Genomic DNA, 57,671 nt, shown 5'->3' with positions numbered 1-57,671 from the left:
GACGCCAAAGGCGGCCGCGTCGGGAGACAGGCGTCCCTTGATCTCCTGCAGCCAGTCCCGATAGCCCTCGGTCGTGCGCTGGTTCAGCGACGGGAAGGTGCCGATGATCCCGGCGTTGCAAGCCTCGACCACCAGGTCCGGGCCTGAGACCAGGAACATCGGCGAGGAGATGACCGGCAGGGTCAGGCCTTTTTGAAGCGAAGCGGGAATGGCCACAGGCGTCTCCTTCAGTTTCGTTTCAGGACGCATACCGGGCTGTCGTGGCGTAAGGCAATCCGTTCCGAAGTCCGACCTAAACCTTCAGTCTGTCAGGAAAGGCGCCAGCAGGGGATGGGCCAGGACGGGCGCGGCCAGACGAACCACGGCCTGCGGATCTTCCAGCCGGACGGCGGCGGTGGCGTCGGCGACGATGAAGTCGGCGTGGGTGCGCGACGGCTCGGTCAGCCGCTCATGGCCCGGCCGCACGGTCGCCAGATACTGGGCCACGACCGAATCTGCCGACCGACCCCGCTCGGACTGGTCGCGCAGCAGGCGCCGGATGAAGCGGATGTCGGCGGGGGTGTCGACAAAGACCCGGATGTCAAACAGGGCGGTCAGCTCAGGCGTACAGAGCACATGGGTGCCTTCGACGATCACCACCTCGGCTGGCGCGATCGGTTCGCCGCCCGGCTCGCGTCCATGATGGATGAAGGAATAGACGGGCGCGGTCACGCCCCGACCCGACTTCAACGCCTTCAGGTCTGTGATCATCAGCGCATGGTCGCGCGCGGCCACATCGTCGAAGTCGAAGGTCGCGGGGTCGAAGCCGGGCAGGGCGGCGGCGTCTTTATAATAGGAGTCTTCGCGCACCAGCACGGCCGCCCCGTCGGGCAGGCTGGACACAAGCGCCTCCGCCAGCGTGCTCTTACCGGAGCCGGAGCCCCCCGTGATTGCGATCAATATGGCCATGGAGGGCCTTCTACGGCGCCGGCCGGCGCATCGCCAAGCGCCGGTCCGACGGGGCGATCGGTCGCGCGACGGCGCGCCGGGCTCGCATTGCTTATCGCTGATCACCCCTATAGCGTCTCATCAAGCGTCGCGGGCGAGCAGACGCATCAAGGGACAAGGAAGACGCACATGCTGGGATTGATGCAGGATTGGCCTCTGACGGTCGATAAGATCCTCGACCACGCCAAGAACTGGCACGGCGACCGCGAAGTGGTCACCCGTTCCGTCGAAGGCCCCATCGTCCGCACCACCTACAGCCGGATTCACGACAGGGCCAAGCGGGTGTCCAACGCCCTGAAAGCCTGGGGTATCGAGCCCGGCGATCGCGTCGCCACCCTGGCCTGGAACACCGACCGCCATATCGAGACCTGGTACGGCGTCATGGGCATAGGCGCGGTGTGCCACACCCTGAACCCCCGTCTGTTTCCCGAGCAACTCGTCTATATCATCAACCACGCCGAGGACCGGGTCATCTTCACCGACCTGACCTTCGTGCCGCTGCTTGAAGCCATTCTGCCCCACATCCCGAAGGTCGAGCGGGTCATCATCATGACCGACGACGCCCACATGCCGCAGACCCGGCTGCCGCGCGCAGAATCCTATGAAAGGATCGTGGCTGAACAGTCCCCCGACGTCTTGTGGGGCGACTTCCCGGAAAACACCGCCTGCGGCCTGTGCTACACCTCCGGCACCACGGGGAATCCCAAAGGGGTGCTGTATTCGCACCGCTCCAACTTCCTGCACACCTTCATGGCCCTGCAAGCTTCGGTGGTTGGGGGCAAGACCAGCGACGTCATACTGCCGGTGGTGCCCATGTTCCACGCCAACGCCTGGGGCATCGCCTTCGTCGGTCCCGCATCGGGCTGCAAGCTGGTGATGCCGGGCGCCCGGATGGACGGGGAGGCTCTGTATGAGCTGCTCGAGACCGAGGGCGTCACCTTCTCGGCCGCCGTGCCCACCGTGTGGCAGGGGCTTCTGGCCCATATGCGGCAGAACGGATTGAAGCTTTCTACGGTCAAGCGCGTGCTGATCGGCGGTTCGGCCGTGCCGGAAAGCCTGATCCGAGCCTTCCACGACGATTATGGCGTCGAAGTGCTCCAGGGCTGGGGCATGACCGAGACTTCGCCGATCGGCACCCTGTCGAACATGACGCCGGAGACGGCGGCCCTGCCGTTCGAGGAACAGCTGAAATACCGCACCAAACAGGGTACGCCCCCACTGGGCATCGAACTGGCGCTGAAGGACGACGCGGGTCAGAGCCTGCCGCATGACGGGGCCACCTTCGGCCATTTGATGGTCAAGGGGCCGACGGTCGCCCGCGCCTATTTCCGTGAGGAGAGCTCGATTCTGGACTCAGACGGCTTCTTCGATACGGGCGACGTCGCGACCGTCGACGAGCTGGGCTTCATGCAGATCACCGACCGGTCAAAGGACGTGATCAAGTCGGGTGGGGAGTGGATCAGCTCCATTGAGATCGAGAACATCGCCGTCGGCCATCCCAAGGTCGAACTGGCGGCGGTGATCGGCGCCCCTCATGCCAAATGGGACGAGCGCCCGGTCCTGCTGGTCAAGCTGAAGGCGGGAGAGATCCTGGACAAGCAGGAGCATCTCGACTTCCTGAAAGGCAAGATCGCCAAATGGTGGATGCCCGACGACGTGGTGGCGCTGGACGAGATTCCCCTGGGCGCCACAGGCAAGATCGACAAGAAGCTTCTGCGCGAGCGGATGAAGGACTATCGTCTGCCCGACGTTCAGCCCGCCTGACCTGCCGGAACGCCGATGCGATCGACCAAGCCCGTCCCCGCCTTGATCCCTGTCCTGACCGCCGTGACGGCGGCGGCTCCGGTCTTGGCGGTGGGGGCCATGGCCGCCACCCTGTTCGGCGGGGTCGATCGGGCGGTCACCTATGATCTGCTGACCTGGACGGTGGGGCGGGGTCTGGCCTGGGTCGGCCTCGGTGCGGCCTTGGTCGTCTCGGTCCTGGCTCTGCGCGACCTCGGCCGACGTGGGGCCTATGCCGCGACGGCCCTGGTGTTGGCGGGAAGCGTGCTGGGCGTCTTCCTCTATCAAGGGGCGCGTCTGGCCCAGCCGACGCCGCGCGACGTCAGCACCAGTGTGGAAGAACCGCCGGCCTTCAGCCGTTTGGCCGCCCTTCATCCTCGCGCGAATGACGTTCAGGGGATGCAGGCCTGTCCCGCCGCCCGCTCCATTCCCTCGCAGATCTTGGCGCAGCAGGCGGTATCGGCCCTGGTGGACGCTGGTTTTCCAGTGGTTCGCGCCGCGACCTTCGAGGTCGAGGGGGTGCATGAGGGCGCCTGGTTCGGCTTCGCCTATGACGCGGTGATCCGCATCCGGCCCGGACGGACCGACATTCGAGTTGCAGCGCGCGATCCGCGCCCCGACGGCGGCGCGACCTGCCGTCTGATGGGCAAGATCGTCGCGGCCCTGGAGGAGGAAGTCCGCTAGAGCATGATCGTTTCGGACGGAACCGCGCAGCGGTTCCAACAGAAGCGTGAATCATGCTCTCGCTTTGATCTGGGGCTTGATTCACCGTTTCAGCGAACCGCGTAGCGGTTCCTCCTCAACGGATCAGGCTCTAGGCCGGACGAAACTCCGTCGTCACGCTGGGCGGGCCCGAAACGGTCGCCGTCCCGTCTTCGACCAGTTTGATCAGATGGGCCAGGACCGACAGGGCGGCGGCCGGCCACAGCCGCTGATCCACGGCGGCGTAGAGAATCGGCGTCATCTCCGCCGCCGTTCGGTCGCCCGCCCTCAACCGCGCCGCCACCTGGGCCTCGCGCTCCAGCCTGTGGGCGCGATAGGCTGACAGAAAGGGCCCAGGGTTCGTCACAGGGGCGCCGTGCGTGGGCCAGAGGGTGGTGTAGTTCCGCGCGATCACGGCGTCCAGGCTGGCCATATAGTCGCGCATGTTTCCATCCGGCGGCGCCACCACCGTGGTGGACCAGCCCATGACGTGGTCGCCGCTGAACAGGGCGTTCTCCTCCCGTAGAGCGAACGCCATATGGTTCGAGGCGTGGCCGGGCGTGAACAGGGCCTCCAGCGTCCAGCCGTCGCCCTCGATCCGTTCGCCGCCCGTCAGCACCCTGTCGGGGGCGAAGTCCGCATCCTCATCCTCATCCAGCGCGCCCGAGGCGTGGGTTTCTCGCAGCGGGGGCCGCGCCGCGAGAATCGTCGCCCCCGTACGATCGGCGAAGGGGCGGGCGAGGGGGGCGTGGTCGCGGTGGGTGTGGGTGACGAGGACGTGGCTCACTACACGTCCCGCCACCGCCGTCAGCAGGGCGGCGAGATGCGGCTCGTCCAAAGGGCCGGGGTCGATCACCGCCACCTGCGCCCCCGGCTCGGCCCGACCGACGATATAGGTCCCCGTCCCCGTGAAGGTGAAGGGACCCGGATTGTGGGCGATCACTCGCTGAATCAGCGGCGAGACCTGATCGCGCCGCCCGTGGGCGAAATCAAAATCCCGAACGAAGGGAATCACGCCGACGCCCCCGTCCTCTGGCGCGACCCTTGCCTTAACTCCTCGGTAACCTTCGCCGGAGCGCCCCATCATGGCTCGTTCGATCGCCTTCGCTGTCTCAAATCGGCTCCAGCCTATCGCGGCGGCGCTGCTGTGTCTCATGGCGGCGCAACTCGTCACAGCGTCGTGCACGCCCGAGCCGGCGCCTTATGCGTCGAGGGTGGCGGTGGAGCGGTAGCGTACACCCAGAGGTGCCATCTCAACGTCGTGGAGTTTTGCACTTAGCTCATTTGGAAGCCATTATTGTTCTGCAATTTTGGGATGAGAGGATAATCCATGCCCAAAGAACGCTACGAGGTGCAAAATGGCTTCTTAGTGGCGCTCACGGTCATGGTGTGGCCTTATTGAGACAATCTCACGACTAATAGGTTACGGAGGCGTAATAGTCGTAGCTTCAATGGGTTCACTGACTAAGGTCTCCTTCGATCCGCGCGCATGGGGGCGCGGCATATCGAGCAACTCGTGAGCCGTCGCCGCGAGTTGCGTTTTGGAGGACTTGATTTGAAAACCCAAACAATTCGAGAGCGTCTGCTGACGGGCACGATGATTGGAGGCGTGGCGATGTTCGCGGCCGCCATCGTCCCGGCCGCCACCGTTTTGGTTGCGCCCACGAACGCTCTTGCGCAGGCTTCCGCCACGCAGGGCGCCATCGCGGCCAATGTTAGGGATACCTCTGGCGCCGCTGTCGCGGGCGCGACCGTCACGGTGACATCGACGGATCAGGGCTTCAGCCGCACGTTTACCACGGACGCCTCTGGCGCTTTTCGCGCGGTCGCGCTGCCGCAAGGCAATTATACGATCGCCATCTCGGCCCCGGGCTATAATGCGTTTTCTGACAATGTGGACGTTTCGGTCGGCGGCACGTCGTCCTTCACCTTCACCATTGGTCGAGAAAACGCCACGACGGTCGGTGACATCGTCGTCGTAGGTACGCGCCGAGCTGTGTCCGAATTTGACGCCACGACGACGGGTCTGAGCGTCAACGTCGAACAACTGACGGCCAATACGCCGATCGCTCGGTCCGGAACGGCATTGGCGCTTCTCGCGCCCGGCGTGACGGCCGGTGATGCCGCATTTGGCGGCATCCCGGCGATTTCCGGCTCTTCGGCGGGGGAGAACACTTTCTTCGTCAACGGCCTGAACACCACGGACTTCGTGAGCTTCTTGGGCGGCGCCAGTGTGCCCTTCGAGTTCTACGAAACGTTCGACGTCAAGACGGGTGGTTATTCTGCGGAATTCGGCCGGGGCACCGGCGGGGTCATCAATGCTACGACCAAATCTGGCGGCAACGAATGGAAGTTCGGGTTGACGTCGTACTGGGAACCGGAAAGCCTGCGCGAGTATCAGCCCAATACATATCTCGCGCTGAACGAAAACGATTATCGCGAGTCTTGGGATGTTATCCTTGAGGCGGGCGGTCCCATCATCAGCGACCGTCTCTTTGCCTATGGTCTGTACAATGTGCGCAACCGCGAAGCGTACGACCAGAACACCAGCGGCCTTGGTTTCCGGACGAAGGACGACACGCCGGTTTACGGCGGAAAGGTCGACTTCATCATAGCGGATGGTCACCGCCTGGAAGGCACCTATTTCACCGACCACGTTGAGCAGGAAACCGAACAGACGACCTTCTTCGCAAACAACGCGGGTTCGAGGTCGGATGGCGTTTACAACTTCGAGAGCGGCGGCGATAATTACGTCTTCCGCTACACTGGTGTTTGGACCGACTGGCTGACCACTTCGCTGTCTTACGGCGTGACGGAAAACCGTACCGTCAGTTCTTCGCCTGAAGACGGCAACCCGGTGATCATCGATATTACCGGCTTCGACTACAACGGCGATGGTATTCTGGACGTTGAGAACACGCTGACGGCCCAGCGTGGCAATTGGTTGATCGGCTCGCCGGGCACCAATGACGACCGGCGCGAAATGCTGCGCTTCGACGTCGATGCCTATGTGTCGCTGTTTGGTCAGCACCACTTCCGGGCTGGTATCGACAATGAAGATCTGGAAGCCAGCCAAACGCTGTCTCGCTCGGGCTCGGGCTTCAACATCTGCCGGTCCTCGCCGATCAACACCGCGACGAACGAAGACGCCCTTGTCTGCTCTGGCGAGCGGACCGGCGGCGTGGCTTACCGCTACCAGACGCCCTTCACCGCTGCGAACGCTCCCGCTGGACGGCCTGATCTCATCGGTTCGCCGCGCCGCGTGCGGGTTGAAGTCTACGATAATTCTGGCTCGTGGACTTCGACGCAAAACGCCTGGTACGTGCAGGACAGCTGGGAAGTCACCGACCGGCTTACTCTGAATCTCGGCGTCCGCGGCGAAAGCTTCGAGAACGCCAATATCAACGGCGAAACCTTCGTCGACATCAAAAATCAGATCGCTCCGCGGCTCGGCGCCACATTCGACGTTTTCGGCGATCGTCAGGCTAAGCTGTTCGGCTTCTACGGGCGCTACTATCTGCCCGTCGCCGTCAACACGAACCAGCGCTTGGCCGGTCGGGAGCTGTACTTCCGCGATACGTACAATCTGAATGTGTTGAACGGTAATCTCGCCATCGACGCCAACCAAGACGGCATTCGTGACGACAATGAACAACCCATCTTGGGCAGCCTGTTCTCGGAAGTCACCCTCGCTGACGGCACGACCAAGCCGATCGCAACTCAGGTCGCTTCGAACCTTGATCCGATGTACGTTGATGAGTTCATCATCGGCTATTCGCAACGGTTCGGCGGTTATACGGCCGGCGTGACTGCCACTTACCGCGATCTGGGTCGTGCCATTGACGACATCGCCATCGACTCGGCTCTGCAGCAGTACTGCGAACAAGCTGGCGGCGGTCTCTCGGCGGCGAGCTGCGCCGGCGTCTGGTCGGGCTTCCACCAGTACGTTCTGGCCAACCCCGGCGAAGACGTCACTGTCACCCTGGCGGGCTCCGACTTGGCCGCAGCTTCGGGCGGCTTGATCACTCAGGATCGTGTCGTCGATCTGGCGGCGGATGACCTGCGTTTCCCGAAACCTGTCCGGGAATACAAGGCCGTCGAGTTCTCGCTGGAACGCGCTTTCGATGGCGTGTGGGGCGGCCGGGTCAGCTACGTCTGGTCTGATCTGGAAGGCAATTATGAAGGCGCTCTGAAGTCCGACAACGGACAGGCTGACCCTGGTCTTACTCAAGACTACGACGTGCCTGGCCTGGCGGACGGCGCGTTTGGCAAGCTGCCGAACCACCGCGAACATGCCTTCAAGGCGTATGGCAACTGGCAGGTGACGCCGAACTTCAATATCGGCGCCAACATCCTGATCGAGTCGCCGCGTCAGTTTGGCTGTCAGGGGGTTCACCCGGAAACCGACCCGAACACCGACGACGACCTGTTCGCCGCCTTCTACGGCGCCGCGTCGTGGTACTGCGACTTGGACGGCGACGGAACGTCAGAGGCCACGCCTCGGGGCTCCGTGTTCAAGAGCGATTGGCTCAAGGTCGTGGATTTGACCTTCGCCTATACCCTTCGTGATCGTTGGGGCATTCCGGGCGACGGCGTCACGCTGCGCGCGGATGTGTTCAACATCTTCAACCAGCAGGCTGAACTCGACTTCAACGAATTCGGTGAAATCGACATCGGCGCCTATCCGGGCCCCGGTCAGGTAAACCCGAACTTCGGCAAGGTCACCGCCTATCAGACGCCGCGCTATGTGCGTCTCAGCGCTTCGGTCAAGTTCTAAAAGACCGTAGCGGCGACGAGAGAGGAGCGGGCCTGCGGCCCGCTCCTTTTTTGTTTTGAAAACGAGATCCGATCTTTTGAGCAATAAAACTCGGCAGTTTTTATCCTCAAATTGATGCCGCCGCACTGGCGCCATCTTGGCGGTGGAGCGTTACAGCTTGGCTGGGCGCTGGGGCGCCCTCTCGTCTAGGATTGCAATGCTGAAGTTTTCCGCCGCCGCGCTCGCCGCGACCCTTTCGCTTTCCGCCGCCGCCGCCGCCTTCGCCCAGTCCCAGGACGGGCCGATCGTCACCGGCAATCGCACCGCCGAGACGGCGGAGGCCCTGAAGGTCCGTGAGGCGATCGCCTATTCGCACACGCTGCCGCGCGGGGCGCCGACACAGGATTATCCGCTGGTGGCCTGGTGCGACGCCCTGGTGACGGGGCACGCGGATCTGGGCGACAGCCTGACGAGCCGCTCGCCGGAGGATACGGAGCTGGTGCGGCTGGGTCGTCTGGAGGCCCAGGATTTCCGCAGCGCCCTGGCGGCGGCGGAGCCGAGGCAGACGGCGGCGACCAAGGCGGCTGCGCAACAGGCGGCGGCTGCGGCCAAGGCCCAGTGGGCGCCGCTTCTGGCGAGCGAGGACGAGGCGGCGCGGAGCCAGTCCTTCGGCCTGTTCTACGGCCTGCCGGGCCGGTGCGAACATGCGGCGCGGCGCATCCGGAACAACATCACCACTCCGCCGGCGACCCCGGCCGAAGTGGGGCTTGAGGCGCCGGCGCCCGCAAACTAAGCGGCAGAATCTCGAAGATCAGCCACGGCGGCTTGGGTCCGGCTCAGGCCGCCGTTTCCCGTTTGGCGACGTAGGGATCGTAGTTGAGGATGGGGGCCAGCCAGCGTTCGCAGGTGGCGACGTCCCAGCCCTTGCGCCGGGCGTAGTCCTCGACCTGGTCCAGATCGATCTTGCCGACGCCGAAATAGTGGCTGCCCGGATGGCCGAAATAGAGGCCCGAGACCGAGGCCGGGGGCGTCATGGCGAAGCTCTCCGTCAGGGCCATTCCGGCGTTTTGCTCGGCCTGAAGCAGGCGGAACAGGGTGGCCTTTTCCGTATGGTCGGGCTGGGCCGGGTAACCGGGCGCCGGGCGGATGCCCTGGTATTGTTCGGCGATCAGATCGTCGACGCTGGTCGCCTCGTCGGCAGCGTAACCCCACAGCTGGGTGCGGACTTCCTTGTGCAGCCGTTCGGCGAAGGCCTCGGCCATGCGGTCGGCCAGGGCGGTGGCGAGGATGGCGGAATAGTCGTCGCCCGCCTCCTTGAAGCGTTTGGCGATCTCCAGCTCGCCGTGGCCGGCGGTGACGGCGAAGGCGCCGATATAGTCCTGGTCGTCGTCGGCGATGAAGTCGGACAGAGCCAGGTTCGGTTTGCCGTTCGACTTCTTGATCTGCTGACGCAGCGTGTGGAAGCGGGCGATCTCGGCGTCGCGCGTCTCGTCGGCGAAGACGATGATGTCGTCGCCGGCGGCGCGGGCGGGCCAGAAGCCGACCACGCCCTTGGCGGTAAACCACTTCTCGTCGATGATTCGCTTCAGCATGGCTTGCGCGTCGGCGAACAGATCCCGGGCGGCCTGGCCGACGATCTCGTCGTCAAGGATCAGCGGATAGCGGCCGATCAGCTCCCAACTGGCGAAGAATGGGGTCCAGTCGATGTGGTCGGCGAGGTCCTGAAGATCCCAGGACTCGAAGGCCCGCACGCCGATGAAGCCGGGCTTGCCGGGGCGGGGCTGATCGGGGTCGAGCTTGAAGCGGTTCTCGCGCGCCTGATCCAGGCTGGCGCGGGCCTTGACCTCCTGGCCCCGGGCGTACTGTTCCCGAATGCGGATGTATTCGTCGCGGGTGGCGGCTTCGTTCCTGGCCCTTTCGGTGGGCGACAGCAGGCCTGAGACCACGCTGACGGCGCGCGAGGCGTCGACGACATAGGTGGTCGAGCCGCGGCGATAGGCCGGTTCGATCTTGACCGCCGTATGGGTGCGGCTGGTAGTGGCGCCGCCGATCAGCAGAGGAATGTCGAAACCGCGCCGCTCCATCTCGGCGGCGACGAAGACCATCTCGTCCAGCGAGGGCGTGATCAGGCCGGACAGGCCGATGATGTCGACATTGTGGGCCTTGGCCTCGTCCAGGATCCGGTCGGCCGGGACCATGACGCCCAGGTCGATGACCTCGTAATTATTGCACTGGAGCACGACGCCGACGATGTTCTTGCCGATGTCGTGGACATCGCCCTTGACCGTAGCCATCAGGATGCGGCCGGCCTGTTCGCGCGGCTTGCCCGCCTTTTCGGCTTCCATATAGGGCTCGAGCCAGGCCACGGCTTGTTTCATCACCCGGGCGGATTTGACCACCTGGGGCAGGAACATCTTGCCCGAGCCGAACAGGTCCCCGACCACATTCATCCCGTCCATCAGCGGACCTTCGATGACGTGCAGCGGCCGTTCGGCGGCGAGCCGCGCCTCCTCGGTGTCGGCCTCGATGAACTCGGTGATGCCGTGGACCAGGGCGTGCTCGATCCGCTTGCCGACCGGCTGTTCGCGCCAACTGAGATCGACGACGCGGGCCTGACCCTTTTCGCCCTTGTAGCGGGGCGCCATGTCGACCAGTCGCTCAGTATTCGAGACATTGGTCCGCTGCGGCCGGTTCAAGATGACGTCCTCGACCGCCTCGCGCAGCTCGGGGTCGATGTCGTCATAGACGGGCAGGTCGCCGGCGTTGACGATGCCCATGTCCATGCCGGCGTTGATGGCGTGGTACAGAAAGACGCTGTGGATCGCCCGGCGGACCGGCTCATTGCCGCGGAAGCTGAACGAGACGTTCGAGACGCCGCCCGAGATGCGGGCGTAGGGCAGGGTGGCCTTGATGACCTTGACCGCCTCGATGAAGTCGACGGCGTAGTTGTCGTGCTCCTCGATCCCCGTCGCCACGGCGAAGATATTGGGATCGAAGATGATGTCCTCGGGCGGGAAGCCGACCTCGTTGACCAAGATATTATAGGCGCGGGTGCAGATCTCGATCTTGCGGGCGGCGGTGTCGGCCTGGCCCACCTCGTCGAAGGCCATGACCACGACGGCGGCGCCGTAGCGCAGGCATTTGACGGCGTGTTCGCGGAAGGCGGCCTCGCCCTCCTTCATGCTGATCGAGTTGACGATGGGCTTGCCCTGGACGCACTTCAGGCCCGCCTCGATCACCTCCCATTTGGAGCTGTCGATCATCACCGGCACCCGGGCGATGTCGGGCTCGGCCGCGATCAGATTGAGGAAGGTCCGCATGGCGACGGCGCCGTCCAGCAGCCCCTCGTCCATATTGATGTCGATGATCTGGGCCCCGGCCTCGACCTGTTGCCGGGCGACGTCGAGCGCGGCCGAGTAGTCGCCCTCGACGATCAGCTTGCGGAATTTGGCCGAGCCGGTGACGTTGGTCCGTTCGCCGACGTTGATGAAGGTGGGGCGCATTACAGACTTCCGCTCATCCCCGCGAAAGCGGGGACCCAGTGCTTTTGGGAGGCACGGTGCATGGGATCGCGAGCGAAGACATCATGGTGATGGCTGTCGCCCAAAGGACTAGGTCCCCGCTTTCGCGGGGATGAGCGGGGAGGGAAGCCTGTCACGCCACCATCTCGAAGGGTTCAAGCCCCGAAAGCCGCAGGGCCACCGGCCGCTCCGGGATCGCGCGCGGTTTCAGCGGCGCGACCTCTTCGGCGACGTGCTTGATGTGGTCCGGCGTCGTGCCGCAGCAGCCGCCGACGATGTTGACCAGACCCGACGCCGCCCATTCTTCGATGAAGTGGGCGGTCTCGTGCGGCTCCTCGTCGTACTGGCCCATGGCGTTGGGCAGGCCGGCGTTGGGATAGGCGGCGACCAGGGTGTCGGCGACGCGGCTCAGTTCGGCGATGAAGGGCCGCATCAGGTCGGCGCCGAGGGCGCAGTTGAAGCCCACGGCGAAGGGTTTGGCGTGGCGCACGCTGTTCCAGAAGGCCTCGGCCGTCTGGCCCGACAGGGTGCGGCCCGATCGGTCGGTGATGGTGCCCGAGATCCAGATGGGCAGGGCGTCCATGCCCTCGTCCTCCAGATCCTTGATCGCCTTGATCGCGGCCTTGCAGTTCAGCGTGTCGGTGATGGTCTCGATCAGATAGAGATCGACGCCGCCCTCGTTCAGCGCCTTCACCTGATGGCGATAGGCCTCATAGACTTGGTCGAAGGTCACGCTGCGGGCGCCGGGGTCGTTCACGTCGGACGACATGGACAGCATCTTGTTCAGCGGACCGATGGAGCCGGCGGCGAAACGCGGCTTGTGCGGCTCCTTCTCCGTCCAGCGGTCGGCGGCGGCGCGGGCCAGTTTGGCGCCTTCCAGATTGATGTCCCACACCGCCTGGGCGTCCAGGGCGTAGTCCTCCTGGGCGATGGTGGTGCCGGAGAAGGTGTTGGTCTCGGAGATGTCGGCGCCGGCGGCGTAATACTGGTCGTGCAGGTCCGAGATGATATCCGGCCGGGTGATGCAGAGGATGTCGTTGTTCCCCTTCATCTGGTGCGTCTCGTCATAGCCGTTGGCGGCGACGAAACGGTCGGCGCGGAAGTCGGCTTCCGACAGGCCCCGACGCTGGATCATCACGCCCCAGCTGCCGTCGAGGACCAGGATGCGTTCCTTGGCCGCCGCATGCAGGGCGGCGATCCGTTCGGCGCGAGTCATTGCGCTCCTCCTCCGTTGGGGGAGGTGGCGCGCAGCGAAGCGGAGCGACGGAGGGGGCTTACCCCTGACGTCGGCGCCTGCGGTTGTCCCCCTCCACCGCTTCGCGGTTCCCCTCCCCCAATTGGGGAGGATTGTTGTTCACGCACGCCCAGCACGCGGCAGATCGCATAGACCAGATCGGCGCGGTTCAGGGTGTAGAAGTGGAAGTCGGAGAAGCCTTCTTCCTGCAGACGCGCACAGGTCTCGGCGGCGATGGAGGCGGCCAGCAGTTTGCGGGTCTCCGGATCGTCGTCCAGCCCGTCGAAATGAGCTTTCAGCCAGTCGGGGATACCCGCGCCGCAAGCGCCGCACATACGGACCAGGCCGGCGAAGTTGGACACGGGCATGACGCCGGGGATCAGGGGAATGGTCACCCCCGCCGCCCGCACCCGGTCGCGGAAACGCAGGAAGGCGTCGATGTCGAAGAAGAACTGGCTGACGGCGCGGGTCGCGCCGGCGTCCACCTTGGCCTTGAGCACCTCGATGTCGTGATCGATGGACGAGCTCTCGGGATGTTTCTCGGGATAGGCGCCCACCGTGACGTCGAAGCCCCCGATGCGGCTGATGGCGGCCGTCAGTTCGGTGGCGTTGGCGTAGCCGTCGGCGCGGGGCTGATAGACGCCGCCGATGCCGCCGCCGCCGGGCGGATCGCCACGCAGGGCGACGATGTGATCGACGCCGATGGCCTTGTAGCCGGCGATCACCTCGTCCACCTCATCCCGACTGGCGTCGACGCAGGTCAGGTGGGCGGCGGGACGTAAAGCCGTCTCGGCGATGATCCTTTGCACGGTCCGGTGGGTGCGTTCCCGCGTCGAACCACCCGCTCCATAGGTGACGGAGACGAAGGCGGGGTTCAGCGGCTCAAGCCGGCGGATCGCCTTCCACAGATTGACCTCGGCCTCGTCTGTCTTGGGCGGAAAGAACTCGAAGGAGACCCGCACCGTTTCGCGGTTCGATCCGGCGCGCGCGACCGGCCCCAGCGGCGAGAGCAGCAGGGCCCGCGCTTCCGCCAGATTGGTGGAGGAACCGGTCATCATGCGCTCTTTCTGCCTTGGGCGGCGGCCGGCGCCGCCCTGCGTTCCGCCGTCCAGATCGTCACGGTCAGCCCTTCGTTATCGGGGGGCAGGGCGATGGGCGCAGAGGGTGTCAGGTCGTTCTCGACCAGCCAGCCGGTGATTTCTGCGTCTGCGAAGCCCAGGCGGCGGTGCTGATGCGCCTCGCGCATATGTTCGAAGTCGTGCGGGGCGAAATCGACGATGACCAGCCGCCCGCCCGGGCAGACCAGACGCGCCGCCTCGGCCACGGCGGCCGAGGGATCGGCGAGATAGTGTAGGACCTGATGTACGATCACCAGATCGGCGCTGCCGGCGGGCAGACGGGTGGCGAAGATGTCGCCGTGACGCAGTTCGACCTTGCTCAGCCCGGCCTTGGAGACATTGGCGCGGGCGATGTTGAGCATGTTCTGGCTCAGATCCAGCCCGACCGACATCTTGGCCTTCTTGCCGAACAGGGTCAGCATCCGTCCCGAGCCGGTGCCCAGATCGACGACACGCTTGAAAGGGCCGGGCCCCACCGCCCTTTCCAGCGCGGCCTCCACGGCGCTTTCGCTGACATAGAGGGAGCGCAGTCGGTCCCACTGGGGCGCAATCTGTTCGAAATAGCTTTCGGCCGCCTGCTGTCGGTCCTTCTGCACCTCGCTCAGTCGCCGATGGTCGGCCTCTCCGGCGTCATCGGCCAGAATGTCCAGCACGGTGTCGATCAGCCGCCGCGCATGGGGATCGTGCGACAGGCGGTAATAGACGCGGGCGCCGTCGGGAAACCGCTCGATCAGCCCGGAATCGGTCATCAGCTTCAGGTGACGCGAGACGCGGGGCTGGCTTTGGTCCAGAATGCGCGACATCTCCATGACCGACAGCTCTTCACTGGCCAGCAGAGACAGGATGCGCAGGCGGGTGGGTTCGCCGGCGGCGCGAAGCGCTTCGACAGTCTGATCGGCGTTCAAGCTCATATGATCATATAAAGATATCTTTATATGATTTGGCAAGCAAAAACCTGCGCGCAAAGGCCGCGACGGGAAGGCTTCCTTTCGCCGTTGAAGGAGATGCAATCCCTTTGGAGTGGTTCCATGCGCAGTCTTCTGATCTCAACCTTCGCCCTCCTCGTCGCCGGACCGGCCCTGGCGCAGAGCGATTTTCCTGAGCCGCCGATGGGCGGGGGGCAGATGTCCGGCCCGCCGCCAATGGGCGGGATGCGTCCGCCGGAGCGCGAGCCCCTCGCTGACATGAAGGCGAGGATAAGCGCCATGTTCGACCGTATCGACGCCAACCATGACGGCGCGATCAACGCCTCGGAGCTGTCCGCCTCGCCGGGCGGTCGGATGCTGAGCCGCGCCGATGCGGATGGGAACGGACTCATCACCAAGGCCGAGATGGAGGCCGGCGCCGAAGCCATGTTCAAGGCCATGGACAAGAACGGCGACGGCGTCGTCACGGCCGATGAACGCCCCCAGCGTCCGCAACGCCCGGACTGATCACTCGACCGGCGTCTTCAGCGGCTGGCCCGCGAAATGCGCCTGAAGATTCTGCATCAGCAGCATCAGCATGCCCTGCACCCCGGCGGTCGTCGCGCCGGCGGTGTGGGGCGTCAGGACGAGGTTCGGAACATCGGCCCAGCGTGAAGGCTCGGTCGGCTCCTCCATGAAGACGTCCAGGGCCGCCTGGCCCAGGGCGCCGGATTTCAGCATGTCGATCAGGGCGTCCTCATCGACCAACTGGCCGCGCGCGACATTGACCAGCAGGCCGTCCGGCCCCAGGGCCTGAAGCACCTCGCGAGAGATCAGGCCGCGATTGGTTTCATCGGCCTTGCAGGCGACGACCAGGATGTCGCTGGCCTTGGCCAGGGCCGACAGGCTGTCGGCCCGGGGCCATTCGGCGTCCTTGGGGCGAGGGCCCCACCAGCTCACATCCATGCGGAACGTCTCGGCGCGTCGGGCCACGGCCGCGCCTATGGCGCCCAGGCCGACGACGCCCAGTTTCTGGCCGCCGAGCGAGGGGGTGATGCTGCGGGTCTCGGCGGTCCAGCCGCCCGACCGGACCTGACGATCGCCCGAGACGATCTGCCGACGCGCGGCCAGGATCAGGCCCAGGGCGTGGTCCGCGACGTCTTCATGATTGACGCCCGGCGCATGGGTGACGGGCAGGCCGCGTTCACGACACCAGTCGATGTCGATCCCGTCATAGCCCGAGGTGAAACAGGCGATCAGATCGAGGGCCGGGAGGCGTTCGATCAGCCCCTTGTCCAGCGGCGCCTCGCCGGCGACGATCAGGGCGCGGATGTCATGGGCGGCCTCAATCGGCGGGCCTTCCCAGAAGCGGTAGACGTCATAGGCGCTCTCTAGGATCGGCGAGAGCGGGGCGAGATGCCGCTGCATGATGAGAACGGCGGGGCGTTGGGTCATGCAGCGGCTCCTCTTTTTAGATCAGGCGATCAGCGCCCGAACTTCTGGTGTTGCAGGCGCTTGGGAATGATGCTGTCGGCGCCCAGGCGGCGCATCTTGTCCTGTTCGTAGGCCTCGAAGTTCCCCTCGAACCATTCCACATGGCCGTCGCCTTCGAAGGCGAGAATGTGGGTGGCCAGACGGTCCAGGAACCAGCGGTCGTGGGAGATGACCACGGCGCAGCCGGCGAACTCTTCCAGGGCCTCTTCGAGGTTCTGCAGGGTCTCGATGTCCAGGTCATTGGTCGGTTCGTCGAGCAGGATCAGATTGCCGCCGGCGGCCAGGGTCTTGGCCAGGTGGACGCGGTTGCGCTCACCGCCCGACAACTGGCCGACCTTCTTCTGCTGGTCGCCGCCCTTGAAGTTGAAGCTGCCGACATAAGCGCGGGTGTTGATCTCGCGCTTGCCGACCATCATCACGTCGGTGCCGCCGGAGATGGCCTGCCAGATGGTTTCGTCCGGCTTCAGGTCGTCGCGCGACTGGTCGACATAGGCCAGCTTCACTGTCTCCCCGACGCGGATCGAGCCGCCGTCGGGCTTTTCCTGACCGGTGATCAGCTTGAACATGGTCGACTTGCCGGCGCCGTTGGGGCCGATGACGCCGACGATGCCGTTGGGCGGCAGTTTGAAGGTCAGATTGTCGAACAGCAGCTTGTCGCCATAGGACTTCTGCAGGCCCTCGACCTCCAGCACCACATTGCCGAGGCGCGGGCCGGGCGGGATCTGGATATGGGCGTGGGTCTGGGCCCCGCGCATATTCTCCTGCTCCTCGACCATCCGCTCGTAGGCGGCCAGACGGGCCTTGGACTTGGCCTGACGGGCCTTGGCGCCCGAACGGACCCATTCCAGTTCGCGGGTGAGGGCGCGCTGGCGGGCTTCGGATTCCGACTGTTCCTGAACGACGCGCTTCTGCTTGGCTTCCAGCCAGGAGGAATAGTTGCCCTCGTGCGGGTGACCCTTGCCGCGGTCCAGCTCCAGGGTCCACTTGGTGACCTGGTCCAGGAAGTAGCGGTCGTGGGTGACCAGGATGACGCAGCCGGGGAAGTTCTCCAGGTGGTGCTGCAGCCAGGCGACGGATTCGGCGTCCAGGTGGTTGGTCGGTTCGTCCATCAGCAGCATGTCGGGCTTGGACAGCAGCAGGCGGGCCAGGGCGACGCGGCGCTTCTCACCGCCGGACAGGTTGGTGACTTCCCAGTCGTCGGGCGGGCAGCGCAGGGCGCCCATGGCCATTTCGATGCGGCTGTCGATGTCCCAGACGTCGGCGGCGTCGATCTTCTCCTGGAGGCTGGTCATCTCCTCCATCAGCTCGTCGGTGTAGTTCTCGCCCAGTTCGGCGGCGACGGCGTTGAAGCGATTGACCCACTGCTTCTCCTCGCACCAGGCCTCGACGTTCTCGCGAACGTTCAGGGCGGGATCCAGCTGGGGCTCCTGCTCCAGATAGCCGCGCTTGATTCCGTCGGCGGCGCGGGCCTCGCCCGAGAATTCGGTGTCCAGACCGGCCATGATCTTCAGCAGGGTGGACTTACCCGAGCCGTTGACCCCGACCACGCCGATCTTGGCGTCGTTGTAGAAGCTGAGCCAGATGTTCTCGAAGATCTTGCGGCCGCCGGGGAAGGTCTTGGTCAGACCCTGCATCTGGAAAATATATTGCTGCGCCATGAGGTGCGATTTCGCCCTTGGGGTTTCGTCGAATAGGGGAGGTTGCCGCGGATGTAGCGATCCTGAGGCGCGAGAGCAAATAAGGCGAGTATCGGCGGGTCGGGCGCCCTGTCTCGGGACGGGGCGTCTCACCAGTCCAGAGCGGCTTCGCCTCTCAGAAGGGCCTCGGATTCGGGCGTGTGTTTGGCGCCCGACCGGTCGTGCAGCACCAGCGGCGGCAGGAGGCGCAACGGCGCCTTGCCGGTCTTGATCGCCCGGACCAGCACCCGTTTGGCCGGTTTCTCGGCGAAGGGCTGAATCGGTCGAATGGCGAAGGATCCGGCCTTGTCTCCCAGCAGGGCCAGAAGATCGGCCAAGCGGTCGGCGCGGTGGATGATCACGATCCGGCCGCCCTCGCGCACCGCTTTCAGCAGCAGGCCGGTCCACGCCGCCAGACCGTCGTCGGCCATCCAGGCGCCGTGCTTGCCCGGGGCCGGCGCGCGCAGGGCGCCCGGGTCGTCGAAGAAGGGGGGATTGGATACGGCCCAGTCGAAGGCCGGCAGCTCCAGGGGGCGGAAGCCCGCCGCCACTTCGCCGTCGATGACGGTCATACGGTCCGTGAAACCGTTCAGCGCCGCATTCTGACGCGCCAGATCGGCGGCGAGCGAATCGCGCTCCAGCCCCGTCAGGAAAGCCCCCTCATGACGGGCGGCGATCTGCATCAGGACCGCCCCCGCGCCGCAGCCGGCTTCGAACAGCCGCTCGCCCGGCCGTGGCGCGACGGCGGCGGCCAACAGGGCGGCGTCCATGCCGGCGCGATAACCCCGTGCGGGCTGTCGCAAGCGCACCCGCCCGCCTAACAGGGCGTTCTCGACGACTTCCGGCGCGGCGGGAACGCTGTCCAAGCCTCAATCTCCTTGACCCTCCGGGGGGTGATCACCATTGTGCGCGCCATCGCGATCCGGCAAGCGGACGCGGTCGGAATTAGCTGCGCGGCGGACGTTGCGCGACCTGCGAAAGAGTATCCCCTTGGACCTCGCCCCTGCCGTGTTTCCCCGTCCGAAGGGGGATGTGAACGCCCTCGTCCGGCTGGCCGGAACCGATATGGCCGAGGTGGACGCCCTGATCATCGACCGGATGCAGTCGGATGTGCCGATCATCCCAAAACTGGCCGAACATCTGGTCTCGGCGGGGGGCAAGCGGTTGCGGCCCCTGCTCACAGTCGCCGCCGCCCGGGCCACGGGCGCGCAGGGGGACATTCTGTCGCCCAAGAAGCTGGCGGCGGCGGTGGAGTTCATCCACACCGCCACCCTGCTGCACGACGACATCGTGGATGCGTCGGAGCTGCGTCGGGGCAAGGTCGCCGCACATCTGATCTGGGGCGCACCGACCAGCGTCCTGGTCGGCGACTTCCTGTTCGCCCGCGCCTTCGAACTGATGGTCGAAACGGATTCGATGCGGGCTCTGGGCATTCTGGCCGAGGCCTCGCGCGTGATCTCGGAAGGCGAGGTGCTGCAGCTGACCCGCGCCCACGACCTGAACCTGGACCAGGCCACCTATCTTCAGATCATCTCGGCCAAGACCGCCGAACTGTTCGCCGCCGCCGCCGAGGCGGGGGCCGTGGGCGCCGGGGCGTCGGCCGAGGCGGTCAAGGCCCTGCGCGATTACGGCATGGCCCTGGGCATCGCCTTCCAGCTGGCCGACGACGCCCTGGACTACGGCGCGACCGCCGAGGCCCTGGGCAAGAACGCCGGCGACGATTTCAACGAGGGCAAGGCCACCCTGCCGCTGCTGCTGGCCGTGGCCCGCACCCGGGGCCGCGAGGACGCCTTCTGGGAGCGGACCGTGACCAAGGGCGAACGCACGCCCGACGACTTCGCCCGCGCCCGTGAACTGGTCGTCGGCTCCGGCGCCATCGGCGCGACCCTGGACCTGGCCGGCGACTACGCCGATCAGGCCAAGGCCGCCCTGTCGGTCCTGCCCGCATCCGACTGGCGCGCGGCCCTGGAAGACCTGGCCGATTTCGCCGTTTCGCGTGCCGCCTGAACCTGCTCCTGCGGCAGGGGGGGCAGGCCTGGACGCCCAGGTTCGCGCCGCCGATCTGGACCGCTGGCTGTCCAGCCGACTGGTCGCCGATGATCGCTCCCGCGCCGATCTGATCACCCTCTACGCCTTCGAGGCCGAGCTGATGGTCATACCCACGCGCGTGACCCAGCCCCTGCTGGCCGAGATGCGCTACACTTGGTGGGCCGAACAGCTGGATGGAGTCTTCGCCGCCGTCCCGCGCAAGGGCCATCCGGTGCTCGAGGCCCTGACGGATCTCGTCGCCCGTCACAGCCTGGACCGCGCCCCCTTCGACGCCCTGATCGAGGCCCATATCGGCCGCGTCCACAGCCAGCCCCATGATCTCGACGCCTTCTACGTGGGGCCCATGCAGACGGCGGTCCATGTGTTGGCCGGTCCTGGCCATGTGGATAAGGTGATCGAGGCCGGACGGGTCTGGGGCCTGACCCAGGTCGGGCGAGCGGACGAGGCGAGGGCCGGGCGCAAGGCCGCCAACGCCGCCCTGAAGACCCTGCCGGTCGCCGCCTTCCCCGCCGTGGCCCACGCCGCCCTGTCCGGGCGTGACCGGCCCGAGGCCTTCCGGCGGCTGCGGTTGATCCTGGCCGCCTTCGTCGGGCGGATTTGATCCAGATCGGGCTTGCGCCCACGGGCTTTTGGGTCTGGTCTAGAGGTGCAGACACACGGAGGCCGCCATGGCCCGACCCCATTCTGAACGCCACCTAATCGAGCGTATCGGCTGGCTGAGAGCCGCTGTCCTTGGGGCTAACGACGGCCTCGTCTCCACTGCAAGCCTGATCGTCGGCGTCGCCGCCGCCGAGGCCTCGAAGGGCTCGGTTGTGGTTTCGGGCGTCGCCGGACTGGTCGCCGGCGCCATGTCCATGGCCGCTGGCGAATATGTCTCGGTCAGCTCCCAGTCCGATACGGAGAAGGCCGATCTGGCCAGAGAGGCGGCCGAACTGGCCGCTGCGCCTGAGGCCGAGCTGGACGAGCTGGCGGGTATCTATGTCGCGCGTGGGGTCCAGCCCGACACGGCCAGAGCCGTGGCCGAACAGCTGATGGCTCACGACTCCCTCGGCGCCCATGCGCGCGACGAACTGGGCATCTCCGGCTTCACCACCGCGCGCCCCATTCAGGCGGCCCTGACATCCGCCGCCACCTTCGCCGCAGGCGCGGTTCTTCCCCTGGCCGCCGTGGCGATCGCGCCGACCGACGGCCTCCTTATCTGGGTCTCCGCCAGCGCCGTTGTCGGTCTGGCGGTCCTGGGCGGCATGGGCGCGCGTGCGGGCGGGGCCGACATCCCCCGCTCGGTGGTGCGCGTCGTCTTCTGGGGCGTGCTCGCCATGGCGGTCACCGCCGGAATCGGACGTCTGTTCGGAACGGTGGTTTAAGCCGTCACCGCGTCCCGCCAGGCCTTCAGGCTCTCCATCGCCCGAATGCTCTGCAACCGCTTCTTCGCCCGGCCGCGTTCCTTGGGATGGATGCGCTTGCCGTCTTCATCGACCTTGGGGGCCTCCAGCGGGGGCAGCAGGCCGTAGTTGATGTTCATCGGCTGGAACTTCGAGCCTTCCAGGTGTCCGCCGGTGATGTGTTCGACCAGGGCGCCCATGGCGGTCTCAGGCGGGGGCGCCGACAGGTCGCGACCCAGGGCCTGGGCGGCGGCCAGGCGGCCGGTCAGCAGGCCCATGGCCGCGCTCTCGACATAGCCTTCGACCCCCGTGACCTGGCCGGCGAAGCGCAGGCGGGGCATGGCCTTGAGCCGCAACTGCTTGTCCAGCAGCTGGGGGCTGTTCAGATAGGTGTTGCGGTGCAGGCCGCCCAGGCGCGCGAACTGGGCGTTCTGAAGCCCCGGTATCATGCGGAAGACCTCGGCCTGAGCTCCGTGCTTCAGCTTGGTCTGGAAGCCGACCATGTTGAACAACGTACCCAGCGCATTGTCCTGACGCAGCTGGACGATGGCGTGGGGCTTGACCGTCGGATTGCGCGGATTGGTCAGCCCGACCGGCTTCATCGGCCCGTGCCGCAGGGTCTCGCGCCCCCGCTCGGCCATGACCTCGATCGGCAGGCAGCCGTCGAAATAGGGGACGTGCTCCCAATCCTTGAACTCGGCCTTGGGGCCGTTCAGCAGGGCGTCGATGAAGGCCTCGTACTGGGGCTTGTCCATCGGGCAGTTGACGTAGGCGGCGGCGTCTCCGCCGGGGCCTTCCTTGTCATAGCGGGACTGACGCCAGGCGATGTCGAAGTCGATGCTGTCGGCATGGACGATGGGGGCGATGGCGTCGAAGAAGCTGAGGCTTTCCTCGCCCGTCGCCTTCAGGATCGCCTCGGCCAGGGCGGGCGAAGTCAGGGGGCCGGTAGCGACGATCACATTATCCCAATCCTCAGGCGGCAGGCCGGCGATCTCCTCACGCACGACGGTGACCAGGGGGTGGGCTTCCAGCTTCGCCGTGACCGCTTGGGAAAAGCCGTCGCGATCCACCGCCAGGGCGCCGCCCGCCGGCACCTGATGGGCGTCCCCGCAGGCCATGATGACCGAGTCCAGCGCCCGCATCTCGGCGTGCAGCAGACCGACCGCATTGTACTCCCAATCGTCCGAGCGGAAGGAGTTGGAGCAGACCAGTTCGGCCAGTCCGTCCGTCTGGTGGGCGTCGGTCTTCACGCCGGGCACGCCTCGCATCTCGTGCAGGATGACGGGCACGCCGGCCTGAGCGATCTGCCAGGCGGCTTCCGAGCCGGCCAGGCCGCCGCCGATGACGTGAACAGGAGAAGGAGATGTGGGGGAAGCGTTCATCGCGGCCTTCTAGCGGCCGTCTGGCGGGATGTCATGATCCCCTGCTATGTCGCGGCGGGGATGAGGGGGTGCGCGTGAACCGTCACAGACAGTTGCCGTTAGGCGAGACCCTGAAGGCCGCCTTCGCAAAGCTGCCGCTGGCCTGGCGGGGCGCGTGGGGCGCGATCCTGGTCTGCGCCGTCGTTTGGAGCGTCGCCGGGTGGAGCGCCAATGCGGTTGAAGCCTCGTGGGCGATGATCGGGCGGGGTGTCGGCCAGATCGCCGGCCTTGCCGCTGGCTTGGCCCTGGCGGGCGGCCTGACGCGGATCGCGGTCAGCGCCGATCTGGACGAGGCGCGGCGACGCGGACTGGGTCCGGCCGGTCTTCAGTTCGGATGGCCGGAACTGCGGCTGCTGGGCGCCGCCCTGCTGTGCGCGGTCTTCATGGCCATGATCCTCTCGGTTGCGGCCCTGCTGCTTCTGGCCCTGTTCGGCATGGCGGGGCTGGACGCTGAGGCGATCAACCAGCGGAACTGGGTTGCGGTCGGTCCGGTGTGGAAGCTGGTCCTGCTCGCGGTCGTGACCCTGCTGGTGGCCTATGGGGTTCTGGTGATGGCCGTGCGGCTGTCCTTGTTCGCTCCGGCCACCCTGGGGCGCGGGCATATGGTCTCGCTGAACAGCATGGGCGTCGCCGAGGGCAGTTTCTGGCCCCTGCTGGGCGGGCTGATCGTGGTCGGCCTGCCCAAGCTGGTCCTGATCGGGCTCTCCGCTGCGGGCCTGCTGTCCGGCGCCGCCAGGGACGTGGTATCCGCCCTGATCCTGTCGGGGCTGGAGGCGCCCCTGGCCGCCGTCTTCCTGGGCGAAGCCTATCAGCGGCTGGAATACTGGGCTCCGGACGCGCGCGATCCGGGCTGACGCCTAACGGATCGAAACCGAGCGTTCCAGGCCGTACAGGGCCTCGACCACGTCATCCGCCTTCTGCTGGACCAGCTGCTGGGCGTCCTGAACGCCGCGATTGTAGAAGATCGCGCCGATTTCCTTGCCGATGAAGTCCAGCAACATCTCGGCCGGCAGTTGAGCCAGCTCCTGCTCCAGCTCGTCGCGGAAATAGGCGCGCAGCCTGGCCGTGGCAGCCGCGCGCTGATCCTTGGACAGTTCAACGGGCTTGATCATCACGCCACCTCGGCCAGCGCCTCTTCCGCCGCGATCCAGGCGGTTTCGGCGGCGTCCAGATCGGCCTGGGTCTTGGCGCGGGCGCGGCCCAGGCTTTCCAGCTTTTTCGAGTCATTGGCGGCTGCCGCAGCGGCGAGGTCGGCGTCGATCCGGGCCAGGTCGGCGGTCAGGCGGGCCATCTCCTCTTCCGCCTTCTTCACCGCATGGCGCAGGGTAGAGGGGGAGGGGCCTGATTTCTTCTTTTCCGCCTTGGGCGCAGCGACAGGCGCCGCTTCGGCCACGGGCTCGGGTTTGACCTGGCTGGGCTTCATCCCGGCCTGTTTGGCGCGGTCGAGCACGAACCTGGCGTAGTCGTCCATGTCGCCTTCGAACGGCTTCACCGTGCCGTCGGCGGCCAGCCACAGCCGGTCGGCGACCAGCTCCATCAGCGACCGGTCGTGGGTGATCAGGATCACGGCGCCCGTGTACTGGTTCAGGGCGTCCAGCAGGGCGCGGCGGCTGTCGATGTCCAGGTGGTTGGTCGGTTCGTCCAGAATCAGGATGTGGGGCGCATCCATGGCCACCAGGTTCAGCAGCAGGCGGGCGCGCTCGCCCCCGGACAGGGCGGCGACCTTGGTGTCCTGCTTCTGATAGGGCAGGCCGAACTGGGCCAGGCGGCTGCGGCGGCTGCTTTCCGAGGCGTCGGGCATGGCGCGCAGGATGATCTGCAACGGCGTGTCCTCGGGATCCATGGCCTCGATCTGGTGCTGGTGGAACCAGCCGACCCGCATCTTGCCGTCGCGGTGGAACTCTCCGGCGTCGACGGTCAGGGCCTTGGCGATCAACTTGGCGAAGGTGGACTTGCCGGCGCCATTGACGCCCAAGAGGCCGATGCGGTCGTCCAGGTCCATCCGCAGGTTCAGGTTCCGAAGGATCGGCTTGCCCGGCTCGTAGCCGACATTGGCGCGTTCAAGACGGATCAGCGGCGGGGGCAGGGGGCGTTCCGGCGAGGGCAGGACGAAGGGGGCGACCCGTTCTTCGGGCGGCAGTTCGATCCGTTCCATCTTCTCCAGCTTTTTCACGCGCGACTGGGCCTGGGTGGCCTTGGAGGCCTTGGCCTTGAAGCGGTCGATGAATTTCTGAAGGTGGGCGCGCTCGGCGTCCTGCTTGGACTTGGTGGCCTCCATGAGCCGCAGCTTTTCGGCCCGGGTGCGCTCGAAGGTGTCGTAGTTGCCGGTGTAGAGCTCCAGCTTGCGGTTCGAGAGCTGCAGGATATGGGTGCAGACCGAGTTCAGCAGATCGCGGTCGTGCGAGATCATCAGGGCCGTGTGCGGGTATTTCTTCAGCCGCGCCTCCAGCCACAGGGCGCCTTCCAGATCGAGGTAGTTGGTCGGTTCGTCCAGCAGCAGCATGTCCGGTTCGGCGAACAGGGCGGCGGCCAGGGCCACGCGCATCCGCCAGCCGCCCGAGAAATGCGACATGGGCCGCTGGATGTCTTCCTGGCTGAAGCCCAGGCCGACCAGGATTTCCGAGGCGCGCGCCGGGGCGCTCTCGGCGTCGATCTCGATCAACCGACCCCAGATCTCGCCCATCTCCTCGGGATCGGCGGTCTCCAGCCGGGTCATCAGGTCGTGGCGCTCAACGTCGGCTTCCAGAATGGTCTCCAGGACGCTGACGGGGGTGGCGGGGTGTTCCTGATCGACGGAGGCGATGCGGGCGGTCTTGGGCAGGCTGATCTCGTCGCCGTTGGCGGCCAGTTCGCCCAGGATCACCTTGAACAGGGTCGACTTGCCGATGCCGTTTCGGCCGACCAGACCCACCTTGGAGCCGGGCGGCAGGCTGACCGAGGCGTCGTCCAGAAACTGGCGGCCCCAGGCGTTCAGGGTCAGGTTGTTGATCTGGAGCATGTGGTCGGTCGAAATCTGAAATCGTCCGAAGGCCGCCTATCGCCGGGCGAGGGGCCGTCAGACATGAAAAAAGGGACAGTTGGAAACTCGGGAGGTCGTCGCTATAAGCCCGCGACACTCAATCTCCCAAACAAGAAGTCACTCTCCATGACCGAACGCACCTTCTCGATCATCAAGCCCGACGCCACGCGCCGCAACCTGACCGGCGCGATCAACGCCGTGATCGAAGGCGCCGGCCTGCGCATCGTGGCCCAGCGCCGCGTCAAGCTGACCACCGACCAGGCCAAGAAGTTCTACGAAGTCCACGCCGAGCGTCCCTTCTACGGCGAACTGGTCGAGCAGATGACCGCCGAGCCGGTCGTCGTCCAGGTGCTGGAAGGCGAGAACGCCGTGACCAAGTACCGCGAAGTCATGGGCGCCACCAACCCGGAACAAGCCGCCGAAGGCACCATCCGCAAGCAATTCGCCCTGTCGATCGGTGAAAACTCGGTCCACGGCTCGGACAGCCTGGACAACGCCAAGATCGAGATCGCCCAGTTCTTCACCGAAGACCAGATCGTCGGCTAAGCGCTCAAGTCGCGAGGGACCGCGTCCCGAGCGTAGCGCAAAGTCAGCGCTCAAGTCGCGAGGGACCGCGTCCCGAGCGTAGCGCGAAGAGACAGAGGCCCGCGTCCGGAACCGGACGCGGGCCTTTTCGTTGGGTCAGTCTCGTATCGTCCCCCTCTCGGAGCAGACCCATGAAGACCCTTCTGAAGCTGACGCCCGTCATCGGCGCCGTGGCCCTGCTGGCCGCCTGTGGCCAGACCATGGAACAACGCGCTGCCACCGGCGCCCTGGGCGGCGCCGTCGCCGGCCAAGTGGTCGGCGGCAATACCGGCTCGACTGTCGCCGGCGCCGCCATCGGCGCTGTCGCCGGCGCTGCGACGACGCCGAAGTAAGACCTCAGCCTAACGGCTGAAAAAGAAAGGCCCGGAGCCATGCTCCGGGCCTTTTCCGTTTGGGCTGCGTGACCGCTTACCAGATGCGGGCGCGGGCCTCGGGGGCGATGTATTCCTTCTGGTCGGGCGAGACGCCGAAGGCGGCGTACCAAGCGTCGATGTTGCGCGGCGAGGTGGCGGCCCGGACCGAACCGGGCGAATGCGGGTCGGTGGTTAGCTGTTCTTTCAGCGCCGCCTCACGCGACTTCTCGCGCCAGACCTGGGCCCAGCCCAGGAAGACGCGCTGGTCGCCGGTCAGGCCGTCGATCACCGGCGCCGGCTGGCCGTTCAGCGACTTGTGGTAGGCGTCCAGCGCCAGCAGCAGCCCGCCCAGATCGGCGATGTTCTCGCCCATGGTCAGGTCGCCGTTGACGTGGACGCCGGGGATGGGCTCCAGCGAATTATAGATGTCGCCCAGCACCTTGGCGCGCGCCTCGAAGCGGGCGGCGTCTTCCGGCGTCCACCAGTCGCGCAGCACGCCGTCGCCGTCGGACTTGCGGCCCTGGTCGTCGAAGCCGTGGGTGATCTCGTGGCCGATGACCGCGCCGATGCCACCGTAGTTGACGGCCGGATCTGCGTTCGGATCGAAGAAGGGCGCCTGCAGGATGGCGGCCGGGAAGACGATCTCGTTGCGCGGCGGGTTGTAATAGGCGTTCACCGTCTGGGGCGTCATGCCCCATTCCAGCGGATCGACCGGCTTGCCGATCTTGCCGCGCTGATACGCCCACTCGAAAGCGCTGGAGCGTTCGACATTGCCGTACAGGTCGCCGGGGGTCAGTTCGAGACCGTCATAAGACCGCCACTTGTCGGGGTAGCCGATCTTCACCCCGAACTTGGACATCTTGTAGAGGGCCTGTTCGCGCGTCGCCTCGCTCATCCAGTCCAGGGTCTTCAGCCGCTCGGTCATGGCCGCGCGGATGTTGTCGACCAGGGTCTCCATCTGGGCCTTGGACGAGGCGGGGAAGTGAAGGCGGACATATTCCTGGGCCAGGACCTCGCCCAGCTGGCCGTCGACAAGGGCCACGCCCCGGTTCCAGCGCGGACGGTTCTCCGGTTGACCGCGCAGGGTCTTGCCGCGGAATTCGAAGCGGGCGTCGACGAAGGCTTTGGACAGATAGGGGCTGGCTTGGTCGACGATCTGGGTGGCTTGCCACGCCTTCAAGGTCTCGATGGGGGTCTCGGCGAAGACCTGGGCGATACCCGGGATGGCCGTGTTCTCCATCAGGATCAGGGTGTCGAGGTCTCCTACCTGGGCGCCGTCGAGGAAGGCGGCCCAGTCGAAGCCCGGCGCGAAGGTCGCCAGGTCGGCGACCTTGGTCGGATTGTAGAGCTTGTCGATCTGGCGACGCTCGACCGTGGTCCAGTGTTTCTCGGCGACCTTGGTCTCGAAGGCCAGGATGTCGGCGGCCGTCTCAGCCGGCTTGGTCCAGCCGATGGCGGTCAGGGTCTGGGTCAGATAGGCCAGATAGGCCTCGCGCTGGCTCGCGAAGTCGGGCTTCAGATAATAGTCGCGGTCCGGCAGGCCGAGGCCGCCCTGGCCCAGATAGGCCGAGTTGATGTTCGGGTTCTGCAGGTCCTCGAACACGGCGACGCCGAACAGCGAACCGCCGAAGCCCGAATGACTGGCGCCCATCAGGCGGGCCATGGCGGCGTGGTCGGAGACGGCCTTCACGGCGGCGAGATCGGCGGCCATGGGCGCGGCGCCCAGTTGTTCGACGCGGGCCTCGTCCATGAAGCTGGCGTAGAGGGCGCCCACCTTCTGGGCGTTGGCGTTGACCGGGTTGGCGGCGCTGGACTCGATGATCGCACGCAGCTGGGCCTGGGCGTTCTCATAGAGGACGTCAAAGGGGCCGAACCGGGCCTTGTCGGCCGGGATCTCGGTGGTGCTGAGGTAGGTTCCGTTGGCGTATTCGTTGAAGTCGTCGCCCGGCTTCACCGCCGTGTTGCGGCCGGCGAGGTCGAAGCCCCAGGCGCCGAAGCCGGGCGCGGCGTGGGCCCCGTGCGAATGGTCCTGAGCCGAGGCGCCGCCGGTCAGGGCGACGACGATGCAGGCCGAGCAGGCGGCCATGAGGCGAATACGTTGCATGAAGGATAAGGTCCCGATTTTGGTCGGCGGCACCTTTGCGCCGGTGCGGCGCGGTGTCGCATGAAGTTTTCGTAATCTGGGGACGGAGGTGTTTAGAGGACGGGGGCGCGCCGCCGACAAGTCATCATCCTAGGCCTCATGCCTAGGATCCATAAACTCAAGACGGAGGGACGAGCGCACGCTCGCAGACCGTGCCACACGCCATAAGCCGAGCGTATGGATCCTAGGCACAAGGCCTAGGATGACGGGCCTTTGGTAGAGGGCTTCAACCCCGCGCCAGACCCTTGCAGAAATCACCCAGCACCTGCGGATAAAGCCGATGCTCCGCCGTCTTGACCCGTTCTGCCAGGCTCGCGGGCGTGTCGCCGTCGACGATGGGAACGCGGGCCTGGCCCTGGATCGGGCCTTCGTCGACACCTTCGGTGACCAGGTGGACGGTGCAGCCGGCTTCGGCGTCGCCCGCCGCTATGGCGCGGGCGTGGGTGTCGAGGCCGGGATAGAGGGGCAGAAGACTGGGGTGGATGTTCAGCATCCGACCCTCCCAGGCGCGCACCAGCCAGGGCGTCAAAATGCGCATATAGCCGGCCAGGGCGACCACCTCGACGCCGACGGCGCGAAGGGCCGCGTCCACCGCCCGCTCATGCGCCTCGCGGTCCTTGCCGAAGGGCTTGTGCGGAACGGCGACTGTTTGAACCCCCTTGGCCGCGGCGATGGCCAGACCGCCCGCGCCTTCGATGTTGGACAGGACCAGGGCGACTTCATAGCCACTGTCGGGGGCCTGACCGGCGTCGATCAGGGCGGCCATATTGGAGCCGGTCCCCGAGATCAGGACCGCAACGCGCGTCTTCACGAGATCAGGCCGCTTCCAGCTGCCCACAGACGAAGGCGACCTCGCCCGCGTTGAGCAGGGCGGCCAGCACCGGCTCGGCGTTCTCGGGCGAGACGATCAGGATGAAGCCGACGCCGCAGTTGAAGGTGCGGCGCATCTCGTGGTCGCTGATGCCTCCGGTCTCGGCCAGCCACTGGAAGACGTGGGGCATGGGCCAGGCGTCCCAGTCGAACGAGGCTTTCAGCCCCTCGGCGATGCAGCGCGGCGGGTTTTCGATCAGGCCGCCGCCGGTGATGTGGGCCGCGCCCTTGACCAGGCCCGCCTTCATCAGGGGCAGGACCGGCTTCACATAGATGCGGGTGGGCTCCATCAGGGCCTGGGCCAGGGAGCGATCCTTGGCGAAGGGGGCGTCGTCGCCCCAGGCCAGGCCGGACTTCTCGACCACCTTGCGAACCAGCGAATAGCCGTTCGAGTGCGGGCCGGTGGAGCCCAGGCCGATGATGATGTCGCCGGCCGCCTGGCGGTCGAGATAGGGCAGGGCATGGCCGCGCTCGACGGCGCCTAGGCTGAAGCCGGCCAGGTCATAGTCGCCCTCGGTGTACATGCCGGGCATTTCCGCCGTCTCGCCGCCCACCAGGGCGCAGCCGGCCTGGCGGCAGCCCTCGGCGATGCCGGCGACCACGCGGCGGGCGGCGTCGATCTCCAGGCGGCCGGTGGCGTAATAGTCGAGGAACAGCAGGGGCTCGGCGCCCTGGGCCAGGAGGTCGTTGACGCACATGGCGACCAGGTCGATCCCCACGCCGTCATGACGCCCGGTCTCGATGGCGATTTTCAGCTTGGTGCCGACGCCGTCGGTCGTGGTGACGATCAGCGGATCCTCGAATCCGGCCGCCTTGAGGTCGAACAGGGCGCCGAATCCGCCCAGCGAAGGCTCGGAACCGGGGCGCGCCGTGGACTTGGCCAGGGGCTTGATGTGTTCGACCAGCATCTCGCCGGCGTCGATGTCCACGCCGGCGTCGGCGTAGGTCAGGCCGTTTTCGAGAGGTTTTTGGGTGTCGCTCATGGGTCTCGGGCCTGGAATCGGGGCGGAAATGCAGCGCGGCTCTTGCCACAGGTGGGTTGCGGGGGGCTATAGCATCGGAATGACGCCGATCACCACCAATGAGGCGCTGGCCGATTTCTGCGCCCGCCTCGCCGCCGCCCCGTTCATCACGGTCGACACCGAGTTCATGCGGGAAACGACCTACTGGCCCAGGCTGTGCCTGATCCAGGCCGCGTCCGCCGATCACGCCGGCATCATCGATCCGATGGCGGAAGGCCTGGACCTGGAGCCCTTCCTGGATCTGCTGCGCGACCCGAAGATCATCAAGGTCTTCCACGCCTGTCGACAGGACGTCGAAATCTTCGTGCGCCTGGGCGCCATGCCCAAGCCGATGTTCGACACCCAGGTGGCGGCCATGGCGGCCGGGTTCGGCGAGCAGGTCGCCTATGATTCCCTGGTGCGGCAGATGCTGCGCGTCGAACTGGACAAGGGCAGCCGCTTCACCGACTGGGCGCGACGCCCCCTGTCGGACAGCCAGCTGGTCTATGCCCTGGGCGACGTGACGCATTTGGCGGCCCTGTATCCGAAGCTGCGCGACCGGCTGAAGAAGGAAGGTCGGCTGGACTGGGTGATGGCGGAGATGGAGAGCCTGGTCGATCCGGCCCTTTACGACACCAATCCCGAGAACGCCTGGAAGCGGCTGAAGCCCAAGAAGTTCTCAGCCAAATATCTGGCGGCCTTCAAGGCCGTGGCCGTCTGGCGCGAGCGGGCGGCCCAGGAGCGCGACCAGCCGCGCGGCCGCATCCTCAAGGACGAGGGGATCGACGAGGTCGCGCAACAGGCGCCGACCGACCCCGACGCCTTCAACCGGCTGCGTTCGGTGCCCAAGGGGTTCGGCGGATCGCGGTTGGGGCTGGAACTGGCCGAGGAGCTGAAACGCGTTCTGGCCGATCCGGAATCCCATGCGCCCGAGATGGAGCGCCCTGCCCATCGCCAGCCGGCGCCTCCGTCGGTGGTCGAGTTGCTTAAGGTGCTGCTGAAGGCCAAGAGCGACAACGCCGGCGTCGCGCCCAAGCTGATCGCCACGGTTTCCGACCTGGAGAAGATCGCCGTTACGGACGACGCCGACGTGGATGCGCTGAAGGGCTGGCGGCGCCAGATCTTCGGCGAGGACGCGCTGAAGCTGAAACGGGGCGAGATCGCCCTGGTGCTGAGCGGCGCCCGGGTCGAGGTGGTCGAGATCGAAGGCTAGAGGCCGGGGCTCGACGCGCCGTCGATCCTCTAGGTCTGGATCTTCAGGCCCAGGTCCATCGCCTCGGCCAGAGCCTTGGCGCGTTTGCGCGTCTGTTCGCCCAGCAGAACGTCGGCATAACCTTCCGTCGCCGTCAGCCGAAGCTCTCCGCCCTTCACACGCGCCGTGGCGTTGGCGAGAAGTTGCGGCGAGCGGCCGGACAGATCGCAGGCCAGGCGGATGGCCAGCCCCAGGGCTCGGGCGCGTCTGGCGGCTGTGGCGTCCAGCAGACGATCAACGACCTCGGGCTGGGGCGTGGCCGGACCGCCGCCGTATCGGGCGTTGAGGGCGCTGGCCAGGAAGGCGCGTTCGTCGTGGCTGATCCCCGCCACGGGCGCGCGCAGCACCTGGTCGAAGACCAACTCCAAGCGGTGATCAGGGTGCAGCCGCGCGCCCAGATCCGCCAGCCGGCAGGCGGCCGCCACCAGCACGTCGTCGCGCTTGGCTCCAAAGACGGAGGGGAGGGCTGCGACGATGTCGGCGATCCATCCTTTCAGGGCGCCCGGTAGGGCGGGCGCCACTCCTTGACGGCCGCCCAGGGCCGCACAGCCGGCAAGAAGAGGATCAGCCGTCCGGGTGGCCTTGTCCAGGGTTTCGAACAGGAGGCCCTCACGCACGCCCCAGGCCGACATTTCAATGTGTTTGAGGCCCAGATGATTGATCAACCCCTCCAGCACCAGTCCGGCGTAGGGCAAGGTTTCTGCGCGGGTTTTCGAGACACCGGGCAGTTTGGCCAGGCTGACGGCGGATTGTCGGGACACCAGCCGCGCGGTCTCCAACGCCTCGTTCGCCGACATTTGATATTGATGCACCACCTTCAGCGGATAGGATTTCAGCCCCATGTGAACCTGGGCCAGGGTGCGCCAAGCGCCGCCGACGGCGTAGAGCCGGTCCGTTCGGAACCGTGAAGCGACCGGCTTCAGCTTCTGGTCGATGCGGCCCCTGATCCGTTCAGCGTCAAAACCGCTTCCCTCGGCCAGGGCGAAGGGCCCGAGCGGCAGGGTCAGGCCCTGTCCTCGAGTCCATTTCAGAGCCTTCAGACCCTTCAACTGAGTCAGCTCCAGGCTGGAGCCGCCCATGTCGGCCGAAACGCCCTGGGCCGTCGGGGCGCCCGCCAACACGCCCATGGCGGCGTACTTCGCCTCTTCCTCGCCGCTCAATACGCGGATGTTCAGCCCGGTCTCCGCCGCCACCCTCTGGCAGAAGTCAGGCCCGTCTTCGGCTTCTCGCACCGCAGCTGTGGCGGCGATCAGGGTCGCGTCCGGGCGCACGCCTTCCAGGACGGCGGCGAAGCGGCGAAGCGCCGTCAGGGCCATGGCGACCCCCTCGGGCGACAGCCGGCCCGTCGCGGGCAGATCGCGGCCCAGGCCCGCCAAGACCTTTTCATTGAACACCGTCCAAACGGCGCGGCCTTCCAGATGGTACAGGACCAGGCGAACCGAGTTGGAGCCGATGTCGATGGCGGCGATGTCGCGGCCGGCTGGGGCGATGTCACCCATCAACGGCCGGGGCGCTCGTAGCGGAGGACGGCCGGCAAGGTCTTCACCTTGCGCCCGCGGCCCGACAGGCTGGGATTGGTCATGAAGTAATCATGGGCGGAGAAGGGGCGTTCCGGATCGGCGGGGGAAACGCGCGTATAGCGTCCTTCGGCGTCCAAGACCCAGCTCTGCGCATCATCCTTCAGATTGGCGACCATGATTTGATCCAGCACCTGATCATGGACGGTGGCGTTGAGGATGGGGGTCATCACCTCGACCCGCCGATTCAGGTTCCGGGTCATCCAGTCGGCTGACGAGATGAAGACCTTGGCCTTGTCGTGCGGCAGATCCTTGCCGTTGGCGAAACAGACGATCCGGCTGTGTTCCAGGAAGCGGCCGACGATGGACTTGACCCGGATGTTCTCCGACAGGCCCGGCACCCCGGGACGCAGGCAACAGATGCCGCGCACCACCAAGTCGATTCGCACGCCCCATTGGCTGGCCCGGTACAGGGCGTCAATGATCTCGGGATCGACCAGGGCGTTCAGCTTCACCCATATGGCCGCCGGCTTGCCCATTGCGGCGGCCGACATCTCCTTGCCGATCAGTTCGATCAGCTTGGCCTTCATGTTGAGCGGGGAAACGATCAACGCCTCCAACTCGTCCGGGGTGGCGTAGCCGGTGATGTAGTTGAACACCCGGCTGGCGTCGCGCGCCAGAGTCGGATCACAGCTGAAAAGGGACAGGTCGGTGTAAACCTTGGCCGTGACCGGGTGATAGTTGCCGGTGCCGTAGTGGCAATAGGTTCTAAGGCCGTCCCCTTCACGTCGCACCACGACGCTCAGCTTGGCGTGGGTCTTGTATTCGACAAAGCCGAACACGACGTGGACGCCGGCCCGCTCCATCGCTCGCGCCCAGCGCAGGTTGGCTTCTTCGTCGAAACGGGCCTTCAGCTCGACCAGGGCGGTGACGTTCTTGCCGTTCTCGGCCGCCTCGATCAGGGCGGCGACGATGGGGCTGTCCTTGGAGGTGCGGTACAGGGTCTGTTTGATGGCGATGACGTTCGGGTCACGCGCCGCCTGACGCAGGAACTGCACCACCACGTCGAAGCTCTCGAACGGGTGGTGGATCAGCATGTCCTTTTCGCGCACGGCCGCGAAGATGTCGCCGCCGTTGTCGCGAACCCGTTCCGGATAGCGCGGCTCATAGCCTTTGAACTTCAGGTCGGGATGGCCGCCGGGTATCAGGTCCGACAGCTGAGCCAGGCCCAGCATGCCGTCCACCAGCACCACGTCCTGGGGCGTCGCCTCCAACTCGCCGATGATGAAGTCGCGCAGATCGGCGGGCATCGAGGCCTCGATCTTGACGCGCACCACCGAGCCGAGGCGTCGCTGCTTCAAGGCCTCCTCGAACTCCAGCACCAGGTCTTCGGCCTCTTCCTCGATCTCGATGTCGCTGTCGCGGATCAGACGGAGCAGGCCCTTTTCCAAGACCTCGCAGCCCGGGAAGAGGTGGTTGATGAAGAGCAGAAGCACGTTCTCGAGGGTAATGAACCGCTTGCGACCCGGCGCCGAGCGACCGTCGGTCGGCAATTCCCAGAAGCGGCGCACTTGGGTCGGCACCGGCACCAGGGCGTAGAAGGTCTTGGCCTCGCCCTTGCGCTTCAGCTTCAGCGCCAGGGAAAAGCCGAGGTTGGGCAGGAAGGGGAAGGGGTGAGCCGGATCAATGGCGAGAGGCGTCAGAACGGCGAACAGCTGGTTCAGGAACTCGGGCTCCAGCCGCTCCCTTTCGGTCTTGGTCAGGCGGTTGCGATCGACCACCTCGATCCCCGCCGCAGCCAATTCCTTCTTCAGCTGACGCCAGCGGACCTGTTGTTCGGCCATCAACTGGCCCGCAGCGATATTGATGCGCTCCAGCTGTTCGGCCGGGGTCAGACCGTCCGCGGACAGGATTCTGAGTCGCTCACGCAACTGGCCTTTCAGGCCTGCGACTCGCGTCATGAAGAACTCGTCGAGATTGTTCGCCGAGATCGAGACGAACCGCAGCCGCTCCAGCAGCGGATGGTTCGGATTGGCCGCCTCTTCCAACACGCGTTCGTTGAAGGCCAGCCAGGAAATTTCGCGATTGAAGAAGCGCGACGGCGAGATCATCAGATCTTCGTTCAGGGCCAGCTGAGGCGCGCGGGAGGCTGGAACTTCCTCGCCCCGGGTGTCGTCTTGAATCGCAGCGTCGGTCATGCGCCGGTTGTCGCGCGCGACTGTGACGGCCGCAAGCGGACGAGCCGGAAATTTGCAGGGGCTGGGAAGATGGTAGGGAGGGGCCGCGTCAGGCGGCGTCTGCGTCTCCGAGCTGGTCCAGAACCTCGCGGGCCAGGGGGCGGGTCACCGGGCGATGCAGGGCGTCCAGCCGATCCACCACCTTCACGGCCATGTCCGCTGAACGGTCCAGGCGTCGCACCAGATAGTCGATGACGTCGTCGGCGGGGGCGATGCTGCGCTCTGCGAAGCGGGCGCGAAGAATGGCCGACAGCACCTTGTCATCCGGCGCCTCGACGGGCACGGCCCGCACCGCGTCCAGACGCGAGCGCAGGTCGGGCAGGGCTGCTCGCCATTGCCGCGGGGCCGCCCGATCCACCAGCAGGAGGGCGCCGCCGGAGACGTTCGCCAGATTGATCAGATGAAACAGGCTTTCATCATCCGCATCAGAGGCCGAGTCCAGCAGGACGGGGCGGCCTTCCAGCTCCAGGGGGTCGATCACAGCTGCTTCCGCGCCGTGCAGGGGCAGGGCGCCGACCCGTTCGGCCCAGTCGGCGGCCAAACGGCTCTTGCCGGCTCCCGCCGGTCCATAGAGCGCCAGGACAGAACCCACGCCGTCCGGCCAGGCCGCCAGCACCCGCGCGGCCTCGGCGTTGCTGTCTGAGACCACGAAGGCGTCGCCTACGGCGCGTTCCAGCGGCAGACGCAGCTGTTCGGCGGGCTTTGGGCTCAGGGCGCTCGGCGCGGACATGGTTCTGTCATAGCAGAGGCCCGGTCGGCCTGTGTCAGAGCGGGCCTGTTGGTAATGGGGAGGGACGTCAGACCCTGTGGAGCGTTTCAGGCGAAATCGGCCAGGGCGGGGTTCAGCTTGCCCGCCTTGAACTCGGTCACCTTGTAATCGGCCAGGCCGTGGACCTGGAAAGGATCGTCCTTCAGCAGGGTTTCCAGCGCCTCCTTCGTTCCGCCGCTGCGCACCACCAGAATGCCGCCGGTGCGCGGAACCATGGGGCCGGCGGCGAGGATCAGGCCGCTGGCGACGTGCTGGTCCAGCCAGGCGCGATGCTCGACCGTCTTTTCCTCGATGGCCTCGATCGGCTGGGTATAGGTGATGGTGACGATGAACATGGGCGCCTTCAGGGTTGACTGGAACCGCTATTGCGCGCCGGAGCGGGGTTTGCAACGGCTGAAACCTTGACTTTCCGGGGCGATGATGCGCCCTACGCCGCTTCGATTTCAGGCGCCGAAGGCGTCAGATTCCACCGCCAGATTTCCAGACGGTCTGTTCATGCACGCCTACCGCTCCCATACCTGCGGCGCCCTGCGCGCCTCCGACGCCGGTTCCGCCGTTCGCCTGTCCGGCTGGGTCCACCGGAAGCGTGACCACGGCGGTCTGCTGTTCATCGACCTGCGCGATCACTACGGCCTGACCCAGCTGGTGCTGCACCCGGAGACCCCGGGCTTCGCCGCCGTCGAACGTCTGCGCGCCGAGAGCGTGATCAAGGTGGACGGCGAAGTGATCGCCCGCGACGCCGCCGTGGTGAACCCCAATCTGCCGACCGGCGAGATCGAAGTCCGGGTCCAGGGCGTCGAGGTGCTTTCGGAAGCCGCCGAACTGCCGCTGCCGGTCTTCGGCGAGCCGGAATATCCCGAGGAGATCCGCCTCAAGCACCGCTACCTGGATCTCCGTCGCGAGACCCTGCACAAGAACATCGTGCTGCGCTCGCGCGTGATCCAGTCGATCCGTAACCGCATGTTCGACCAGGGTTTCCTGGAGTATCAGACGCCGATCCTGACGGCCTCGTCGCCCGAGGGCGCGCGCGACTTCCTGGTGCCCAGCCGTCTGCACCCCGAGAAGTTCTACGCCCTGCCGCAGGCGCCCCAGCAGTTCAAACAGCTGCTGATGGTCTCGGGCTTCGACCGCTATTTCCAGATCGCGCCCTGCTTCCGCGATGAAGACCTGCGCGCCGACCGGTCGCTGGAGTTCTACCAGCTCGACGTCGAAATGAGCTTCGTGACCCAGGAAGACGTCTTCGCCGCCATCGAACCCGTCATGCACGGCGTCTTCGAAGAGTTCGGCGAGGGCAAGCCGGTCTCGCCCATCGACCAGACCCACACCTTCACCAACGACTTCGGTCAGAGCTTCGAACACAAGGGCTTCGAACGCCTGACCTACGCCCAGTCGATGGCCTGGTACGGCTCCGACAAGCCGGATCTGCGCAACCCGATCAAGATGCAGGTCGTGTCCGACCATTTCCGCGACGGCGGTTTCGGCCTGTTCGCCAAGATCCTGGGCGCGGACGAGAAGAACGCCGTCTGGGCCATTCCGGCGCCGACCGGCGGATCGCGCGCCTTCTGCGACCGCATGAACTCCTGGGCCCAGGGCGAAGGCCAACCGGGCCTGGGCTATATCTTCTGGTCCGACGACCAGGGCGCCTGGGGCGGCCCCATCGCCAAGAACCTGGGCCAGGAGCCGACCGAGGCCCTGATGCAGTCCCTGGGCCTGGGCCAGGGCGACGCCGCCTTCTTCGTCGCCGGCCTGCCGTCGGCCTTCGCCAAGTTCGCCGGTCTGGCCCGCACCCGCGTGGGCACGGAGCTGAAGCTGGTCGATGAGGACCAGTTCAAGTTCTGCTGGATCGTCGATTTCCCGATGTTCGAATGGTCCGAGGAAGAGAAGAAGGTCGACTTCAGCCACAACCCCTTCTCCATGCCCCAGGGCGGGCTGGAGGCCCTGGAGACCCAGGATCCGCTGACCATCCGCGCCTATCAGTACGACATCGTCTGCAACGGCTATGAGCTGTGCTCGGGCGCGATCCGGAACCACAAGGCCGAGATCATGCTGAAGGCCTTTGAGATCGCCGGCTACGACGCCTCGGTGGTCGAGGAACAGTTCGGCGGCATGCTGAACGCCTTCCGCTTCGGCGCCCCGCCGCACGGCGGCCTGGCGCCCGGCATCGACCGGATCGTCATGCTGCTGGCCGGTCAGCAGGCCATCCGCGAGGTGATCGCATTCCCGCTGAACCAGCAAGGCGAAGACCTGCTGATGAGCGCCCCGGCCCCGGCGCAAGAGCGCCAGCTGAAGGAGCTGCACATCCGCACGGCCCCGCCGATCAAGGTCTGATCGGCCTATCTGAGCGAAAGAAAGGGTGCGCCTAGAGGCGCGCCCTTTTTTCATTCGACCGCGTTCAGCCGGGCGTCAGCGCTCTGCAGCCACGAAGTTGCGGACGCGCGGCGGCGCGGGCGGCGTCGGCGGCGCGGGAACGGCGCGGATGACGCGGATTGCGCCGCGGCAGGCCTGAGCCGTCAGACGGCCGGGAAGGCGGGTCGATCCATCGCCGCAGGCTTCCCGCACCTGATCCTGGGTCAGATTGCGCGCGCCGGACAAATCTGCGCCTCGAATATCGGTGCGCCGCAGGGAGGCGTCTCTGAAGTCGGCCCGGCTAAAGACGCCGCCGGTCAGCCGCGCGCCGTCCAGGCTGGAATCCCGGAAGGAGGCGCCGGTGAAGTCCCCGTGGGTCAGGTTGGAGGCGTTGATCTCAGCGTCGCTGAAATCGGCCCCGGCGGCGCGGACATTGGCCAGGGTCGCGCCGAACAGCTCGCTGCCCGAAAAGTCGGCCTCGATCAGGGTGGCGCCGTTGAAATTGACCCCGTGCAACTCGCCTCCGGAAAGGTTGGCGCGGGAAAGGTTGGCGCGCACGAAGGAGGCGCCCTGGGCCTCTGCTCCCGTCAGGACGGCGTTTGCGAAGCTGGTGGAGGTGAAGTCGGCGCCGACGATCTCGACTCCGGTCAGATTGGCGCGGCTGAAGTCGCTGCCCGTGAAGTTCGACCCCACCATTTCCGCGCCACGCAGATTGGCCCCGACCAGGGTGGCGTTCATGAAGCTGGCGCCGGTGAAGGTCGCACCGGAAAGATTGCGCCCCGACAGCTCGCAGCGATTGCAGGATCCGCCGAGCGAGACTGACCGGGCCACGTCGCGATCTTGCAACGTCATCTCGACGCCGGCGAAGGCGGACGGCGCCAGCAGAAGGCCGCTCGCCGCAGCCAGGGCGGGCAAAAGGGCCGAAAGGGTAGGGCGGATGATCTGTTTCACACCGCCTGAATGCCCTGAAACCGTGACCGGACCTACTTAAATCGAGGTAATTTCGTTAAATGCCGGCAAGATTGGCGGCCTTCAGCAGGCCGGAATACGCAGGCCGTGCGGCAGGACGGTGGAGCCGTCGCCGCAGGCTCGATTGAGCTGGCTCTGCGTCAGACCTGAGGCGCGCGACAGATCGGCGCCGGAGAGATTGGTTCCCTGGAGCGTGGCCCCTGCGAAGTTCGCCCCTTGCAGATAGGCGCCGACGAAACTGGCGTTGGTCAGGTTCGCGCCTGAAAAGCTGGAGCCGGAAAAGACCCCGCCATAGGCGTCCACGTCGCGCAGATCGGCGTTGGAGAAGCGGGTGCGGTTCATCACGCTCAGGCTCAGGTCGGCTTGGCGCAGACGCGACCGCGACAGGTTCAGGCCCCGCGCCTCAAGCCCGGAAAAGTCGCCCTGAAAAAGGTTGCAGCCCGCGCAGGAAGCGCCCCGACGCACCGAGGCGATCTGACCGGCGTTCTGGGCCGAGGCGGGGACGGCCAGGGTCGCGAGAAGGGCGGCGGCGAGGGAAAGGGCGGTCAGGCGGGACATGGGGTCGCTCCGGCGAAGGCGTCGCATTGATCCTGAGCCTAGGGGCGACCCGTTAACTTAGCCCTGATCCCCGCCTTGCAGGGCCGGCGCCGCGCCGCAGGTGTCGCAGGTCCAGCCGGCGCCGCGTTGTTGCAGGCTGAAGTCCCCGCAGGAGGGACAGGCCGCCGCCTCTGTCTCGCCGCCTGGCCGAGGCTCCGTCTCCAGCTTGCGGCCGAAGGGCACGACGACCAGATTGTCCGGCGCCGAGCCGCGCGCGAACCCCTTGGATATAAAGCGTGCGGCGGGCACGGCCTCGCCGTCCTTGGGCTTTCCATCGCCCAGTTCGCCCCAGTTTTGGCCCTCGGCCTGGGTGTGATCCGCCTGGGCGTTGGCCAACTCCTGGCGGCTCAGATAGGAGACGCCCAGTTCGCGGAAGATGTAGTCGAGGATCGAGGTCGCCGAACGGATGGAATCATTGCCGGTGACCCGTCCCGCCGGCTCGAAGCGGGTGAAGACGAAGGCGTCCACGAACTCGTCCAGCGGCACGCCGTATTGCAGGCCGATAGAGATGGCGATGGCGAAGTTGTTCATCAGGCTGCGGAAGGCGGCGCCTTCCTTGTGCATGTCGATGAAGATCTCGCCCAATTCGCCGTCTTCATATTCTCCGGTGTGGATATAGACCTTGTGGCCGCCTACGGCCGCCTTTTGGATATAGCCCTTGCGACGGTCGGGCAGTTTGCGGCGGGCGCGTTCGCGTTCCACCACCCGTTCGATGATCCGCTCCTTGGGGGCGGGTGCGGCGGCGGTCTGGGGTGCGGCTTCGAAGCGCGGCGTAGGGTCGGTCTTGGGCAGGGTCAGCAGAGGGCCGGGGGGAGGCGCGGCGCGGTTCAGGCGGATGGCGCGCCGTCCGTGATCCGCCGCCTGGCTGAGCGTGCGCGCGGCCTGGGCGGCGGTGGCGCGCCAGTCGAGGGTTTCAAGGGCGATGTCCGGGGCGTCGCTGAAGGGTTCGAGCGCCAGACGCAGGCGACCCTCGAAGCCGGCGGGATCGGCGAGAAGGGCTGCGAGGTCGGTCGGCGCGCCCTCCCAATCCCTCAGATGACCATGGCCGAACACCCATTGAGCCGCAGCGGCCTCAGCCTCTTCGGGCACCCCCAGCAGGTTCAACAAGGGGCCGTCGCCGTCTTCCAGTCCCAGAACGTCGCGGATGAAGCCGGGGTCGAGGACGGGTGCGGTGAAGACGGCGTCGAAGCTTTCCGCAGCACCCAGAGCCTGTTCCACGGCGGCCAGTTCCACATCGGTGAAGCCGAAGGCGCGAAGCGCGGAATGATCCACGCCAGGCGCCTCGACCAGGGTGCGTCGGCCGAACAGGCGACGCTCGGCCGCCTGGACGTCCCCTCCGCTGCGGACCAGGGCGGCGGCCAGGGCCGGGGCCAGGCGGCGACCGATTCCACCGTCTGCGGTCTCGAATAGATCGACGACGGCGGGCGCGCCCCGGCCGAGACGCAGGCGGGCCTCGGCGTCATCGACGAACAGACCCAAGGCGATGTGGCGGCGGGGACCGGACGTCCGATCCAGAATCTCGATCGCCTGGGCGGCGAGGGGGAAGGAATTGGCGGACAGCCGGTCGCGGCGCGCCTTTTCGACGTCGATGATTTGGGCCTTCAAACCCTCCCACTCGCCACAGGGACTGCGCAGCCGCGCCAGCTCGACCGAGGTTTGGGCTGCGACCGACGCCGTCAGGGCGCCCAAGGCCTCGGCGCGGGCGGCGGGATCGCCGTCGAGCGGCGCCAGGGCGTCCAAAAGCCCCTCCAGTCCCAGGGCGAGCACGGCGTCGTCCGATTGGAGGTCCAGGGCCGTCACCCACAGACGAACCAGATCGGGCAGAAGATCGAACGTTCCATCGCTAAGGGCCGCGACCGCAGCCAGGTCGATCAGCACCCGATTGGCGGCGGGTTCGGCCAGAACCTCAGCGTCCCTCGGGTCGAAGGCGACGACCAGGCCGCCGTCCAGGGCGGCCTCTGCAGCGGCCAGAACTTCAGGGGAGCCGGCGGCGGTCTGGGTCCGATCGGCCAGGACCACCAGCTGGGCGCCGTCCGCCAAGGGGCGAAGCGTCAGACTGGGACGCTCACCGTCGACGGCGCGCAGGATGTCGGCGTCGGTCGCCCCGCGGCCCCGGGCTGCGGCGGCGGCGCGGCCCAGCGCGGGATTTCGCATCGGGTCGGCGCAATCCCCCCGGGCCCCCTCGCAACGATCGACCGCGTCGGCGACGGCGCAGAGGGCGTCGGTCAGGGCCTCCGCTGATTGTCGCGCCAGCCGCTGGGTCGTCCGATCGGCCCTTTGGGCGGAAAGCCGGGCGGCGGCGGATGGATCGGCGAGGTCGACGACGCCGGCCGTTGCCGCGTGTCCCACCGGGGTCGCCAGGCCGAGCTGCATCGTAGCCGCCAGCTCCGCCGCAAAGGCGCCCGCCGCCTTGGTGTCGGCAAAGACGCCCTCGGCCAATCCCTTGGCCGCCAAACGCCCAGCCCAGGCGTCCGGCGCGCCGTTCAGCCAGCCGCCTGCGACGGACGGCGGGGGCGAGAGCGAATCGCCCCAGTCCAGCCAGGCTTCGATCCGGGCGTCGGACCAGCCGGCGGGCGCCAGAACCTCCTGGACCAGGAAGGGGCGCTCTATGGCGCGGGTCTCCATCGCGACCCGCACGGCGCGAGCGACGAAGCCGGATTGAAAGCGCATAAACCGCATCTCCCCTTAGAGCTGGCGCCAGATTACGGTGTCGCGATGACCCGCGCTACTAGATGTAGTCGTTATCAACCGCTGAATTCGCGGTGGATCATGCCGCCCGACCCCAGGGATCGCACCCAGGGGCGGTGGCGGCCGAAGCCTGGACGGGAACACCCGTCGGGGGAGGAGAAATCGAGAAGGGGCGACATCTCGCCGCTTGCGGTGACTGAGCCTCCTGTGTCATGTAACCGATTACATTTGTTATCGACGGACCTTCGATAAGTGGGCCGGCACGATGAACGCTCAGAGAGGAAACCGTGGACGTCTCCACCCCGTCAGCCGTTAACGGACATGCGCCGGCCGCCAAGGCCGCCACGATCCGTGACGTGGCGGAGCGGGCGCAGGTGTCCGTCGCCTCAGTGTCGCGCGTGCTTAACGGCTCTGACGCCATCACGGAATCGACCCGGCGTCGGGTGCTCGATGCGGTCGAATATCTCCGGTATGTGCCTCACGTCGGCGCCCGCAGCCTGTCGACCAGCCGCACCGACACGATCGGCGTCATCCTGCCGGACCTGTACGGCGAGTTCTTCTCCGAGCTGATCCGCGGCATGGATTTAGCCGCGCGCGCGCACGGCAAACATCTGATCGTATCCAGCTCCCACGGCGATACCGAGGAGACCTTGGCCGCTCTGCGATCGATGCGCGGTCGGGTCGATGGAATGATCGTCCTGTCGCCCCATCTGCGCGCCGCCAACCTGGCCGCCGACGTGGCGGGCCGCATGCCGGTGGTGTTGATGAACGGCGGCCTGGACGAGGCGGGCCGCCCCTCCATCGCGATCGACAATCACGGGGCGGCCGTCACGGCGGTCGAGCATCTGCGCGCGACGGGCCGGCGCCGCATCGCCCACATTCGGGGCGCGGCCGGAAACCTGGAGGCGGACATCCGCGCCGAGGGCTACGCCAGCGCCCTGGTCGACCAAGAACCGATCATCGTCGAGGGCGATTTCACCCAGGCGGCCGGGCATCGCGCCGCCACCCGGTTGCTGGCTCTGGACCAGCGCCCCGACGCGGTGTTCGCGGCCAACGACATGATGGCCCTGGGCGCCATGCTGGCCTTCCAGGAGGCGGGCGTGCGCTGCCCTGAGGACGTGGCCGTGATCGGATTCGACGACGTGCCGCTGGCGGCCCTGGTCCGGCCGACCCTGACCACGTTGAGAGTGAATATTGCGGAAATGGGCCGAAGGGGCGTGGAGCGCCTGATCGGCCTGGTCCAGGCCGGCCCGAACGGGGCGCCGGATTCCGCCTGCGAAATCGTTCGGCCGCTCCTGGTCGAACGACAATCCACCGCGGCGGCTGAAACCGCCGGGTCGACCACCGTCAATCCAACCGCACAGCCGTTGTGAAACGGGCCCATCAGGAGGGGAAAACAGGATGAGAAAGTTCAATACACGCAGCACCGCCTTGGCGGCCGCGTCGGCTCTGGCCATCGCGGCCGGTTTCGCTGGGGCGGCGAGCGCCCAAAACGCAACGACTACGCTCCGCGGCGCCGTTTACGACGGCGCGACCGCTGAAGCCGGCGCGCAAGTCACAGCCACGGAAGTGGCGACCGGCTATGTGGCGCGCGCCCGCGTCGGCGCCGACGGCCGCTACGTCTTTTCCGGTCTCCGTCCCGGCACTTATCGCGTTCAAGTGACCAGCGCGGACGGCCAGACGGCTGAAGAAACCGTCACCCTGGCCCTGGGCCAGGTCGGCACGCTCAATCTGGACGTCGCCGCCGCTTCGACCGCGCCCGCGACCAGCGGCGCGACCGAGCTGGGCGACATCGTCGTGACCGGCCGTCGGGTGTTTGAAGTCCGCACGCCCGAAGTCGCCACCAATGTGACCCAGCAGCAGATCAACAACCTGCCGCAGATCAGCCGCAACTTCCTGAACTTCGCCGCCCTGGCCCCCGGCTTGCGTGTTCGCGAAGACGATACGGAGCGGACCATTTCGGCCGGTGGTCAGACGGCTCAGGCCATCAACGTCTTCATCGACGGTCAGAACCGAAAATCCCTGATCAACGACGGCGGCGTGGCTGGTCAGGACGACAGCCGCGGCACCCCTTTCCCGCAGGGCGCGGTTCAGGAGTTCCGCGTCATCAGCCAAAACTTCAAGGCTGAGTATGAACAGGCCGGTTCGGCCATCATTACGGCCGTGACCCGCTCTGGCACGAACGAGTTCCACGGTGACGCCTTCGTCTTCTATCAGGATCCCGACTGGATCGCTCAGGATGAGATTTCGGAACGTCGTGGAGCCGAGAAGGCGCCGCTGAAGCGACTGCAATACGGCGCCAGCCTGGGTGGCCCGATCATCCAGGATCGTCTGCACTTCTTCGGCGCCTACGAGCGCAAGGATGAGGACCGGATTTCGCAGTCCTTCCTGAACCGCACGGAATACAATGACTTCTTCGCCGCCGATCTGGGCACAACCTCGACGCCGTATGAACAGGACATCTTCTTCGGCAAGCTGTCGTGGCAGATCAACGACCGGCAGCGTCTGGAACTCAGCGCCGAGTACAAGACCGAAGAGGATATCCGTGGGGCCAGCGGCCAGAACGCCCCCAGCCGCGCGGCGCGCAACAGCGGTGAGAACAAAGCCTTCAACCTGCGTCACCAATACCAGGGCGATCGCTTCCTGAATGAGTTCGCGATCGATTACCTGCAGTCCAGCTATGAGCAGTCGGTGATCAACGGCGGCGACTACGGCCGCCGGTATGTCATCTTCCGGGACGACAGTCCGACGACGCCCGGCTTCCAGTACAACATCAACAACCGCGAGGCGACGGTCTTCACGGCTGGCGGTCGCGCGGACTCTCAGTTCCTGGAGCAGAAGAGCACGACGATCCGGAACGACCTGACTATCCCCGACCTGTCCTGGATGGGTACCCACACCATCAAGATGGGTGCGAAGTATTCGATGCAGAATTATTTCGTGCAGAAGGACTTCGGCCGCAACCCGACCTTCACCTACGACATCGAGGCGCGTCCTGAAATCAACGGAAGCCGAACCATTCCGGTCTCTGTTGACCTCGGCGTGGCCGTTCCTCCCGCTGACGCTGACAACAATGTCATCGGACTGTACATTCAGGACGACTGGCAGATCACCGACAAGCTGGAACTGAACCTAGGCATCCGCTGGGACTACGAGGACAACGCGGTCAACAACGACTACCGGACGCCGGACTCCATTCGGAACATGCTGGCGGCGATTCAGAACCTGCCGAGCTACGATTTCCCGTCCTACTTCAATCCGGCTGACTATATTTCCGACGGTGATCGTCCTGCTTTCAAGGACGCCTTCCAGCCTCGCTTCGGCTTCTCCTATGACGTTTTCGGCGACGAACGCACTGTGCTGTTCGGCGGCGCCGGCCGATACTATGATCGGATCGGCTTCAACTTCGCCTTCGATGAACGGTTCAAGCCGTTCCAGTTCAACAAGACTATCTACTTCTCCAACACCGGCGGCCTCGTCGGGGGGCAGCAGACGGTCGCCTGGAACCCAGCCTATCTGACGCCGGCCGGCCTTGATCCGCTGCTGGCCGCGTCGCCGGGCGCCGGAGAGGTCTTCCTTGTCAAGAACAACTTCGAACCGCCGCGCACCGATCAGTTCAATATCGGCGTGCGCCAGAAGTTCGGCCAATGGCAGACGGCCCTTACATTCGCGGCCGGTCATACGGAGGGTGAATCTGCTTGGTACATCGCCAACGCCCTGACCGAGACGGGTGGTCGCTTCAACGGACCGTCGCCCACCTCGGTCGGCTTCCCGCAGTTCCGGAACACCATCTTCTTCCAGAACACGGACAAGGAACGCGACTATAAAGCGATCTATTTGACCGCTGATAAGCCGTACAACGCTCAGGACGGCTGGGGCTTCAATCTGGCCTACACCTATATGGACGCGACCCAGAACGGCAGCCGTGACAACGGATATGCGGCCTTCGACTTCGACTACAATGTCCCCAGCCAATCGCCGGAATATCGATCGGCGACGGACGAGCGGCACCGCATCGTCGCCTCGGGTACCCTGGGTCTGCCGGCCGATTTCCTGCTGTCCGGCATCGTGACCTTGGGTTCAGGCCTGCCGTATAATGTTTTCAACTGCCCTGATGCGCCGGCGGGTGGTCCCAACATCTGCTGGAATGCCGGGAACCCCGAAAAGCGCGCCTTCCTGCCGGGCCTGAACTTCGCCTATCGGCAAGTGGATCTGCGCTTGACGAAGGCCTTCGAAGTGTTTGGCGGACAGCGAGTGGAGTTCATTGCTGACGCCATCAACCTGTTCAACTTCACCAACTACAGCTCGTTCGAAGGCAGCTACACCAGCCCGCGCTTCGGCGCTGGCACCGGAGTCTTCACGCCGACCCGCAGCTTCCAGGTTGGTCTGCGCTACTCCTTCTAACCACCCTGAGCCTGGGCCGCCTTCCGCTTGCGTGGAAGGCGGCCTTCTTTTTTCAGATATTCAGTGAGCGTGCCTATGAACCGCCGAGACTTCCTGATGCGAACCACGGCAGGGGCTGCGGCCCTGGCGGTCGGGGGCCTCGTTGTGGGCGAGGCGGCGGCGCAGCAGGCGGTCACTGGGGCGGTAAACGGCACGCAGCGCCGGCCTCTGCGGCTGGACCGCGAGGTCGATGAGCTTCAGGAACGCACCTTCCGCTGGTTCGAAAAGGTCACGGACCGGGCCACCGGCCTGACGCCGGATCGCTGGCCCAGCAAATCCTTCTGCTCTATTGCGGCGGTCGGTTTCGCCCTGACCTGCTGGCCCATCGGCGTCGAGCGCCGCTGGATGAGCCGGGACGAGGCGCGCGAGCGGACCCTGATCACCGTCCGCTATTTCCACAGCCTGCCCCAGGGGCCGGAGCCGACCGGCACGGCGGGGCACAAGGGCTTCTTCTATCATTTCCTCGATATGGAGACCGGTCTTCGTTACCGGACCAACGAGCTGTCGACCGTCGATACGGCCCTGCTGATGGCAGGCATGCTGTTCGCCGCCCGCTATTTCGACGGCGACCACCCGGACGAGGTCGAGATCCGCAGCCGGGTCCAGGCCCTGTACGAGCGGATCGAATGGGACTGGGCCGTCGTGCGCGACAACCGGATCACCATGGGCTGGCATCCGGAGAGCGGCTTCATCCCGTCTGACTGGCACGTCTACAACGAGGGCATGCTGGTGCTGCTGCTGGCCATCGGCAGCCCGACCCATCCGGTCTCGGTCAATGTCTGGCACGAATGGGCCGCCAGCTATGACGAGAGCTGGACCGACCGCTGGGGCAGTTGGCACCTGAATTTCGCGCCGATCTTCGGCCACCAGTACAGCCATATGTACGTCGACTTCCGCGGCATTCAGGACGCCTGGATGCGGGGCCAGTCGGCCCAGATGGGCGAGTATCTGGACTATTTCGAAAACAGCCGCCGCGCCGTCTACGCCCAGCAGAAATACGGCCACGACAATCCGGGCCAGTGGGCGGGCTATTCGTCCGAAACCTGGGGCCTGACGGCCTGCGACGGGCCGGGCGATTTCAAACAGACGATCAACGGGGTCGAGCGCGAGTTCTTCAGCTATTCGGCGCGCGGCCCCGGCGACCGCGACGACGGCACCATCGCCCCCACGGCGGCGGCCAGCTCCATCGCCTTCGCGCCCGAGATCGTCGTGCCCTGCATCAAGGCGATGAAGAGCCGGTTCGGCGCGGGGATCTATACCGAGTGGGGTTTCCTCGACAGCTTCAACCCGACCCTGACCCAGCGCGACGGGCCCTTGCAGCACGGCAAGATCGTTGACGGGGTGGGGTGGGTGGCCGACGACTATCTGGGCATCGACCAGGGCCCCATCGTCGGCATGACCGAGAACCACCGCTCCGACTTCATCTGGCGCTATATGCGCGGCGAGCCGCACATCCGTAAGGCCCTGGAGACGGCGGGCTTCACCGGCGGCTGGCTGAACGCATGACCTCTGGCCCGCACAGACGCGGGGCCCTGGCGCTGCTGGCGGGCGGGGCGGCGGCGGCCTGCACGCCGCGTCGTGACGGCGAGACAGTGCTGCGCTTCTGGGCCATGGGCAATGAAGGCGGGACGGTGGGCCAACTGATGCCCGAGTTCGAGCGCCGCAATCCCGGCGTCCGCGTCGCGGTCCAGCCCCTGCCGTGGACGGCGGCGCATGAGAAGCTGCTGACAGCCTATGCCGGGGCCTCGCTGCCGGACGTCAGCCAGATCGGCAACACCTGGGTCTCGGAACTGACCGCCATCGGCGCCCTGTCGCCGACCCCGCCGGCCGCCGCCGACCTGCTGACCGATCAGTTCGAGGCGGTGCTGGAGACCAATGAGGTGGCCGGCCGGGCCATGACCACGCCCTGGTACGTCGATACGCGTCTGCTGTTTTATCGCACCGACCTTCTGGCCCGCGCGGGCTTCGGCGCCCCGCCTCGGACCTGGGCCGAGTGGAAGCGGGCCATGCACGGGATCAAGCGCGTGGCGGGTGGCGACAACTACGCCATCCTGCTGCCGTTGAATGAGTTCGAGCAGCTTCTGACCTTCGGCCTTCAGACCGAGGAGCCCTTGCTGCGGGACAGGAATACGCGCGGCAACTTCTCCAACCCCGGCTTCATCTCGGCCCTTGCCTTCTATCGCAGCCTGTTCGCCGAGGGCCTGGCGCCCCTGGCGTCGGCGGCGCAAATCTCGAACGTCTGGACCGAGTTCGCGCGCGGCTATTTCAGCTTCTACTTCTCCGGCCCGTGGAGCGTGGGCGATTTCCGCAGCCGTCTGCCGGCGTCGTTTCAGTCCAGCTGGGCCACGGCGGGCGTGCCGGGACCGACCGGCCTAGGCGCCTCGGCGCCGGGCGGCTCCAGCCTGGCGGTGTTTCAGTCTTCGCCGCATCAGGAGGCGGCCTGGGCCCTGGTCCGCTATCTGTCCGAACCGGCGGTCCAGGCCCGGTTCAACACCATCGTCGGCGACCTGCCGGCGCGGAAAAGCGCCTGGGATATCGCTCAGGTCGAGCGCGACCCTATGCTGGCGCCCTTCCGGGGCCAGTTGGAACGCGCCAAGGCCGTGCCCAAGGTTCCCGAATGGGAGCGGATCGTGACAGAGATGCAGATCGTCGCCGAACGGATGGTGCGCGGCGAATATACGCCCGAGACTGCGGCGGCCGAGATCGATCGCCGTGCTGATCGACTGCTGGAGAAGCGCCGCTGGATGATGGAGCAGGGCAGGGCCGTATGACCGTCGCCGATCCCGCAATATCCGCCGTCCGGTGTTCACGTGGCCTCGCAGCCCGCGAACGCGCCGCCTGGGGCTTCGTCGCCCCGGCCATGATCGCCATCGGCCTGTTCTTCGCCCTTCCGGTGATCGCGGCCCTGCTGCTCAGCCTGACCGACTTCGACATCTACGCCCTGGCGGACCTCGACAATCTGCGCTTCGTCGGTCTGCAGAACTACGAGCAGCTGATGACCAATCCGCTGTTCTGGGGGGCGATGAAGAACACCCTGACCTTCGCCGTCCTGGGCGTGCCCCTGTCCATCGCGGCCTCCCTGGCGGCGGCGGTGATCCTGAACGCGCGGGTGGTGAAGTGGCGGCCGATCTGGCGGGTCATGTTCTTCGCCCCCTATGTCACCACCCTGGTCGCGACGGCGGTGGTCTGGCGCTATCTGCTGCACACCCGCTACGGCGTCATCAACTGGGGGCTGGAGAGCATCGGCCTGCCCGCCGTCGACTGGCTGGGCCAGCCCTCGACCTCCATCCCCGCCATCCTGATGTTCGTGGTCTGGAAGATCTTCGGCTACAATATGCTGATCTTCCTGGCCGTGCTTCAGACCGTGCCGGACGACCTGTACGAGGCCGCCCGCATCGACGGCGCTGGGCCGTGGAAACAGTTCCGCCACGTCACCCTGCCGGCCATCGCCCCGACCATGCTGCTGGTCTCGATCATCTCGGTCGCCAGCTTCTTCCAGCTGTTCGCCGAACCCTATGTCATGACCCAAGGCGGCCCGGCCCAGAGCACGGTGACGGTGCTCTACTTCATGTACGAAGAGGGCTTCAAATGGTGGAACCTGGGCTCCGCCAGCGCGGTCGCCTTCGTCCTGTTCCTGTGCATCCTGGCCATCACCCTGGTGCAGTTGGCCGTGGCCAAGCGGGTGGGGGCGTATCAGTGATGGCGTTTTCCTGCGGTCAGTCTCCCCTATCAAGAGCGCGTCATCCTCGCCCTCGTGGCGAGGATCCAGACTCCCGGTGTGTCCGCAGTATGCACCCCCTTCAAACACCTGGAGTCTGGATCCTCGGGACAAGCCCGAGGATGACGGTGCTTGGGAAGGGGGTAGGGGGGGAGACGGCAATGGAGGAGGGATGCCTATGAATATCCGTTCCATCCTCCTCAACCTCGCCGTCGCCCTGATCGCCCTCGTTGTTCTGTTCCCGCTGGTCTGGATGGCGTCGGTCAGCTTCATGCCGACCGGCGAGGCGGCGACCTTCCCGCCGCCGCTGGCCCCGTCGCGCTGGACGCTGGAGCATTATCAGGACCTGTTTCTGAACCAGGGCATGGGCCGCTATCTGTGGAACAGTTTCGCCCTGGCGACCCTGGCGACGATCCTGGCGCTCAGCTTCACCGTCCCGGCCGGCTACGCCTTCGCCAAGCTGAAGTTCACGGGGCGCGAACGCCTGTTCCAGTTCCTGGTCGCCGCCCTGGTGGTGCCGGCCCAGATCGGCACCCTGCCGCTGTTTCTGATGCTGAAGGGGATGGGGCTGGTGAACACCTACGCCGGCGCCCTGGTGCCCTGGCTGGCCTCGATCTTCGGCCTGTTCCTGGTGCGCCAGTATGCGCTGAGCATTCCCGACGAAATGCTGGAGGCGGCCCGCATCGACGGGGCCAGCGAAGGCCAGATCTTCCGCCGCATCGTCCTGCCGACGCTGCAGCCGATCATCGTTACCCTGGGCCTGTTCGTCTTTCTGGGCAGCTGGAACGACTTCCTGTGGCCGTTGATCATCCTGACGGACCAGTCGAACTACACCCTGCCTGTCGCCCTGGCGGCGCTCTCTCGCGAACATGTCCAGGATGTCGAACTGATGATGGCGGGCGCGGTCGTCACGGTCGCGCCTGTGCTGATCCTCTTCCTCGCCCTGCAACGCTACTACATCCGCGGCATGCTCGCGGGCAGCGTGAAGGGGTAAATTTCTCGTCTCTCAACGCCGTCATCCTCGCCCTTGTGGCGAGGATCCAGACTCCCGGTGCGGCCGCCCTATGCACCCCGTCCAATACCGGGAGTCTGGATCCTCGGGACAAGCCCGAGGATGACGCGGAGAGGGAAAGCTGGAGTCATCCAATGCGTATCCTGACCTCCACCCTCGCGCTCAGCGCCGCCCTGATGGCCGCCCCCGCCGTCGCCCAGGACACGCGCGTTCTCGACAGCATGGACGACGCCTCGCGGTGGCAGGCCAGCGCCTCGACCGACGTCCACGCCGCCGTCTCCGCCGTGGCGGGGCATGACGGCCGCGCCGTGCGGCTCGATTATGATTTCGACGGCAAGGCCGGCTACGCCGTGCTCAGCCGCGCCCTGCCGGTCGATCTGCCCGACAATTACGAGATCAGCTTCTGGGTGCGCGGCGCCGGGCCGACCAACACCTTCGAGGTCAAGCTGACCGACGCCTCGGCCGAGAACGTCTGGTGGAAACAGACGGCGCGCTACGACTTCCCTGACGGCTGGACGAAGTTCGTCATCAAGCGCCGCCAAGTGTCCAAGGCCTGGGGCCCCAGCCCGGAGACGGTGCTGCGCCGCGCCGAACGGGTCGAGTTCGTCGTGGTGGCGGCCGAGGGCGGCAAGGGCGCGGTCGAGATCGATCAACTGAGCCTGCGCGCCCTGCCGGTCGAGCCCCTCGCGCCGCCCCAGCCGATCGCCGCCGATGGGCGGGCGCAGACGACGGCCGCCAACGCCGTCGACCTGGACCCGAAGACCGCCTGGACCCCGCCTGTGGGCGAGCCGTCGGCCCTGACCCTGGATCTGGGATACGAACGCGAGTTCGGCGGCCTGACCCTGCGCTGGGGCGAGCGGGGCGCGGCGGCGGACTATAGGATTTCAGCGTCTCTCGACGGACGCGACTGGCGTGAGCTGACATCCGTGAAGGGCGGCAACGGCGGCGTCGACTGGCTGCGCACGCCCGAGACGAGCGCCCGCTGGCTGCGGCTGGAGCCGCTGAAGCCGGTCCCCGCCTCGGACGTCGTCGGCTCGTCCGGCGCCGGCCAGCGGCTGGGCGCGGGGCAGGCGACGACCTATGCGCTGAACGAGATCGAGGTCGAACCCCTGGCCTTCGGCGAGGACGCCACGGCCTTCGTCGAGGCGGTGGCCAAGGAGAACCTGCGCGGCCTCTATCCGCGCGGCTTCTTCGGCGAACAGCCCTACTGGACCCTGGTCGGCGTGGACGGCGGCGGCGAGAGCGGTCTGATCGGCGAGGACGGCGCCATCGAACTGCGCCGTGCAGGCCCCAGCATCGAACCCTTCGTCGTCGATAACGGCCGGCTGATCACCTGGGCCGACGTCAATATCGAACAAGGGCTGAAAGACGAAGATCTACCGATCCCTTCGGTGACCTGGACCGCCGACGACTGGACGCTGAAGATCACCAGCTTCGCCGACGGCGCGCCGGACCAGGCGCGGCTGTGGGGTCGTTATGACCTGACCAACACCTCCAACCGGCCGCGCAGCCTGACCCTGGCCCTGACGGCGCGACCCTTCCAGGTCAACGGGCCGGTGCAGTTTCTGGCCATTCCGGGGGGCGTGGCGCCGGTCGAGCGGATCGCCTGGGACGGCGCCAGCCTGACGCTGAACGACGATGTCCGCGTCCACGCCCTGACCGCGCCGGACGCTGTTGCGGCTTCGAGCTTCGACGCTGGGGCCGGTCCTCAATCATTGATTTTGCCGACGGCGCGACGGCCCGCGGGTGAGCCGGTCGCCGTCTCCGACGCCACGGACCTGCCGGGCGGCGCCCTGCTGTACGAGGTGACGCTTCAGCCCGGCGAGACGCGCACCTTCGGCTTCCTGTCGCCCCTGGCGGGCGATCCGCCGCAGGCCGGGCAGGGCCTCGCCGCCCTGGATCAGGCCGAGCAGGCGCTGGCGGCGCAGTGGCGCGAGAAGTTGGACCGGGTGGACCTGACCCTGCCGCCCGCCGCCCAGCGGATCGAGGACGCGCTGAAGTCCTCGCTCGCTCATATGCTGATGTCGCGCCAGGGACCGGTCCTGCAGCCCGGCACCCGCAGCTACAACCGCTCCTGGATACGCGACGGCGCCATGATGGCCGAGGGGCTGAACCGGCTGGGCATGGCCGAGCACTCGGCCGACTATCTGCGCTGGTACGCCCCCTATGTCTTCGAAAACGGGAAGGTTCCGTGTTGCGTCGACGCCCGCGGCGCCGATCCGGTGCCCGAGAACGACAGCCACGGCGAGTTCGTCTTCCTGGCCGCAGAGACATACCGCTACACCCGGGACGAGGCCCTTCTGCGCCAGGTCTGGCCCCAGGTGCAGAAGGCGATCGCCTATATGGACGAGTTGCGCGCCTCCACCCGCACCGCCGCCTTCCAGACGCCGGACCAGCGCCATCTGTACGGTTTGCTGCCGCCGACGATCAGCCACGAGGGCTATTCGGATAAGGCGGCCTATTCCTACTGGGACGATTTCTGGGGCCTCTTGGGCTACAAGGACGCGGTCTTCATCGCCGAGACTTTAGGCGACGCCGAGGCCGCCGCCCGCTACGCCGCCGCGCGGGATCAGTTCGCCGCCGACATCCGCGCCTCGATCGTCGCGACGGCCGCTCACCACGACATCGACTGGATCGCCGGCGCCGCCGACCGGGGCGATTTCGACGCCACCTCGACCACCATCGCCCTGTCTCCGGCGGGCGAGAAGGATAATCTTCCACCCGAACTTCTGGCTAGAACCTTCGACCTCTATTGGGAAAATTTCCAGAACCGGCTGACCAATCGCACGGCGTGGAAGGACTATACCCCCTATGAATGGCGGCTGGTCGGCGCCTATGTGCGGCTGGGCCAGAAGGACCGCGCCCTGGCGGTGCTGGACTTCCTGATGGCCGACCGCCGGCCCGAGGCCTGGAACGGCTGGGCCGAGGTGGTGGGGCGCGACAAGCGCGAGCCGCGCTTCATCGGCGACATGCCCCACGCCTGGATCAGCTCGGACTATATCCGCTCGGCGCTCGACCTGTTCGCCTATGAGCGAGACCGCGACCACGCCCTGGTGCTGGCGGCGGGCGTGCCGGAGGCTTGGCTGGATACGGCCGAGGGCGTGGGGGTGAAGGACCTGCGCACCGCCTATGGGGCGCTGACCTACGCCTATCGCAAACAGGGGGCGGCCTATGTGCTGACCCTGGGCGAGGGCGCGACGCCGCCGGGCGGCTATGTGCTGCAATGGCCCGCCGGCGAGGGGCGGCCGGAGCGGGTTCGCATCGACGGGCGGGCCGCGCAATGGACCGGCGACGAGCTGGCGATCCCGGCAGGCGCGCGACGGGTGGAGATGCGCTGACGAAAGGTCTTCCTTCTCCCATTGGGAGAAGGTGGCCCGGAGGGCCGGATGAGGGCCGGCCGGTGGGCCGGTTCGCACCGCCGAACCCTCACCCTTTCGCGCCAGAACGATCGCTTCGCTCTCGTGCGCTCAAGCCCTCTCCCGGCGGGAGAGGGGCCTTATGAGTCAGTCTTCCGCCTTCGCCTTGGCCTTCTTCGCCGGCGCCTTCTTGGCGGCGGGCTTCTTCGCAGCCGCAGCCTTCTTCGACGCAGCCGTTTTCTTCGCCGGCGCCTTCTTCTTCGGCGCCGCGCCGGCCTTGGCGGCGAGCAGGGGCAGGGCGGCTTCCAAGGTCAGGTCTTCGGGCGCCGTGCCTTTCGGCAGGGTGGCGTTGATCTTGCCCGATTTGACATAGGGGCCGAAGCGGCCGGCCATGACGTGGATCGGCTCGCCCGTCTCGGGGTGGGCGCCCAGGTCCTTCAGCGGGGCCGCAGCCGCCCCGCGGCCGGGACGACCGGCGCGCTTCTCGGCCAGCAGGGCGACGGCGCGGTTCAGACCGACCTCGAACACCTCGTCGATGTCCGAGACATTGGCGTAGGTGCCGGCGTGCAGGACGAAGGGACCGTAACGGCCCAGGCCCGCCGTGATCATCTTGCCGTCCTCGGGGTGAACCCCGACCTCGCGCGGCAGGGCCAGCAATCGCAGAGCCTGGTCCAGCGTCAGGGACGCGGGCGACCAGCCCTTGGGCAGGGACGAGCGTTTTGGCTTCTCGCCGTCCGGCGGCGCGATTTCGACATAGGGGCCGAAGCGGCCGATCTTCAGCTGCACGGGGTGTCCGGTCGCCGGATCGACCCCCAGTTCGCGATCGCCGCTCTCGGCCGACCCGTCCTCGGCCGAAGGACTGGCGACGGGGCGAGTGTATTTGCAGTCAGGATAGCGCGAGCAGCCGATGAAGGCGCCGAACCGGCTGGTCTTCAGGCTCAGTTGGCCCTGATGGCACAGGGGGCATTCGCGCGGGTCGGACCCGTCGCCCTTGTCGGGGAAGATATGGGCGCCCAGGCTCTCGTTCAGGGCGTCCAGAATGGCGGTGGTGCGCAGTTCCCCCGCGGCTTGGGTCGCGGCGTGGAAGTCCTGCCAGAACTCGCGCAGCAGCACCTTCCAGTTCAGGTCGCCGGCCGACACCTCGTCAAGCCGGGTCTCCAGAGCGGCGGTGAAGTCGTACTCGACCCATTTGCTGAAGAACTGCTCCAGGAAGGCCGTGACCAGCCGCCCCTTGTCCTCGGGATAGAAGCGGTTCTTGTCCACCCGCACATATTCCCGGTCGCGCAGGGTCGACAGGGTCGAGGCGTAGGTCGACGGGCGGCCGATGCCCAGTTCTTCCAGCTTCTTGACCAGGGTGGCTTCCGAATAGCGCGGGGGCGGTTCGGTGAAATGCTGATCGGTGCGGATGGCGTCGACCTTGGCCTTGGCGCCCTCCTTCAGGGCGGGCAGGCGGCTGGTGTCGTCTTCGCCCTCGTCGCCTTCCGCGCCCTTCTGCTTCTCGTCGCGGCCTTCCTCATATACGGCCAGGAAGCCGTCGAAGGTCACCACTTGGCCGGTGGCGCGCAGGCCGGTCTGGCCGTCGGAGGTCTCGATCTCGACCGTGGTGCGGTCCAGGCGCGCGGCCTCCATCTGCGAGGCGACCATCCTTTTCCAGATCAGCTCATAGAGGCGCTGAAGATCGGAATCGAGGCGCAGGCTGTCGGGATGGCGGGCGATGTTGGTCGGCCGGATCGCTTCGTGCGCTTCCTGAGCATTCTTCGCCTTCACCT

At 66.5% G+C, this 57,671-nt stretch carries 44 protein-coding genes (2 of these 44 cut by a window edge); 20 read left to right on the top strand and 24 right to left on the bottom strand.

The window, feature by feature from the left end; all coding sequences use genetic code 11:
* A protein-coding gene (locus tag AC07XS_RS02380) for an NAD(P)H-dependent flavin oxidoreductase (protein WP_182713539.1) crosses the window boundary here: on the bottom strand, nt 1-216 show its start. Its footprint begins 717 nt before the window's first position; 216 of the gene's 933 nt are visible here — the first part of the coding sequence; the start codon lies at nt 214-216; its stop codon lies off the left edge, out of view.
* A gap of 84 nt (nt 217-300) precedes the next feature.
* Entirely contained in the window at nt 301-948 is a 648-nt protein-coding gene (gene udk, locus AC07XS_RS02375; RefSeq protein ID WP_182713538.1) for a uridine kinase, read from the bottom strand.
* 168 nt (nt 949-1,116) lie between these two features.
* On the opposite strand from udk, the gene AC07XS_RS02370 reads away from it, so the two are divergent.
* Nucleotides 1,117-2,751, top strand: coding sequence for a long-chain-fatty-acid--CoA ligase (locus AC07XS_RS02370; protein ID WP_152950632.1), 1,635 nt, complete (start codon nt 1,117-1,119; stop codon nt 2,749-2,751).
* Nucleotides 2,752-2,766: 15 nt separating this feature from the next.
* The gene (locus tag AC07XS_RS02365) at nt 2,767-3,453 is read left to right on the top strand and encodes a DUF1499 domain-containing protein (protein ID WP_152950631.1); all 687 of its coding nucleotides are present in this window, start codon (nt 2,767-2,769) and stop codon (nt 3,451-3,453) included.
* A 130-nt stretch (nt 3,454-3,583) separates the two neighbouring features.
* On the opposite strand, the gene AC07XS_RS02360 is transcribed toward AC07XS_RS02365, so the two are convergent.
* On the bottom strand, nt 3,584-4,486 hold the full coding sequence (locus tag AC07XS_RS02360) for an MBL fold metallo-hydrolase (RefSeq protein WP_182713537.1): 903 nt from the start codon (nt 4,484-4,486) through the stop codon (nt 3,584-3,586).
* Between the two features lie 501 nt (nt 4,487-4,987).
* Between AC07XS_RS02360 and AC07XS_RS02355 the strand changes: the two genes are divergently transcribed.
* The gene (locus tag AC07XS_RS02355; RefSeq protein ID WP_182713536.1) at nt 4,988-8,248 is read left to right on the top strand and encodes a TonB-dependent receptor; all 3,261 of its coding nucleotides are present in this window, start codon (nt 4,988-4,990) and stop codon (nt 8,246-8,248) included.
* Between the two features lie 196 nt (nt 8,249-8,444).
* Entirely contained in the window at nt 8,445-9,020 is a 576-nt protein-coding gene (locus AC07XS_RS02350) for a hypothetical protein (RefSeq protein ID WP_182713535.1), read from the top strand.
* A 43-nt stretch (nt 9,021-9,063) separates the two neighbouring features.
* Here AC07XS_RS02350 and metH read toward each other — a convergent pair whose 3' ends face one another.
* The 4 genes from metH to AC07XS_RS02330 form a co-directional block, all read right to left on the bottom strand.
* On the bottom strand, nt 9,064-11,730 hold the full coding sequence (metH, locus tag AC07XS_RS02345) for a methionine synthase (RefSeq protein WP_182713534.1): 2,667 nt from the start codon (nt 11,728-11,730) through the stop codon (nt 9,064-9,066).
* 151 nt (nt 11,731-11,881) lie between these two features.
* Nucleotides 11,882-12,964: a homocysteine S-methyltransferase family protein gene (locus AC07XS_RS02340; protein ID WP_182713533.1), complete on the bottom strand. Its 1,083-nt coding sequence runs from the start codon at nt 12,962-12,964 to the stop codon at nt 11,882-11,884.
* On the bottom strand, nt 12,961-14,040 hold the full coding sequence (gene metF, locus AC07XS_RS02335; RefSeq protein WP_287397874.1) for a methylenetetrahydrofolate reductase [NAD(P)H]: 1,080 nt from the start codon (nt 14,038-14,040) through the stop codon (nt 12,961-12,963). The genes AC07XS_RS02340 and metF overlap by 4 nt, the downstream gene beginning before the upstream one ends.
* The gene (locus tag AC07XS_RS02330; protein WP_182713532.1) at nt 14,037-15,011 is read right to left on the bottom strand and encodes a metalloregulator ArsR/SmtB family transcription factor; all 975 of its coding nucleotides are present in this window, start codon (nt 15,009-15,011) and stop codon (nt 14,037-14,039) included. Before AC07XS_RS02330 ends, metF begins: the two co-directional genes overlap by 4 nt.
* A 117-nt stretch (nt 15,012-15,128) precedes the next feature.
* Between AC07XS_RS02330 and AC07XS_RS02325 the strand changes: the two genes are divergently transcribed.
* Nucleotides 15,129-15,533: an EF-hand domain-containing protein gene (locus tag AC07XS_RS02325; RefSeq protein WP_182713531.1), complete on the top strand. Its 405-nt coding sequence runs from the start codon at nt 15,129-15,131 to the stop codon at nt 15,531-15,533.
* Here AC07XS_RS02325 and AC07XS_RS02320 read toward each other — a convergent pair whose 3' ends face one another.
* From AC07XS_RS02320 to AC07XS_RS02310, 3 genes are all read right to left on the bottom strand, one after another.
* Nucleotides 15,534-16,460 (bottom strand): 2-hydroxyacid dehydrogenase, encoded by a 927-nt coding sequence (locus tag AC07XS_RS02320; RefSeq protein WP_182713530.1) that lies wholly within the window; start codon nt 16,458-16,460, stop codon nt 15,534-15,536.
* Between the two features lie 29 nt (nt 16,461-16,489).
* Nucleotides 16,490-18,157 (bottom strand): energy-dependent translational throttle protein EttA, encoded by a 1,668-nt coding sequence (gene ettA, locus AC07XS_RS02315; RefSeq protein WP_182713529.1) that lies wholly within the window; start codon nt 18,155-18,157, stop codon nt 16,490-16,492.
* A gap of 128 nt (nt 18,158-18,285) precedes the next feature.
* Complete coding sequence (locus AC07XS_RS02310; RefSeq protein ID WP_182713528.1) at nt 18,286-19,041, bottom strand: tRNA1(Val) (adenine(37)-N6)-methyltransferase; 756 nt, start codon at nt 19,039-19,041, stop codon at nt 18,286-18,288.
* Between the two features lie 124 nt (nt 19,042-19,165).
* On the opposite strand from AC07XS_RS02310, the gene AC07XS_RS02305 reads away from it, so the two are divergent.
* The 3 genes from AC07XS_RS02305 (at nt 19,166) to AC07XS_RS02295 (ending at nt 21,588) form a co-directional block, all read left to right on the top strand.
* On the top strand, nt 19,166-20,182 hold the full coding sequence (locus tag AC07XS_RS02305; protein ID WP_152950621.1) for a polyprenyl synthetase family protein: 1,017 nt from the start codon (nt 19,166-19,168) through the stop codon (nt 20,180-20,182).
* Complete coding sequence (locus AC07XS_RS02300; protein ID WP_054766143.1) at nt 20,172-20,825, top strand: squalene/phytoene synthase family protein; 654 nt, start codon at nt 20,172-20,174, stop codon at nt 20,823-20,825. Before AC07XS_RS02305 ends, AC07XS_RS02300 begins: the two co-directional genes overlap by 11 nt.
* A 67-nt stretch (nt 20,826-20,892) precedes the next feature.
* The gene (locus tag AC07XS_RS02295; protein WP_054766142.1) at nt 20,893-21,588 is read left to right on the top strand and encodes a VIT1/CCC1 transporter family protein; all 696 of its coding nucleotides are present in this window, start codon (nt 20,893-20,895) and stop codon (nt 21,586-21,588) included.
* Here AC07XS_RS02295 and trmFO read toward each other — a convergent pair.
* Nucleotides 21,585-22,988: a methylenetetrahydrofolate--tRNA-(uracil(54)-C(5))-methyltransferase (FADH(2)-oxidizing) TrmFO gene (gene trmFO, locus AC07XS_RS02290; protein WP_054766141.1), complete on the bottom strand. Its 1,404-nt coding sequence runs from the start codon at nt 22,986-22,988 to the stop codon at nt 21,585-21,587. The two genes, AC07XS_RS02295 and trmFO, sit on opposite strands and share 4 nt — an antisense overlap.
* Before the next feature lie 74 nt (nt 22,989-23,062).
* Here trmFO and AC07XS_RS02285 point away from each other — a divergent pair, with 74 nt between their 5' ends.
* Entirely contained in the window at nt 23,063-23,881 is an 819-nt protein-coding gene (locus tag AC07XS_RS02285; RefSeq protein WP_182713527.1) for a hypothetical protein, read from the top strand.
* Nucleotides 23,882-23,884: 3 nt separating this feature from the next.
* Here AC07XS_RS02285 and AC07XS_RS02280 read toward each other — a convergent pair whose 3' ends face one another.
* Complete coding sequence (locus tag AC07XS_RS02280) at nt 23,885-24,139, bottom strand: DUF2164 domain-containing protein (protein WP_321207950.1); 255 nt, start codon at nt 24,137-24,139, stop codon at nt 23,885-23,887.
* Nucleotides 24,139-26,025: an ABC-F family ATP-binding cassette domain-containing protein gene (locus AC07XS_RS02275; protein WP_182713526.1), complete on the bottom strand. Its 1,887-nt coding sequence runs from the start codon at nt 26,023-26,025 to the stop codon at nt 24,139-24,141. The genes AC07XS_RS02280 and AC07XS_RS02275 overlap by 1 nt, the downstream gene beginning before the upstream one ends.
* Nucleotides 26,026-26,172: 147 nt before the next feature.
* Between AC07XS_RS02275 and ndk the strand changes: the two genes are divergently transcribed.
* On the top strand, nt 26,173-26,592 hold the full coding sequence (gene ndk, locus AC07XS_RS02270) for a nucleoside-diphosphate kinase (protein WP_182713525.1): 420 nt from the start codon (nt 26,173-26,175) through the stop codon (nt 26,590-26,592).
* Between the two features lie 170 nt (nt 26,593-26,762).
* The gene (locus tag AC07XS_RS02265) at nt 26,763-26,963 is read left to right on the top strand and encodes a YMGG-like glycine zipper-containing protein (protein ID WP_008260739.1); all 201 of its coding nucleotides are present in this window, start codon (nt 26,763-26,765) and stop codon (nt 26,961-26,963) included.
* A 76-nt stretch (nt 26,964-27,039) separates the two neighbouring features.
* Here the strand turns inward: AC07XS_RS02265 and AC07XS_RS02260 are convergent, their stop codons facing one another.
* From AC07XS_RS02260 to purM, 3 genes are all read right to left on the bottom strand, one after another.
* A complete protein-coding gene (locus AC07XS_RS02260) occupies nt 27,040-29,088 on the bottom strand; it encodes a M13-type metalloendopeptidase (RefSeq protein ID WP_182713524.1) in 2,049 nt (682 codons plus the stop codon).
* A 265-nt stretch (nt 29,089-29,353) separates the two neighbouring features.
* Nucleotides 29,354-29,938, bottom strand: coding sequence for a phosphoribosylglycinamide formyltransferase (purN, locus tag AC07XS_RS02255; RefSeq protein WP_182713523.1), 585 nt, complete (start codon nt 29,936-29,938; stop codon nt 29,354-29,356).
* A gap of 4 nt (nt 29,939-29,942) precedes the next feature.
* Nucleotides 29,943-30,980 carry a phosphoribosylformylglycinamidine cyclo-ligase gene (gene purM, locus AC07XS_RS02250; RefSeq protein WP_182713522.1) on the bottom strand — a complete coding sequence of 346 codons (1,038 nt, stop codon included), beginning with the start codon at nt 30,978-30,980 and terminating at the stop codon, nt 29,943-29,945.
* 79 nt (nt 30,981-31,059) lie between these two features.
* On the opposite strand from purM, the gene rnd reads away from it, so the two are divergent.
* A complete protein-coding gene (rnd, locus tag AC07XS_RS02245; protein ID WP_152950613.1) occupies nt 31,060-32,211 on the top strand; it encodes a ribonuclease D in 1,152 nt (383 codons plus the stop codon).
* 29 nt (nt 32,212-32,240) lie between these two features.
* Here the strand turns inward: rnd and AC07XS_RS02240 are convergent, their stop codons facing one another.
* From AC07XS_RS02240 to AC07XS_RS02225, 4 genes are all read right to left on the bottom strand, one after another.
* Nucleotides 32,241-33,749: a Ppx/GppA phosphatase family protein gene (locus tag AC07XS_RS02240; protein ID WP_182713521.1), complete on the bottom strand. Its 1,509-nt coding sequence runs from the start codon at nt 33,747-33,749 to the stop codon at nt 32,241-32,243.
* The gene (locus AC07XS_RS02235) at nt 33,749-35,965 is read right to left on the bottom strand and encodes an RNA degradosome polyphosphate kinase (protein ID WP_182713520.1); all 2,217 of its coding nucleotides are present in this window, start codon (nt 35,963-35,965) and stop codon (nt 33,749-33,751) included. The genes AC07XS_RS02240 and AC07XS_RS02235 overlap by 1 nt, the downstream gene beginning before the upstream one ends.
* Nucleotides 35,966-36,053: 88 nt before the next feature.
* Nucleotides 36,054-36,734, bottom strand: coding sequence for a P-loop NTPase family protein (locus tag AC07XS_RS02230; RefSeq protein ID WP_182713519.1), 681 nt, complete (start codon nt 36,732-36,734; stop codon nt 36,054-36,056).
* A gap of 86 nt (nt 36,735-36,820) precedes the next feature.
* Nucleotides 36,821-37,108: a YciI family protein gene (locus AC07XS_RS02225; RefSeq protein WP_182713518.1), complete on the bottom strand. Its 288-nt coding sequence runs from the start codon at nt 37,106-37,108 to the stop codon at nt 36,821-36,823.
* 160 nt (nt 37,109-37,268) lie between these two features.
* Between AC07XS_RS02225 and aspS the strand changes: the two genes are divergently transcribed.
* On the top strand, nt 37,269-39,101 hold the full coding sequence (gene aspS, locus AC07XS_RS02220) for an aspartate--tRNA ligase (protein ID WP_182713517.1): 1,833 nt from the start codon (nt 37,269-37,271) through the stop codon (nt 39,099-39,101).
* 75 nt (nt 39,102-39,176) lie between these two features.
* Here aspS and AC07XS_RS02215 read toward each other — a convergent pair whose 3' ends face one another.
* The 3 genes from AC07XS_RS02215 to AC07XS_RS02205 all read right to left on the bottom strand — a co-directional run bounded on the left by AC07XS_RS02215 (nt 39,177) and on the right by AC07XS_RS02205 (nt 43,355).
* Nucleotides 39,177-40,070, bottom strand: coding sequence for a pentapeptide repeat-containing protein (locus AC07XS_RS02215; RefSeq protein WP_182713516.1), 894 nt, complete (start codon nt 40,068-40,070; stop codon nt 39,177-39,179).
* A gap of 81 nt (nt 40,071-40,151) precedes the next feature.
* Nucleotides 40,152-40,646 carry a pentapeptide repeat-containing protein gene (locus AC07XS_RS02210; protein WP_182713515.1) on the bottom strand — a complete coding sequence of 165 codons (495 nt, stop codon included), beginning with the start codon at nt 40,644-40,646 and terminating at the stop codon, nt 40,152-40,154.
* 57 nt (nt 40,647-40,703) lie between these two features.
* Nucleotides 40,704-43,355 carry a TSCPD domain-containing protein gene (locus tag AC07XS_RS02205; protein ID WP_182713514.1) on the bottom strand — a complete coding sequence of 884 codons (2,652 nt, stop codon included), beginning with the start codon at nt 43,353-43,355 and terminating at the stop codon, nt 40,704-40,706.
* Nucleotides 43,356-43,660: 305 nt separating this feature from the next.
* On the opposite strand from AC07XS_RS02205, the gene AC07XS_RS02200 reads away from it, so the two are divergent.
* From AC07XS_RS02200 to AC07XS_RS02170, 7 genes are all read left to right on the top strand, one after another.
* On the top strand, nt 43,661-44,746 hold the full coding sequence (locus AC07XS_RS02200; protein ID WP_197273308.1) for a LacI family DNA-binding transcriptional regulator: 1,086 nt from the start codon (nt 43,661-43,663) through the stop codon (nt 44,744-44,746).
* 28 nt (nt 44,747-44,774) lie between these two features.
* A complete protein-coding gene (locus AC07XS_RS02195; RefSeq protein WP_182713513.1) occupies nt 44,775-47,777 on the top strand; it encodes a TonB-dependent receptor in 3,003 nt (1,000 codons plus the stop codon).
* A 75-nt stretch (nt 47,778-47,852) separates the two neighbouring features.
* A complete protein-coding gene (locus AC07XS_RS02190) occupies nt 47,853-49,322 on the top strand; it encodes a glucoamylase family protein (RefSeq protein ID WP_182713512.1) in 1,470 nt (489 codons plus the stop codon).
* Complete coding sequence (locus tag AC07XS_RS02185) at nt 49,319-50,587, top strand: sugar ABC transporter substrate-binding protein (protein ID WP_182713511.1); 1,269 nt, start codon at nt 49,319-49,321, stop codon at nt 50,585-50,587. The genes AC07XS_RS02190 and AC07XS_RS02185 overlap by 4 nt, the downstream gene beginning before the upstream one ends.
* Nucleotides 50,584-51,516 (top strand): ABC transporter permease subunit, encoded by a 933-nt coding sequence (locus AC07XS_RS02180; RefSeq protein ID WP_182713510.1) that lies wholly within the window; start codon nt 50,584-50,586, stop codon nt 51,514-51,516. The genes AC07XS_RS02185 and AC07XS_RS02180 overlap by 4 nt, the downstream gene beginning before the upstream one ends.
* Before the next feature lie 196 nt (nt 51,517-51,712).
* Complete coding sequence (locus AC07XS_RS02175) at nt 51,713-52,528, top strand: carbohydrate ABC transporter permease (protein WP_182713509.1); 816 nt, start codon at nt 51,713-51,715, stop codon at nt 52,526-52,528.
* Nucleotides 52,529-52,680: 152 nt separating this feature from the next.
* Nucleotides 52,681-55,884, top strand: coding sequence for a discoidin domain-containing protein (locus tag AC07XS_RS02170; RefSeq protein WP_182713508.1), 3,204 nt, complete (start codon nt 52,681-52,683; stop codon nt 55,882-55,884).
* 165 nt (nt 55,885-56,049) lie between these two features.
* On the opposite strand, the gene topA is transcribed toward AC07XS_RS02170, so the two are convergent.
* Nucleotides 56,050-57,671: the 3' portion of a type I DNA topoisomerase gene (gene topA, locus AC07XS_RS02165; protein ID WP_182713507.1), read on the bottom strand. It continues 1,006 nt past the right edge of the window; only the last 1,622 of its 2,628 coding nucleotides appear in the window; its start codon lies off the right edge, out of view; the stop codon is at nt 56,050-56,052.

The organism is Brevundimonas sp. GW456-12-10-14-LB3, from assembly GCF_059424365.1.
The sequence above is the reverse complement of the archived record's forward strand: the minus strand, read 5'-3'. Positions and strand labels throughout refer to the sequence as shown.

Excerpts from the sequence above, each read along its gene's own strand:
- udk (WP_182713538.1), bottom strand. The coding sequence starts at position 948 with ATGGCCATATTGATCGCAATCACGGGGGGCTCCGGCTCCGGTAAGAGC.
- AC07XS_RS02370 (WP_152950632.1), top strand. The coding sequence starts at position 1,117 with ATGCTGGGATTGATGCAGGATTGGCCTCTGACGGTCGATAAGATCCTC.
- AC07XS_RS02365 (WP_152950631.1), top strand. The coding sequence starts at position 2,767 with ATGCGATCGACCAAGCCCGTCCCCGCCTTGATCCCTGTCCTGACCGCC.
- AC07XS_RS02350 (WP_182713535.1), top strand. The coding sequence starts at position 8,445 with ATGCTGAAGTTTTCCGCCGCCGCGCTCGCCGCGACCCTTTCGCTTTCC.
- metH (WP_182713534.1), bottom strand. The coding sequence starts at position 11,730 with ATGCGCCCCACCTTCATCAACGTCGGCGAACGGACCAACGTCACCGGC.
- AC07XS_RS02340 (WP_182713533.1), bottom strand. The coding sequence starts at position 12,964 with ATGACTCGCGCCGAACGGATCGCCGCCCTGCATGCGGCGGCCAAGGAA.
- metF (WP_287397874.1), bottom strand. The coding sequence starts at position 14,040 with ATGATGACCGGTTCCTCCACCAATCTGGCGGAAGCGCGGGCCCTGCTG.
- AC07XS_RS02330 (WP_182713532.1), bottom strand. The coding sequence starts at position 15,011 with ATGAGCTTGAACGCCGATCAGACTGTCGAAGCGCTTCGCGCCGCCGGC.
- AC07XS_RS02325 (WP_182713531.1), top strand. The coding sequence starts at position 15,129 with ATGCGCAGTCTTCTGATCTCAACCTTCGCCCTCCTCGTCGCCGGACCG.
- AC07XS_RS02320 (WP_182713530.1), bottom strand. The coding sequence starts at position 16,460 with ATGACCCAACGCCCCGCCGTTCTCATCATGCAGCGGCATCTCGCCCCG.
- ettA (WP_182713529.1), bottom strand. The coding sequence starts at position 18,157 with ATGGCGCAGCAATATATTTTCCAGATGCAGGGTCTGACCAAGACCTTC.
- AC07XS_RS02295 (WP_054766142.1), top strand. The coding sequence starts at position 20,893 with ATGGCCCGACCCCATTCTGAACGCCACCTAATCGAGCGTATCGGCTGG.
- trmFO (WP_054766141.1), bottom strand. The coding sequence starts at position 22,988 with ATGAACGCTTCCCCCACATCTCCTTCTCCTGTTCACGTCATCGGCGGC.
- AC07XS_RS02280 (WP_321207950.1), bottom strand. The coding sequence starts at position 24,139 with ATGATCAAGCCCGTTGAACTGTCCAAGGATCAGCGCGCGGCTGCCACG.
- AC07XS_RS02275 (WP_182713526.1), bottom strand. The coding sequence starts at position 26,025 with ATGCTCCAGATCAACAACCTGACCCTGAACGCCTGGGGCCGCCAGTTT.
- ndk (WP_182713525.1), top strand. The coding sequence starts at position 26,173 with ATGACCGAACGCACCTTCTCGATCATCAAGCCCGACGCCACGCGCCGC.
- AC07XS_RS02265 (WP_008260739.1), top strand. The coding sequence starts at position 26,763 with ATGAAGACCCTTCTGAAGCTGACGCCCGTCATCGGCGCCGTGGCCCTG.
- AC07XS_RS02260 (WP_182713524.1), bottom strand. The coding sequence starts at position 29,088 with ATGCAACGTATTCGCCTCATGGCCGCCTGCTCGGCCTGCATCGTCGTC.
- purM (WP_182713522.1), bottom strand. The coding sequence starts at position 30,980 with ATGAGCGACACCCAAAAACCTCTCGAAAACGGCCTGACCTACGCCGAC.
- rnd (WP_152950613.1), top strand. The coding sequence starts at position 31,060 with ATGACGCCGATCACCACCAATGAGGCGCTGGCCGATTTCTGCGCCCGC.
- AC07XS_RS02240 (WP_182713521.1), bottom strand. The coding sequence starts at position 33,749 with ATGGGTGACATCGCCCCAGCCGGCCGCGACATCGCCGCCATCGACATC.
- AC07XS_RS02235 (WP_182713520.1), bottom strand. The coding sequence starts at position 35,965 with ATGACCGACGCTGCGATTCAAGACGACACCCGGGGCGAGGAAGTTCCA.
- AC07XS_RS02230 (WP_182713519.1), bottom strand. The coding sequence starts at position 36,734 with ATGTCCGCGCCGAGCGCCCTGAGCCCAAAGCCCGCCGAACAGCTGCGT.
- AC07XS_RS02225 (WP_182713518.1), bottom strand. The coding sequence starts at position 37,108 with ATGTTCATCGTCACCATCACCTATACCCAGCCGATCGAGGCCATCGAG.
- aspS (WP_182713517.1), top strand. The coding sequence starts at position 37,269 with ATGCACGCCTACCGCTCCCATACCTGCGGCGCCCTGCGCGCCTCCGAC.
- AC07XS_RS02210 (WP_182713515.1), bottom strand. The coding sequence starts at position 40,646 with ATGTCCCGCCTGACCGCCCTTTCCCTCGCCGCCGCCCTTCTCGCGACC.
- AC07XS_RS02205 (WP_182713514.1), bottom strand. The coding sequence starts at position 43,355 with ATGCGCTTTCAATCCGGCTTCGTCGCTCGCGCCGTGCGGGTCGCGATG.
- AC07XS_RS02195 (WP_182713513.1), top strand. The coding sequence starts at position 44,775 with ATGAGAAAGTTCAATACACGCAGCACCGCCTTGGCGGCCGCGTCGGCT.
- AC07XS_RS02190 (WP_182713512.1), top strand. The coding sequence starts at position 47,853 with ATGAACCGCCGAGACTTCCTGATGCGAACCACGGCAGGGGCTGCGGCC.
- AC07XS_RS02185 (WP_182713511.1), top strand. The coding sequence starts at position 49,319 with ATGACCTCTGGCCCGCACAGACGCGGGGCCCTGGCGCTGCTGGCGGGC.
- AC07XS_RS02180 (WP_182713510.1), top strand. The coding sequence starts at position 50,584 with ATGACCGTCGCCGATCCCGCAATATCCGCCGTCCGGTGTTCACGTGGC.
- AC07XS_RS02175 (WP_182713509.1), top strand. The coding sequence starts at position 51,713 with ATGAATATCCGTTCCATCCTCCTCAACCTCGCCGTCGCCCTGATCGCC.
- AC07XS_RS02170 (WP_182713508.1), top strand. The coding sequence starts at position 52,681 with ATGCGTATCCTGACCTCCACCCTCGCGCTCAGCGCCGCCCTGATGGCC.